The organism is Massilia arenae (assembly GCF_008014745.1).
GTDB lineage: Bacteria > Pseudomonadota > Gammaproteobacteria > Burkholderiales > Burkholderiaceae_D > Telluria > Telluria arenae.
On the sequence record NZ_VPFD01000007.1, the window covers coordinates 112,186 to 169,642 of the forward strand.

Sequence of the window (57,457 nt, forward strand, 5' to 3'; positions counted from 1 at the left end):
ATTGAAAATATATTGTGATTACACAATAAATTGATGCGTGAGTCAACAAGCCCCAAGCTTGTCGTTCTACTCTCCCTTTTGGGTGGAGCGTGCGTAAAACAAGTGTTTTATCCTTTACAACAAATATCACAATTGACAAGTATTTGACCCGCTTCAACATTGGAGGAAGGGATCGATGCCTCTTGGTCGTGTTCTCGTCTGCCTGTTCGCCTGGACCGGGCTGCCGTTGGCCGCTGCGGCCCAGGAGCGCAGTGCGCCGCCGCCACGCGTGCCCGACACCATGGAAGCGCGCGTCGCCGCCTGCACCGGCTGCCACGGCGTGGCCGGCCGCGGCGTGGAAAACGTCTACTTCCCGCGCCTGGCCGGCAAGCCCGCCGGCTACCTGTACAACCAGCTGGCGGCCTTTCGCGACGACCGGCGCAAGTACGTACCGATGAACTACCTGCTGGCCTACCTGCCGGATGACTACCTGCGCCAGATGGCCGACTGGTTCGCCGCCCAGAATCCGCCGCCGCTGACGATTGCCGCGCCAGCGCCGGCCGCCTCGCTGGTGGTGGAGGGGCACCGCATCGCCAATTCCGGCGTGCCTGCCCGCCGCATTCCCGCCTGTATCGCCTGCCATGGCAATGACCTCGCAGGCCGCGAGCCGGGGATCCCGGGCCTGCTCGGACTGCGCGCCGACTACGTCAGCGCCCAGCTGGGCGCCTGGCGCTACGGCGTGCGTACCGCGCTGGCGCCGGACTGCATGCAGGTGGTCTCGTCGAGCCTGAGCGAGCCAGAGGTAGCGGCCGTTTCCGCCTATCTGGCCTCGCTCCCGGTGAGCCAGGCGCGGCCGGCCAAGGCGGGGCCGGTCAAGCTGCCGCTGGCCTGCGGGAGCCAGGTGCATTCCACGGGAGGTCGCCAATGAATGCATGGGTTGCGTGGCTGCGTGGGCACGCTTGGGTCCCCGCCTTCGCGGGGACGACGTGGTGGTTCGCTGGGCGGACGTGGTCTTTCGCGCGCATTGCCACGGTTCTTGCGCTGCTGGCGGGCGTGGCGGCGCCAGGCGCCGCACAGAAACCGCAGACCAAACCTGCCCAGCCCTCGCAGGTCGAACGGGGCAAATACCTGGCCCAGGCCGGCGACTGCATCGCCTGCCACACGGTCCCGGGCGGGAAGATCTTTGCCGGCAACCGCGCCATGCCGACCCCGTTCGGCACCCTGTACGCGCCGAACATCACGCCCGACGCGCACACCGGCATCGGCAGCTGGAGCGCCGACGACTTCTTCAAGATGATGCGTACCGGCCGCTCGAAGAACGGCGACCTGCTGTATCCGGCGATGCCCTTCGCCAGCTATACCAAGGTCACGCGCGCCGACTCCGACGCCATCTACGCCTACCTGCGCTCGGTGCCGGCGGTGCGCCAGGCCTCGCGCAAGCACGAGCTGCGCTTCCCCTACAACAACCGCTCGCTGCTGATCGGCTGGCGTACGCTGTATTTCAAGGAAGGCGAGTACGTGGCCGACAAGAGCAAATCGAGCGAGTGGAACCGCGGCGCCTACCTGGTCCAGGGCCTGGGTCACTGCGCGATGTGCCATACGCCGATCAATGCGCTGGGCGGTTCCTCGCAAGAGCGCGAATTCCAGGGCGGCCTGATCCCGATGCAGAACTGGTATGCGCCGTCGCTCACCTCGAACAAGGAGGCGGGCCTGGGCACCTGGGAGATCCAGGACATCGTCGACCTGCTGCAGAAGGGCGTGTCGCAGCGCGGCACCGTGTATGGCCCGATGGCTGAGGTGACCTACAACAGCCTGCAGCACATGACGGACGCCGACGTGAAGGCCATGGCGGTCTACCTCAAAAGCCTGCCCGCCGACAAACCGGTCAACGCCGACCCGGCCAGCGCCCCGGCGCGCGCCAATATCGGCCAGATGCACGCCCAGGGCAAGCGCGTCTACGACGCCCAGTGCGCCAGCTGCCATGGCGGCGACGGGCGCGGCATGCCGCCGCATTACCCGCCGCTCAAGGACAACCAGTCGATCACGATGACCTCGAGCGTCAATCCGATCCGCATGGTGCTCAACGGCGGCTACCCGCCGGGCACGAAGCGCAATCCGATGCCGTACGGGATGCCGCCGTTCGCGCATGCGATGTCGGACGGCGACGTGGCGGCGGTGGTGACCTATATCCGCACCGCCTGGGGCAACCGCGGCGCCCCGGTCACGGCGGGCGAGGTGAGCGCGCTGCGCGCGGCGACGGTCGAATAACGGATTCAGATAACAACAGGGGGAAACCATGATCCAGGAAGCGCCGGAACACGATCTCAGCGCCGACCAGGGGCGGGTGGAGGCGATCGTCGCCAGGGGGCCGGGCGGCGCCTTCGCCGTGGCCGGCCTGGCGGTGGCGATCGTGCTGGCCATGTGGCTGGCCTTCTATCTGCTGGTCTACGTGGCGCGGGGAGGGCGGTAGATGGCGCATCCACCGCATTCCGTCGATACCGACGCCGTCGCCCACGCCGCCGAGGCACGCTGGGCCTGGCTGGTCGGCGCCATCATCGTGTTCCTGCTCGGGATGCTGGTCTGGATGAGCGTGCATTGGGCGGCGATGCCGCCGGTGCGTACCGAGACCATCGACCCCGGCACGCTGCACCTGTCGGGCGAGTTCGTCGAGGCCAACCTGGGTTCGACGCTGGAAGCCGACGGCAGCGTCACCCTGCGCCTGCTGGCCAACCAGTATTCCTTCACCCCGACCTGCCTGCTGGTCCCAAGCGACACGCCGGTCAACATCCGCGGCACGGCCGCCGACGTGGTGCACGGCTTCTCGATCGCCGCCGGCAACGTCAACGTGATGCTGGTGCCCGGCTATATCTCGAACTTCCGCGCGCGCTTCGAGGAAACGGGCGAGCACGTGATGCCCTGCCACGAGTACTGCGGCGTCGGCCACGCCGCCATGTGGGCCAAGGTGAAGATCATCGACAAGGACGAATTCGCGCGCCAGGCCGCCGGCGGCAGGAGGGTCAGCTGTGCATAGCGTCGATGCGAAACGCCTGGTGCTGGCGCATTTCTGGGTCGCCTTCGCCGCCTTCTTCCTGGCCCTGCTGCTGGGCGAATGGCAGATGTATATCCGCAGCCCGCTGCGCGACTGGATCGGCAATCCTGAGCTGTACTACCGCGCCGTCACCGCCCACGGCACCGCCATGGGCTATGTGTTCCCGACCCTGGTCGCGATGGGCTTCGGCTATGCCATCGTCGAACTCTCGCTCAAGCAGGCAATCGTTGGACGGCGCTGGGCCTGGCTCGGCTTCTGGCTGGTGGTACTGGGCACCATCACGGCCATGATCCCGGTGTCGATGGGCCTGGCCACGGTGCTGTACACCTTTTATCCGCCGCTGATCGGTAACCCTTTCTATTACATCGGCGTGGTGCTGGTGGTGGTGGGCTCATGGATCTGGGTGGGGTCGATGTCGGTCAACCTGTATGTGTGGCGCAAGGCCAACCCCGGCGCCACGGTGCCGCTGCCGATGTTCGCCAACCTGGCCGGCGCCTACCTGTGGGCCTGGACCTCGCTCGGCGCCGCCATCGAGATCCTGTTCCAGATCCTGCCGGTGGCGCTGGGCTTCAAGTCCACCATCGATGCGGGCCTGGCGCGCGTGTTCTTTTCCTGGACCCTGCACGCGATCGTCTATTTCTGGCTGATGCCGGCCTACATCGCCTTCTATACGCTGGTGCCGCGCGCCATCGGCGGCCGCCTGTACAGCGACAAGATGGCGCGCATCTCCTTCGTGCTGTTCCTGGTGTTCTCGATGCCGATCGGGATCCACCACCTGTTCCAGGATCCGCAGGTAGGCTCGGGCGTCAAGTTCATGCACGCCGTGTTCACGGCCATGGTCTCGGTGCCGACCCTGCTTACGATCTTCACCATCACCGCCTCGGTCGAGATCGCGGGCCGCCTGCGCGGCGGCACGGGGCCGTTCGGCTGGTTGAACAAACTGCCGTGGCAGAATCCGATGATGCTGGCGGTGGCGTTTTCCTTCATCCTGCTCGGCTTCGGTGGCGCCGGGGGCTTGATCAATATGAGCTACCAGCTCGACTTCGCCGTCCACAACACGCAGTGGATCACCGGCCACTTCCACCTGATCTTCGGCGGCGCCATCGTGATCATGTACTTCGCGCTGGCCTATGACCTGTGGCCGCACCTGACCGGCCGCGCCCTGGTGGCGGGGCGCCTGATGCGCACGCAGTTGTGGACCTGGTTCGTCGGCATGATCGTGCTGACCTTTCCCTGGCACGTGGTCGGCATCCTCGGCATGCCGCGCCGCATGGCCTATTTCGACTATAGCCACCCGGAGCTCGCGGCGCAGGCGGTCACGGTGATCATCACTTTCTTCGGCGGCCTGATGCTGGTGTTCTCGGGCTTGCTGTTCATTCTGGTCCTGCTGCGCGGCCACCGCAGCGCGCCGATCACGCTGCCCGCATTCACCTTCAGCCGCGCGGTGCACGAGGGCGGCCGCATGCCGGCCGCGCTGAACGGCTACGCGCTGTGGCTGGCGCTGATGGTCGGGCTGTCGGTGGTGAACTACGGCTATCCGATCACCCAGCTCATATTCCTGGAACAGACGTCGGTGCCGGCGGTGCCGGTGGGAGAGCAGCCATGAGCGACGAGAAAATCTTCTCGCTCGGTAATCGCTGGTTCACCTGGAGCGTGGGCGCGGTGGTGGGCGTGGCGCTGCTGGGGGCGATGGTGGCCTTCGTGTGGCTGCCGCGCGCGCATGCGCAGGCGACCCTGGAAAGCCTGTGGGATGCGATCTGCAGCGCGGCCGGCGCGCCGGCCCCGTTCCAGGGCGCGGCGCTGCCGGGCCCGGGCCAGCGCAATCCCAGCGGCGTGATCGTCAGCGCATACATGATGGGCGCCGCGGGATCGAATTCGGTCGGCAACGGCGCCACGCTGGCGATGGCCTGCACCATGTGCCATGGCGCGCGCGGCACCAGCCCCGCCGGCACGCCGCACCTGGCCGGCCAGCCGGCGTCGGGCACCTACAAGCAGCTGCGCGACTTCGCTTCCGGCCACCGTCCGAGCGCGATCATGCAGCCGCTGGTGGCGAACCTGAGCGACCAGGACATGCGCGACCTGGCCGTCTATTACGCCTCGCTCGAACGCGAACGCATCGCCGCCGTCGAACCGTCGGACACCGATACGCCGCGCCTCGTGCGCAACGGCGACCCGATGCGCGCCATCGGCGCCTGCTCGTCCTGCCACAGTCCACACGCCGAGCGTCCGGCCACGCCGGTACTGGAAGGCTTGTCCGAGGTCTACCTGCCCGAGCAGTTGACGGCGTTTCGCGACGGCCGGCGCAGCAACGACATCAACCGGCAAATGCGTAATGCGGTGCGGAGCCTGACTGACCAGGAGATCGCGCAACTAAGCCGGTACTACGCGGGCCGCTAGGCTGGTCCGCGCCGACCTTGAACACGCTCACGAGGCGCGCCAGCGTGGCCGCCTGGTCCTCGAGCGAGGAGGCGGCGGCGGCCGCTTCTTCCACCAGCGCGGCGTTCTGCTGGGTGACGCTATCCATCTGGGTGATGGCTTCATTGACCTGCTCGATGCCGACCGTCTGCTCGGCGCTGGCCGAGGCGATCTCGGACATGATGTCGGTGACGCGCGTGATGCCTTCGACGATTTCCTGCATCGTCGTGCCGGCCTGGTCGACCAGGCGACCGCCGGCGTCGACCTTGGCTACCGAATCGGTGATCAGGCCACGGATCTCCTTGGCCGCGCCGGCCGAGCGCTGCGCCAGGTTGCGCACTTCGCTTGCCACCACCGCGAAACCGCGCCCCTGCTCGCCGGCGCGCGCCGCTTCCACTGCGGCGTTGAGCGCCAGGATATTGGTCTGGAAGGCGATGCCGTCGATGACGGCGATGATGTCGCCGATCTTCTTCGACGACTCATTGATCGAGGCCATGGTCGACACCACCTGCGACACCACTTCGCCGCCATGCGCGGCGATCTGGGAGGCGTTTTTGGCCAGCACATTGGCCTGGCGCGCATTGTCCGCGTTCTGGCGCACGGTGCTGGTCAGTTCTTCCATCGACGAAGCCGTTTCTTCCAGCGAACTGGCCTGCTCCTCGGTGCGCGACGACAGGTCCAGGTTGCCGGTGGCGATCTGCTGCGAGGCCGTGACGATGGTCTCGGTGCCGGCGCGCACCGCGCTGACGGTCTTGAGCAGGCTGTCGTTCATGGTCTTGAGGGCAGCGAGAAGCTGGCCGACTTCATCGCGCGAGGCCACGTCGATGCGGGCGGTCAGGTCACCCGCCGCGACCTGGCGCGCCAGCCCCACGGCGTGACCCAGCGGCACCGTAATGCTGCGGGTGAGCAGCCAGCCAAACAGGGCTCCGATCGCGAGCGCGCTCACGCCGAGCGCCGTCAGGACCTGCCTGGCCGAGACATTGAGTGCGTCGATATTGGCTTGCGCCTCGGCCGACAGCGACTCTTCATAGGCGACCACTGCCTGCACCGACGCGACGTATTTGTCGACTTCGGGCATCACCTTGTCGCGGAAGAAGGCGTGGACCTCGGGATCGCCGGCGCCCAGCGCCGCCTTGCGCTTGAAACCCTGGTCGCGCAAGCCGGTGTAGCGGCTGCGCTGGCTGGCGACGGCGTCCATCAGCGCCTTGCCCTGGGCGGTGTCGATCATCGCCTCGAGCCGCTTCTGCGTGGCGCTGACACCGGCGCTGGTCTTCTTCATTTCGGCGTCGTAGTGCGCGTCCTCGGCGGGATCGGCGCTGGTGGCCTTGGCGCGGGTGCGCACGGCGTTGCCCTCGATGCCGCGCAACCACTGCTGGGCAAGGTTGACGCTGAGCGCGGCATCCGCCATCACGGTCTTGGCCTCGGCGATGCGGTTGAGTTGCCATAGCGCGCTGACGAGCATGACGGCCACGAGGGCGAGGACGGCGGCGAATGCGCCGCCGAGCCGGATTCCAATCTTGAGGTCGCTGATTTTCATTGTGTCTCCTGTTCGAATGACGAGGTGGCCGGTCATCCCACGCGACGTCACGGGTGTGACAATGTGTGAGATTTCATTGCTCTATATCAAGGATAAGCATGGATGGCGGGGTGTGGACTACCGGGAGTACACAAATATCCATGCTTGTTGCTGACAGGGAACAGAAAAATAGCGGAACGATATGAGGTGGTAGGCGATTGATATCGTTTGTTTGCGCGGCGACCACACAGCTGGTGGGCCGCCGCGACAGGTGTGACAGGCCGGGATCAGGCGATCGCGTCTTCTTCCACTTCCACCTGCGAGGTGCGCTCGACGCGGCGAGAGGCAGGCGTGCGCACGACCAGTGCGCCGCCAGTTGGCGTGCGCCGCGCGCTGCGGACCGCATTCTCATCGCCGACCTTGAACACGCTCACGATCTGCGCCAGCGCGGCTGCCTGCTCCTGCAGCGAGCCGGCTGCCGCCGCCGCTTCTTCGACCAGCGCGGCATTCTGTTGGGTCACGCTGTCCATCTGGGTGATGGCTTCGTTGACCTGCTCGATGCCGACGGTCTGCTCGGCGCTGGCCGAGGCGATCTCGGACATGATGTCGGTCACGCGCGTGATGCCATCCACGATTTCCTGCATGGTCGTACCGGCTTCGTCGACCAGGCGGCCGCCCGCGTCGACCTTGGCCACCGAGTCGGTGATCAGGCCGCGGATTTCCTTGGCCGCGCTGGCCGAGCGCTGCGCCAGGTTGCGCACTTCGCTCGCCACCACCGCAAAGCCGCGGCCTTGCTCGCCGGCGCGCGCCGCCTCGACGGCGGCGTTGAGCGCCAGGATATTGGTCTGGAACGCGATGCCGTCGATGACGGCGATGATGTCGCCGATCTTCTTCGACGACTCGTTGATCGAGGCCATGGTCGACACGACCTGCGACACCACTTCGCCGCCATGCGAGGCGATCTGGGAAGCGTTCTTGGCCAGCACATTGGCCTGGCGCGCGTTGTCCGCGTTCTGGCGCACGGTCCCGGTCAGTTCTTCCATCGACGAGGCGGTTTCTTCTAGCGAGCTGGCCTGCTGCTCGGTACGCGACGACAGGTCCAGGTTACCCGAGGCGATTTCCTGCGATGCGGTGACGATGGTCTCGGTGCCGGCGCGCACCGCGGTGACAGTCTTGAGCAGGTTGTCGTTCATGGTCTTGAGCGCGGCGGTCAAGGTGCCGAGTTCGTCGCGCGAGTCGACGTGGATGTCGGCGGTCAGGTCGCCTGCCGCCACTTGCTGGGCCAGGCCGACGGCGCGCGCCAGCGGATGGGTGATGCTGCGGGTGAGCAGCCAGCCGAACAGGGCGCCGATGGCGATCGCGGCGATGCCGATCAGGGTCAGGGTGCGCTGCACCGAGGTGCTGATGGCGTCGATGCTGGCATTGGCGTCGTCGGCCAGATTTTCCTGGAAGTCGGCCAGCTTGCCGGCGGCCTCGGTATAGGTGCGCATCTCGGGCATGACCTTGCTGTCGAGGAAGGCCACCAGTTCCGGATTGCCGGCGCCGAGTTCGGTCTTCATCTTGTAGGCCTGGTTGCGCACCGAGCTGTACTTGGCGCGCTGTTCGACCAGCGCCGCCAGCAGCACCTTGCCTTCGGCGCTGACGATCACTTCTTCGAAGATTTTCTGCAGCTCACCGGCGCGTTTGCTGATCGGCTTCATGCCCTCTTCGTAGTACTGCTCGTCGGCCGGGTCGGTAGCCCGGATTTTCGCCACCGTGCTGACGGCATTGGTGATGATGCCGGCACGCATCTCCTGGGCCAGCTTGGCTTTCTCGGTAGCCGACGCCATCTGTTCCTTGGCGGTGGTGATATGGTTCAGCTGCCAGAGGGCGGTGCCCAGCATGACGACCATCATGGCGAGGATGACGGCAAAGGCGCCGCCGAGGCGAATGCCGATATTGAGATCTTTGATTTTCATGGTTTCCAGTTCCGAGGACGAGAGAGCCTTGTGACTTGTCAAATCGCAGGATTTAACGTTGGGAGGGCGTTATCTAATCCGGTCAAAAGTACACGTTGTAGCTAAGCAGGGGAAACCCAAAAGTGTGGTTTATGCTCTCGATGTTGCGAACGGGAAACGAAATAATGTATGGATGTTACTGGTCAATAACACTTACATATTAGAGTTATTTTATATTCAATATAATTTCGGTATAGATTTATATCGCCATCATATATATGGCTACAATCGATTTTTAACAAATTTTCGACATTTGATTACAGCGAGGCGCCTTTTTCAGCGGTCTCCAGCACCCGCAACAGATTGCCGCTCCACAGCTTCGCCAGATCGGCATCCGACATGCCATCGGCTTTCAGGCGCTCGGTAATGCGCGGCAGGTGCGCCACATTGTCCAGTCCCGCAAGGCCTCCGCCGCCGTCGAAGTCGGCGCCCATGCACACGTGATCGATGCCGGCCACCGCGATCAGGTGCTTGAGCGAGGCGATGTATTGTTCGAAGCTGGTCTGCCACAACGGTTCGACCGCATCGAGCGCCAGCCACTCGCGGCTCAACGCGGCTTGTTCGGCCGGCGCCAGGGTGCCGATGTGTTCGAGCCGGTCGAACAGCGCCGCGCGCTGGGGCCCCATTTTCAGTTCGCTGAGATAAATCGTGGAGGCGCAGATCGCGCCGCCGCCTGCCGCGATTTTGCGAATGCGCGCGTCGTCGATATTACGCGGGTGATCGTAGCTGGTGCGCGAGTTCGAGTGCGACAGCAGCAGCGGCGAGGCGGACAAGGCCAGCATCTGGTCGACCGTGGCGTCCGAGGCATGGCTGGCGTCGATCACCATGCCCAGCCGGTTCATCTCGCGCACCCAGTCACGCCCCAGCGGCGACAGGCCGTTCCACGTGGGCTTGTCGGTCGACGAATCGGCGAACTGGTTGTTCTTGCTGTGGACGATGCCGACCAGGCGCACGCCCTGGCGCTGGAAGTCCGCCAGCGCCGCCATCGCCGCGGCGCCGTCGCCCAGTGGATAGCTGTTCTCGATGCTCTTGAACGCCACCAGCTTGCCGACGGCGTCGAGGCGACGCGCCTCGGCAGCCGTGGTGACGACGCCGATGCGGTCGGCATGGCGCGCCAGCGTCGTGTCGATCAGCTGCGAGCGCGCCAGCGCGTGGGCGCGCGCCGCCGCATAGCCCTCGGACGTCAACGGCCCCTGGTCGGTGAAGATGGCGAAGAAGCCGCCATCGAGGCTGCCCTCGCGCATGCGTCCCAGGTCGACCTGGGCCACTTCCACGGCGGGATCGTGGCGCTCGCCAAAGTCCCAGCCCGCGCGGCCGAAGTGCACCGGGGTGTCGAGGTGTGCGTCGAGCGTGAGCAGGCGGCGATGGGTGTCGTCGACCTGCGGCGCGCCGCCGGATGCGGCGCAGCCGGCGAGCGCGAACAGGGAGGTGAGGGCGAGGCTGGCAGTCGTGGTCTTTTTCATTCGGTCGTCTTGATCGGGGTGAAGTTCAGGTCCGCATAATCCCAGCTGAAATCGGCGATCGGCGACACCGGCGCCAGCTTGATGCCGCCCACCTTGCCGTCCTTGTCGAAAGCGAAGCTGAGGTAGGCCGGTTCCAGCGCCTGATCGTCGAAGCGGGTGATCCAGGTATCGTACTGCCAGTGCTCGAGCCGGCCCGCCATGCGCTGGGTCGAGGTGAAGTCGACCCGCAAGCCCTTCTTGTCCTGGGTGATGGCGAGCTTGCCGTACCAGGGATCGGCATAGGTGCCCACCAGGCTCGCCGGTGGCAGCGACGGCGTCGATTTCACCGGCTTGGCCTGCTTGGCTTTCACGAGCTCGAGCCCCTGCTTGACCTTCTTCGCCTTGTAGGCCTGGAAGGTCGCCGGCCAGTCGGCCTGTGGCTTACCCAGGTAGTGGTCGGCCAGCTCGTACATCAGGCCGCGCACCAGTTCTCCATCCTCGCTGTTGATGGCGATGGCGAAGCCCACGTTCTGCTCGGGCAGCAGTACCACGGCGGTGCCGAAGCCGAACACCGCGCCGCCGTGCCAGATCATGCGCGCGCCGCGATAGTCCATCAGGTCCCAGCCCAGGCCATAACTCGACAGCTTCGATTCGATCAACTTGAGCTCGGGCGGCATGGGCCCGGTGGGCATCGGCATCGATGGCGTCCACATCTGCTCGTGGGTCGCGGCGCTGAACACGCGCTTGCCTTCGGGCGTGGCGCCGGCGCCGAGCAGCGTGTGCAGCCAGCGCGCCAGGTCGTTGGCGCTGCTGGCGATGCCGCCGGCCGGGGCCGCGTTGCGTCCCAGGTCGTCGCGCTCGTCGAGCCGCACCTGGTCGCCGGCGCCGCGCAGGCCGCCATTCATCCTGGCGTGTGGATAGGCGCGGTTCGCGGTCGCGAAATTGTCTTCGTTGTGGGTGGTCGACACCGTCATGCCGGCCGGACGCAGCACGTGCTCGCGGGTGTACTCTTCCCAGGTCTTGCCGCTGACCTGCTCGATCAGCTGGCCGGCCACCACATACATCAGGTTCGAATAGGCATAGGTGCTGCGAAAGCTCGTCGCCGGTTCCAGGAACCGCACGCGGTGCACGGTCTCGGCGCGCGAGAGCTTGCTGCGCGGGACGAACAGCAGGTCGCCGGCCCCGTAGCCAAGGCCGCTGCGGTGGGTCAGCAGGTCGCGGATCGTGATCTCGCGCGTCACCCACGGGTCGTACATCTGGAAGCCCGGCAGGTGCTCGGTCACCTTGTCGTCCCACTTGATTTTTCCATCGTCGACCAGCGTAGCCAGCGCCGCCACCGTGATCGCCTTGCCGGTGGACCCGGTCGGGAACAGGGTATCGCCATCGACCGCCGCCGGCGCGCCCAGCTGGCGCACGCCGAAGCCGCGCGCCAAGGTGGTCTTGCCGTCTTCGACGATGGCGATCGCCAGGCCCGGTACGCCGATGCGCTGGCGCAGCGTCTCGGCGCGGGCTTCGAAGTCAAGCGGCGGCGCCGCCAGCGCGGGTGCGCAGGCGAGGGCAAGCAGCAGGGAAAGCGTGGACTTCATGGTGTCTCCTGGCAGGCGTCGAGCAGGCGTTCGAAGGCGGGGCCGCCGCGCATCGGATCGGCAACAGGATACGGCAAGCGCGCGGCATAGGCGGCAATTTCGGCCTCGGCCGCCTGTGCATCCATGCCGCCGGTGTTCAGGGCCACGCCGACGCAACGGATCGCAGTATTGGTCACCCGGCCCAGCGCGATGGTCTGCTCGATCACGGTCTCGATCGACGGCAGCGGCGATGCGGGATAGCCGAGCAGGTGGTCGCGCCGCGGATCGTGGCAGACCACGAACATATCGGGCTGGCTGCCGTGCAAGAGGCCCAGCGAGACGCCGGCGAAGGCAGGATGGAACAGCGAGCCCTGGCCCTCGATCACGTCGACGTGGCCGGGCGCCGCGGCGGGGCTGAGAATCTCGGCGGCGCCGGCCACGAAGTCCGAAACGACGGCGTCGATCGGCATGCCGCTGCCGGCGATCATGATGCCGGTCTGGCCGGTGGCGCGGAAACTCACGTCGGCGCCGCGCGCGGCCAGGCCGCGGCTGAGCGCCAGCGCCGTGTACTTCTTGCCCAGCGCGCAGTCGGTGCCGACCGTCAGGATGCGGCGCCCGCTGCGCGGCAGGCCGGTGGCGATCGGGATGTCGGCCGGTGGCGTGCGCACGTCGACCAGGCGCCGGCCGCTGCGCGCGGCGGCTTCACGCAGGGCGGGCAGGGCGTCGAGGCGCACATGCATGCCGGAGACGACGTCCAGGCCGGCGTCGAGCGCGGAGGCGAGGGCCGGTACCCAGGCGTCAGGGATGCCGCCGCCGGGCGCCGCCACGCCGATCACCAGCGCGCTCGCCCCTTGCGCCGCCGCCTGTTCGCAAGTGAGCTGCGGCAGGCCGGCCGAGACGGTGGCTTGCGGCAGGCGCAGCTCGCCGACGCAGCGCTCGCCGGCCCAGTCGCGCAGGCCGAAGGCGGTCTTGGCGAAGCCCGGTTCGGTGACGTCGCCGAGGAACAGCAGGCAGCGGCCGACGGCGCGGTTTTCCAGTGCTGAAGGCATCAATACTCCCGGGTCAGGGTGAAGCCGACGGTGCGCGGCGCGATCACGCCGGTGCCGAGGGCGCCGTTTGGATAGGCGAACATCCCGTTCGGCATGAGCTCGGCCGTCGAGAGCTTGCCATCGCTATTGCCCAGGTTCTTGCCGAATACCTCGACGGTCCAGTTGCCCAGTTCAAGTCCGGCGTAGGCGTCGACCACGTTGTACGATGGGATCTCGCGCTGGCGGCCGTTGGCCGCGCGGTAGGCGGGGTCGAAGCTGGCGTGTTGTCCGGCCATGCGGCGTACCGAGGCGCCGGCGAAGGCCGGGGTGGTGTCGCCGATGGTCCAGCGGTAGTCGGCCAGCAGCGACGCCGTGTACTTTGGCGAGAACGGCAGACGGTCGCCCTTGTAGCCGCCGACCAGTTCCAGGTCGGTGTCGTCGTCCAGGCGCGCCTTGTTCCAGGCGCCGTTGGCCGACAGGCGCAGGCCCTGCAGCGGACGCCAGCCGGCGCTGATCTCGACCCCGTCGGCGGTCGCGCCGGCGCCATTGGCGTTGATGCCGAAGCCGTTCACGTTCGCCAGCAGCTGGATGTCCTTCCACTTGATGTGGAAGGCCGACAGGTCGAGCGACCAGCGGCCGTCGTCGCTCTGGGTCTTGAGGCCGGCCTCGTAGCTCATCACGCTGTCCGACTCGTAGCTGGTCGGCGTGCCGGGTGGGGCGTTCGGGGGCAGCACGTTCGGCCCGCCGGGACGGAATCCCTTGGCGGCGCGCGCGTACACGGCGGTGCGTTCGCTGAACTTGCGCTTGAGCGAGACGGCATAGGTGAAGACGTCTTCCGACGATTCCGCGCGGTTGTCGGCCGGGGTGGTCAGCACGCCATCGCCTAGCTGGTGCGCGTCCTGCTTGTTATGGCTGTAGCGGCCGCCGATATCGAGGTCGTACACCGGATTCAGGTGGATGGTGGTGTTGGCGAAGGCGGCGACCTCGCGGTAGTTCGAGCCCAGGCCCACGTCGGCCAGCAGCGGCAGGCCGGTAGCCGGCGTCATCGTGCCCGGCACCAGGGCGTGGTAGCGCTGGGCCAGGTCGGCTTCCTCGTCGGTGTAGTAGAGACCCGCCAGCCAGTCGACCCGGCTGCCGCCGTTGGAACTCAGGCGCAACTCTTGCGTGAACTTCTTGACCTCCAGTTCCATGCCCAGGTACATCTCGTTAGGCACGCCCAGGTTGTCCTCGACGAACTGGCTCAGATTGGTCGTGGCGTCTTCGCGCGCGTATTGCTTCTGGGTGCTGTAGCTGGTCGAGGAGGTGAGGCTGGCGCTGCCCAGGTTCCAGTTGGCGGTGCCGTTGAAGACGCGGTAGTGGATGTCGCGCATCTGCGGCACATATTGCGACTGGGTCGGACGGCCATACAAGGTCTCGAGCGACTCCGGATCGCTTTCGACGATGCTGGGCGCGTCGGTGGCGATGTTCTGCGCGACCGCCGTCAGGCGCAGGTCGAAGTCCTTGTGCGGCTTGTACAGCAGCGAGGCGCGGCCGCCATAGTTCTCGGCCTTATTGATGTCCTTGGCGACGTCCGAGCCGGCGGTGCCGATCGAGTCGATGAAGCCGGGCTCCTTCTGGTACGAGACCGAGGCGCGCGCGGCGAGCGTCTCGCTGATCGGCGTATTTACCACCAGGTTTGTCCGGTACGACACGCCGCCGCCGTCGACCGAGGCGGCGCCGATGCGGGCGCGCATGGCGAAGCCGTCGAAGTCCGGCGCATTGGTCACGAACTTCACCAGGCCGCCCAGCGAGCTGGCACCATACAGCGCGCCCTGCGGGCCGCGCAAGACCTCGACCCGTGCCAGGTCGAAGGTGTCGAAGTCGCCGGCCAGGATCGCGCCGTTGGCCAGGCCGCTGCTCGAGCCGAACGGCGTCTCGTCGAGGTACACGGCAACGGTGGAAGCCACGCCGCCGGTGTCGAGGCCGCGCAGCACCAGGCGGCCTTCGCCGGGCGTGCTCTGCACCAGCTGCAGGCTCGGCACCAGTTTCAGGTAGTCGGCGAAGCCGGTGGCCTGGTGTTTTTCCAGCGCGTCGCCGCCGACCACCGACATCGACTGCGGCACGTCGACCATCGTCTGCGCGCGCTTCTGGGCGGTCACCACCACCTGCTGGACGTCATCACGCTGGCGCTGTTGTTCCTGTCCAGCCGCCCAGGCGCCCGATACCGCGAGCGCCATGGATGTCAGGACGATGCTGCCTGCTACTTTTCTTGGCGTGGGAAATGCCATGTGGTTCTCTCCTGTCTCTCGTTATCGTTTCAGGGACATCAAGCGTTGGCGCCGGCGGTGACCCCGCCGGCATGCAGCCGGTCCGCGTGCTGCATCGGACCGTTGAGACGCCACAGCAGGCCGGCGGAGAGCGCCGCCAATGCCGCCAGCAGGGCGAAGAAGGCGCCGGGTTCGAAGCGGCTCCACAAGCTTCCCACCAGGCCGGCCGACAGGCTGCCGGCGAAGGTGACCAGGAACCAGGCCGCCACCGTGGTGCTGCCCAGGTGGCGCGGCGCCAGCCGGGCGAACAGCCCCAGGCCCGTGGGCAGGATGAACAGCTCGCCGATCGTCAGCACCAGGAAGAACAGCACCAGCCAGATCCAGCCGGTGGCGGCGCCGTCCGCGCGCCAGCCGGCCGTCGCCAGCAGCAGGTAGGCGCCGGCCACGATCAGCGCGCCGCAGGCCATGCGCCGCAGCGGCGCCTGGTCGACGCCGGCCGCCGTGCGGCGGTGCCAGTAGGCCAGCAGGGGTGGCGTGAGCAGCATCACGAACAGCGGGTTCAGGGACTGGAACCAGGTCATTGGGATGCTCCAGTCGCCCAGGGTGCGATCGACACCGCTGTCGGCCCACAGCGCGACCGTGTTGCCGACCTGCTCGTAGGCGGCGCGGAACACCGTCACCGCCAGGCCGATGCCGACCAGGACCAGCACGGTCTCGCGGCCCAGTGCGCGCGTCGCGTCGTCGTGCAAGGGCGCCGGCGTGCGCATGGTTTCCGGCGGCAGGTAGCGTTGTCCGGCGACGTAGATCACGAGGCCCAGCACCATGCCGATGCCGGCCAGGCCGAAGCCGTAGTGCCAGCCATACAGCTCGCCGACCGTGCCGCAGATCAGCGGCGCCAGGAAGCCGCCGATATTGATGCCGACGTAATAGACGTTGAAGGCCCAGCCCCGCCGCGCATCGGTGCGCGCATACAGGTCGCCGACCTGGCTTGGCAGCGACGGCAGGAACAGGCCGTTGCCGAGGGCGATGGTGGCCAATGCCAGATAGAAGAAGGCGTCGAAGGCCATCATGAAGTGCCCGGCCGCCATGATCGAAGCGCCGATGATGATGGCGCGCCGCTTGCCGAGCCAGCGGTCGGCCAGCACCCCGCCCAGGATCGGCGTGAAGTAGGCGGCCGCCGTATAGGCGCCGTAGATGAACGAGGCCTGGGTCTGCGTCAGCAGCAGTTCCTTGGTCATGAAGTAGACCAGCAGCGCGCGCATGCCGTAGTACGAGAACTGTTCCCACATATTCGTGAGGAACAGGACCGTCAGCCCGCGCGGATGGCCGAACCAGGTGGCCTCGCCATGCATGCCGGTGTTCATCGGGAGGTGAATCCGGCAATTGGGACTTGCCCGCCCCAGACTTCGGGACCCGACCAGACATCGCCATCGACGTACTCGACGCCGGGCCGGCGATCGTTGGCCAGGAAGATCGGGCCGTCCAGGTCGACGATGTCGCATTCCTGGCCCAGCACGAAGCTCGGCCCCATGGACAGGCTCGAGCCGCCCATATTGCCGACCATGACACCGAGGCCCAGGCGCCGCGCTTCCTGCGCCATCAGCAGGCCTTCGGTCAGCCCGCCGCACTTGTCGAGCTTGATGTTGACCACGTCGTAGCGGCCGACGGCGGAGGCGACGTCGCGCAGCGACAGGATGCTCTCGTCGCCCGCCAGCGGGATCGGCGAGCGCAAGCCTTCCAGCTCGGCCTCGTGCCCGCGCGCCAGCGGCTGTTCGAGCAGGCGCACATCCTGGGCCTGCAGGCCGGCGATCAGGGCGTCGAGCTGGCCGGCGACGAAGCCCTGGTTGCCATCGACCCCGAGCCAGGCGTCGGGCCGCGCGGCGCGCACCGCCGCCACGCGTTCGAGGTCCAGATCGAGTTCGCCGGTCAGCTTGATCTTGATGGCGTGGGCCTGGGCGTAATCGAGGGCCGTCGTCGCCATCGCTTTCGGCGTATCGGCGCCGAGCGTGAAGGTGGTGCGCAAGGGCCTGGGCGCCGCCTTGCCGGCCAGCTGCCACACCGGCACGCCGGCGCGCGCCGCTTCCAGTTCCCACAGCGCGCAGTCGACCGCGTTGCGCGCGCCGCCCGGCGGCAGGATGGCGCGCAGTTCCTCGCGCGTGGGGCCGGCGGCGATGGCGGCGCTGGCGCCATCGAGCACGGCCAGCATATGGGCCGCATTGTCGCCAAGGTAGTAGACGCCGCAGGCTTCGCCGCGGCCCTGGTGGCGGCCGTCGCCCAGGGTGACGACCACCACCCCGAAGGCCTCGAACACATGACCCGAGATGCGGAAGGGTTTGAGGAGCTGCAGCTTTTCGGTCGCGACCGAGATCGTCAGGCGGGCCATCAGTAGTTCACCGTCATGGAAAGAAGGCCGCCGCGCAGGGCCACGTAGGCCAGCAGCAGCGCGGACAGGAGGTACAGCACGCTCCAGAACTTGCGCAGGCGTCCCGGTTCTTTAAAGGCCAGTTGCAGGTTGCGCACGCCGGAGACCAGCGCCGCCACGAAGGCGAGCAGGCCGCCGATCTGCAGGAGCCACAGCCACGGGTCGAGCGGGGAGGTCGCGTTTTCCAGGGTCGACTCGAAGGCCGTCACGACGCCGCCCCAGCCGGCCAGCACCGCCAGGATGGCCAGCGCCGAAAGACGCGTTGCCAGCGCCGCCTGGCGCGCCGGCTTGGCCAGCGTGTGCTGCAGCTTGTAGCGGCGGCGCACGATCCAGCCGCCCGGCATGGCCAGCACGGCGAACAGCAGCACCGCGGCGGCGACGCAGGCGGCCGGGATCAGCCAGGCACCGTCCTTGCCGGCCGGGACGCGGTCGAACACCATGAAGGGCGACATGAAATCCATGCTCCAGCGCACCACCTGGCCGTTTTCGAGTTGGGCCGCGAGGCGGTCTTCACCGTTCTTGTCGCGCCATACGAAGGGCGCGATCTCGACCCATTCGCGCGGGCGGCCATTCGGTCCGAGCAGGGCCGGCACCACCAGGTTACCTTTGTCGTCGAGCGTGACCTTCACCTGGCCGAGCAGATTGAACACGGCGAAGAAGTTCGATTCGGAGCGGCGCGTGCTTTCCCAGGAACCGGTCATCATCTCGGCATGGCGCTTGGCCTCGGCCTCGGGCACGCGGCCGTCGGCAGGGAGGGTTGTGGGGAAGTAGCGGTCCGAGAAATCCTGGAACACGGCGCTGCGCAGCGTGTTGGACGCACCGGCGCGGCCGCCGCTGTTGACCGACAGGTACAGGCCCACGCCGTCGTCCATGTACAGGTGCAGCGAGCTGTGGAATCCCTCGGTGTCGCCCAGGTGGGCGATCACGTCGCGGCCGTTGACGTTGGTCTCGAAGAAGCCCAGTTCCATGCGATTGAGCGGCGGCAGCAGCGTCGACTTGCCGATCCTGTCGAGCGGGCTGTCGTGCATGGTCTTCGCGGTGGCGGCGGACAGGATGCGCTGGCCGTTGAATTCGCCGCCGGCCAGGTGCGCGATCATGAAGTTGGCCATGTCCTGGCCGCTGGCCGAGAGCGACCCGGCCGGCGCCGAGTTGACGATCTCGAAGCCGAGCGATGGCTTGCCGGGCTTGCTGTAGCCCTTGGCCATCAGCGGTTCCAATGCGGCCGGCAGGGGCTGGCGGAAGGTGGCGGTGCGCATGTTCAGCGGCGCGAAGATCTGCTTCTCGACGTAGTCGTTGAACGGCATGCCGGACACGCGCTCGACGATGTAGCCGGCCAGCGAGGTGGCGTAGTTCGAGTAGGCCGGCGTGGTGCCGGCGTCGAAGATGCGCTCGGGGATGCGCGACTTGAGCAGCTCGCCCAGCGGCCTGGCATTGTTCTTGTCGTAGACGATCAGGTATTTCACCGACTCTTCGAAACCGGCCGTATGGGTCATGATCTCGCGCATCGTCACCGGCTTGCCGGCGCGCTCGGGGATCTTGAAGTCGAGGTAGGTGTTGACGTCGGCGTCGAGGTCGATCTTGCCCTGCTCGACCATCTGCATGACGGCGGTCCAGGTCACCAGCTTCGAGACCGAGCCGGGACGGAACAGGGTACGTTCGCCATCGACCGGCGTGCGCTTGTCGACGTCGGCATAGCCGAAGCCACGCGCGCTCAGGACCTGGCCGTCCTTGACGACGACGATCACCGCGCCCGGGATGTCGCTGGTGTTGAGGGCGAACGGCATATAGCCGTCGAGCCAGGCATCGAGGTCGGTCTTGTCGAGGGTGCGTCCGCTGGCGGCAGCGGGGGCTTGGACGGCCGTCTGCGGTGTGGCGGAAGGAGTCTTGGCGACCGGACCCGGCGTAATCGGCGGCGGCGGCAAGGTGGGTATTTGCGTGGCCTGCTGGGCAAGTGCGCCCGCGTTCCAGCACAGCATGCCAAGCAGCAGAATCTTCAGAAATCTCATCGAGTCTCCCTTCTCCCTGTTCGTTCGGTTGATTTGCGATCCACCGGGCCAGCCTATAAAATAAAGCTTGATCCGAGTTATTTTTCTCTGATTGGAGAAATATCTTCCTAATCAGAGACTGTGTCAACATATAAAAAAATTGGTTTATGACATCTGAATCCCCAACACTCGGTGCATTGATTCGCAGCCTGCGCAGCCACCAGGGCTGGACGCTGAAGGAAATGAGCGTGAAAAGCGGCATCCCGGTGTCCACCTTGTCGAAGGTGGAACACGGCCAGCTGACGCTGACTTATGACAAGCTGTATCAGCTCAGCCAGAAGCTCGGCATGCGCATGTCGGAACTGTTCGCGGAGGAACCCGAGGCCGAGCCGCCCGTCACCGCGCGCCGCAGCCTGGGCGACCTGCAATCGGCGGTGCGGGTCGAGACGCCGAACTACGACTACAACTACCTGTGCGCGGAGCTAAGGCGCAAGCTGATGATCCCGGTGATCACGCGCCTGCGCGCGAAGACACTCGATGAATTCGGCAGCCTGGTGCATCACTCGGGCGAGGAGTTCTCGTATGTGATGAAGGGAACGGTGGTGCTGCACACCGAGTTCTACGACCCGGTGGTGCTCAAGGAGGGGCAATCGATCTATTTCGATTCGAGCATGGGGCATGCCTATCTGGTGGCGGAAGGCTGCGATGAGGTGGAGATGCTGACGGTGATGACCAACTCAGAGGAGGGGGCGGATCAGGCGATGATTCATGCAGGGCATACGCATACACTGCCTGCACCGAAGGAGTCGAAGGCCGGCGGCACCTGAACCGCGCCGGAATCGACCGTAGCCTGGGCGGCGTTGCCGCCCAGGCGGTCAGTTCACGCCGGGGGTGTGTGACGGGTCTCCAGGCCGGTTACCAGCTTTAACCGTTCCTGCTGCTCGGCGCTTACGCAGGCGACCAGGCAGTCCTGTCCCTGCAGGTCGAACCAGATGTAGCGGCGCTGCGACCCGGTTTGCGCAAGCAGCAGCTCAAAGCGTGAAAACACGTTGGGATCGACCCAGTCATCCTCGACTGCGAGGTCCCACCGGACCTCCTTGCCGTCGATCCGGAACGAGAGCCATGCGACACCCTCCTCGATGTCTACATGGTCGCGCACGTCGGTGAGCACCAGGGCGCCCTTCGACAAGGCTGTGAATCGCCTGGCGATGTCGATATAGTCGCCATGGCTGACGATGCATTCGGTGTCGAAGTGCCAGACATCGTGACTGAGGGGGATGTCTGGCCCATCGGCGTCCTCGGACAAACTGCCGCCTCCCAGTTCAAGCAGCAAGGCCATGTAGGGTTCATGGCGCAGGTGGTTGCCGGCGCAGCGTCGCAAGACCAGTTCTTCGCACGCAGCATCCAGCGGTGCGATGCCGCTGTCGGCCAGGGAGGCAAGTTGCTGCGCCAGCGGTGGCCGCGGCCGGCCGAACAGGGACTTCTTCAGGAACTTCAGCATTGCTTGTTCTCCTCGAGAGCTTGGTTCGTAGCGGCCTATTTATTCATAACGCAGGCAATCCACCGGCAGCAGCCTTGACGCCCGCCGCGCCGGATAAAAGCCGAAGAATACCCCCACCGCCGTCGAGAACCCGCACGCCACCAGGATGCCCGACATGGTGAGATACACCTCGAAGTCGCCGCCGCCGAACTTCGTGATCAGCGCCGCGCCGCCCGCCGCGATCGCGATCCCGACCAGTCCACCGGCCAGGCAGATCACCACCGCCTCGGCCAGGAACTGCAGCAGCACGGCATTCGGCCGGGCCCCGATCGCCATGCGGATGCCGATCTCGCGCGTGCGCTCGGTCACCGACACCAGCATGATGTTCATGATCCCGATCCCGCCCACCAGCAGGGAGATCGCGCCGATCAGGCCGAGCAGCAGCGCGAGACCCGTGGTGATCTTGTTGGCCGTCTCGGCGATCGTGTTCAGGTTCTGCACCCTGAAGTCGTCCGGATCGTCGACCCGGATCCGGTGGCGGTCGCGCATCACTTCCTTGATGTCCTCGATGGCGTCGACCATCGAGCCGTCAGGCCGGCCCTGGGCATTGATGTAGTGGACGTTCTGCGGGAACGGCGACTTGACCAGGTGGGCGCTGGCCGCCGTGATCGGCACCACGATCTGTTCCGCCAGGTCGGTGCCGTCGGGCTGCCGGCCTTCGCCGGCCAGCACGCCGATCACCTGGAACGACACGTTCTCGATGCGCAGGTAGCGCCCGAGCGGGTCGGCGCGGTAGAAGAACTGGTCGGCCACCTTCTGGCCGATCACCGCCAGCCGCGCGCTGGCCCGCACGTCGGCCTCGCCGAACAGCGTGCCCTGGTCGACCCGCCAGTTGCGGATCGTGAACATGTCCGGGGTCACGCCGAGCACGGTGCTGCTCAGGTTCTCGTTGCCGGCGCTGACCTTGAAGTTGCCCTGCAGCGCGGGTGCGGCCCCGGTCAGGCTGGGCAGGGCGTTCAGCGCCTCGGCATCGCCCTGGGTCAGCACCGCCACCTTGCCTTCTCGCGCGCGTTGCGCCGCCGTGCGGTCGCCGCCCGGCATGATGTAGACCATATTCGTGCCCAGCATCTGCAGCTGCTTGCCGATGAAGCGCTGCATGCTGTCGCCCAGCGCCAGCAGCAGCACCACCGAGGCGATGCCGATCACGATGCCGAGCATGGTCAGCGCCGTGCGCAGGCGGTTGGCGGCCATCGAGCGGAACGACTCGATCAGGATCTGGATCGGATTCATGACGCGACTCCCGCCCCCATGGGCGCGAACTGGCGCAGGCCCTCGGCGGCGGGGCCGTCGTACAGCACCCGCCCATCCTTCAGGCGCACCAGGCGGCGGCTGCAGGCAGCGATGTCGGGCTCGTGGGTTACCAGCACGATGGTGATGCCGCGCTCGCGGTTCAGTTGGGCGAAGCTGTTCATGATGTCGTCGCTGGTCTGCGTGTCGAGGTTGCCGGTGGGCTCGTCGGCCAGCAGCAGCGGCGGATCGGTCGCCAGCGCGCGGGCGATGGCGACGCGCTGCTGCTGGCCGCCCGACAGCTGGTTGGGCGTGCGGCCTGCAAGATTGCCCAGGCCGACCCGCTCCAGTTCCGCCAGCGCGCGCGCATGCGCCTTGCCGCGCGAGACGCCGCCGTAGATCAGGGGCAGGGCGACGTTCTCGGCCAGGTTCATGCGCTTGATAAGGTTAAAGCTCTGGAACACGAAGCCGATCTTGCGGTTGCGGATGTCGGCCAGGGCGGGGCGGTCGAGCGTGCGGGTGTCGACGCCGTCGAGCAGGTAAGTCCCGCCGGTGGCCTGGTCCAGGCAGCCGAGGATGTTCATCAGGGTCGACTTGCCGGAGCCGGAGGCGCCCATGATGGACACGAAGTCGCCACGCGCGACCGTCATGTCGACGCCGTGCAGCACCGGCGTCTCGACGCTGCCGCTGACGTAGGTCTTGGTGACGCCGTGGATGTCGATCAGCGGCCCGCTCATTGATTCTCCGGCTGGGCCAGCGCACGCGTCACCACGCGGTCGCCCGGCTTCAGGTCGCCCGACAGTACCTCTGTGTAGCGGAAGTTGGACAGGCCGGCGCGGATATCCACTGGCTGCGGCTGGTTCATCGCGTCAAGTTTATAAATCTTGAACATGCGCGCGGTCTCGCTTTCGCTGCGGAAGGCGACGTCGTCGATGGCCGCGGCCGGAGCTGGCGCCGGCCTGGCGGCGACCTGCTTGATTTCCTTGCCCGCACCCTTGTTCTTTTCTTCTTCGCGCTTCTTCTCGGCCGCCTGCTCTTCTTCGGACAGACGGAAGCGCAGCGCCGTGGTCGGGATGCGCAGCACGTCGGGGCGGTTCGCCACCACCAGGCGCACCTGGGCCGTCATGCCGGGCTTGAGCAGCTCGTCGGTGTTGTCGACGTCGAGCACGACGTTATAGGTGACGACGTTCTGCACCACGTTCGGCGCCAGGCGGAACTGGCGCATGGTGGCGTTGAATTCGCGGTCGGGATAGGCGTCGACCACGAAGCGCGCCGGCAAGCCATCCTTGAGCAGGCCGACGTCGGCTTCCGACACGCTGGTATCGATCTGCATCTTGGTCAGGTCGTTCGCGATCTGGAACAGGTTCGGCGTGTTGAACGACGCCGCCACGGTCTGGCCCAGGTCGATGGTGCGCTTGATCACCACGCCGTCGATCGGCGAGCGGATCACGCTGTTGTTGAGGTCTGCCCGCGCGCGCTCGAACTGGGCTTGTGCCAGCTTGAGGTTGGCGGCGGCGACGTCCATCTCGCGCCGCGACTGGTCGAGCGCCAGGCTGGAGACGAAGTTCTGCGCCACCAGCTGCTCGTTACGCTTGTAGGTGGCCTGGGCCAGCTGCAGGTTGGCGCGCGCCGAGGCGATGCTGGCGTCGGCCTGCGCCACCTGGGCATTGAAGATGGTCGGCTCGAGCTTGAGCAGCACCTGGCCCTTTTTCACGCGGTCGTTGAAGTCGGCGTGCAGCTCGGCCACGGTGCCCGAGACCTGCGAACCGACGTTGATCAGGGCTACCGGATTGATGGTGCCGGTGGCGGTCACGGTCTGGTTGATGGCGCCGCGGTCGACCGCCGTGCTGCGGTACTTCGACGGCGGAACGACGTTGTCCTTGGGCTTGAGCAGCACCGCGGCCGTCGCGACGGCGACGAGGATGGCGGTGGCGATGACGATGCGTTTCTTGGTAAAGATTTTCATTGGTTCCAGGCAAACGAACGGCAAATAAAGCATCGAGTGTGATGCCTTGGTAAAAGATTAGCAAATGCAGATTGCATGATCGTGGCATGAGGTAAAAAACTTAGGTCCCCGCCTTCGCGGGGATGACGTGTTGTGTAATCCGCTAAAATGGCGTATTCCCTTTCCTCTATCAACCGCATCATGACTCAAGACGAACTGAAACAAGCAGTGGCGCGCGCCGCCATCGATTACGTTGTCGACGGTGAAATCATCGGCGTCGGCACCGGCTCGACCGCCAACTTCTTCATCGACGAACTGGCCAAGATCAAGGACCGCATCAAGGGCACCGTGGCCTCGTCCGAAGCCACCGCCGCCCGCCTGCGCGGCCACGGCATCCCGGTGTTCGACCTGAACGAAGTCGAGTCGATGGCCGTCTACATCGACGGCGCCGACGAGATCGACGCGCAGGGCGCGATGATCAAGGGCGGCGGCGCGGCGCTCACGCGCGAGAAGATCGTGGCCTCGGTGTCGAAGAAGTTCGTCTGCATCGCCGACGGCTCGAAGCTTGTCGACACGCTGGGTAAATTCCCGCTGCCGGTCGAAGTGATCCCGATGGCGCGCGCCGTCGTGATGCGCAAGCTGGCGGCGCTCGGCGGCCAGCCGAAGCTGCGCCTCAAGGCCGGCACCGACCAGCCTTTCATCACCGACAACGGCGGTGAGCTGATCGACGTGGCAGGCCTGTCGATCACCGATCCGGTAGCGCTGGAAGAACAGATCAACCAGATCACCGGCGTGATCGCCGTGGGCCTGTTCGCCAAGGCCGGCGCCAACGTCTGCCTGCTCGGCACGGCCGAAGGCGTCAAGACCCTGTCGCTCTGATCGGGAGGCCGGCCATGAAATACGCGCTGGTACCGCTGCTTGCGGCCGTCCTGCTGGGCGGGTGTTCGGTGGTTGGCAGTGGGGTGGATTTGTCGGAGTCGACGGTGGTCGCATCGCCCGACGTGGTCGAGATCCAGCGCGTGCCGTTCAAGGTTGGCGTGTCGTCGACCACGGTCGAGCAGCTGGCCAAGGCGCAGGCCTGCGCCAGCGAGCAGGGCGCCAGCCTGATCACGGAGCCGGGGCCGATCGAGGTCTACCGAATGCAGTGCCAGGATGGCAAGGTATTCATGGCGCGCTGCGAATTGCGGCAGTGTCGCAAGATGTAAATCCGCGGCCCAAAAACGTCAACCCGCGGCCCAAAAGCGTCATTCCCGCGAAGGCGGGAATCCAAGTGTGCCAGCGTGCCACTACGATTGAATCAAGTGGTCTGCGGATGACTTGGATTCCCGCCTTCGCGGGAATGACGTTTATAGGCTGCGGGAATGACGTGTTTGCTGCAGTGGTGCTGGACTGATTACGCCGGTGGCGGCACGTAACCCATCGCCTGATCGGCGCCTTCACCGAAGAAATGCTTCTCCATCTGCGTCGCCAGGTATTTGCGCGCGCGGTCGTCGGCCAGGTTCAGGCGGTTTTCGTTGATCAGCATCGTTTGATGCTTGAGCCATCCCTGCCATGCCTCTTTCGAGACCGACATGTACAGCTTCTTGCCCATCTCGCCTGGGACCGGCGGGAAGTCCAGGCCTTCGGCTTCCTTGTTCAGTTTGATGCAGTGGATGGTGCGGGCCATTGTGTACTCCTGTTGTGCGTTTTGTCGGGTAAGACCGCTATTATAAGGTCTTGATCAGTACCTGTGACCGGCGCTGCCAGTTGTACATGTGCTGCCGGTCTTTTGGCAGATCGTCCACGGTGGCCGGCACGAAGCCGCGCTTCTTGAACCAGTGCGAAGTGCGCGTGGTCAGCACGAACAGTTTCGTGAGGCCGGCCGCGCGGGCGCGGTTTTCCATGTGCTTGAGGATGCGCTCGCCGTCGCCCTGGGTCTGGGCGTCCTGGCTCACCGTCAGGCAGGCCATCTCGCCCATCTTCGATTCGGGGAAGGGATACAGCGCCGCGCAGCCGAAGATCACGCCATCGTGGTCGATCACCGAGAACTGGTCGATCTCGCGCTCGATCAGCTCGCGGCCGCGGTAGACCAGGGTGCCATCGGCCTCGAGTGGCTCAATGAGCTTGATAATTCCGCCGACGTCCTCAATTGTGGCCTGGCGCAGGCTTTCCAGGTTCTCGTGGCTGATCATGGTGCCCACGCCGTCGTGGGTGAACACCTCGAGCAGGGCCGAGCCATCCATCTCGTAAGGGATGATGTGGGCGCGGTCGACGCCGGCATTGCAGGCCTTGATCGCGTGCTGCATGTAGAAGGCGGCGGAATCGGACAGGAAGCCCGCCTGCAGCACCGCTTCGGCCATGTGCGACGACAATTCGCGCAGCTCGGCGCCGCCGGCGTCCTGCAGCATCGGCGATTCGGTGATGAAGATCAGCTTGTCGGCGTGCAGGGCGATCGCGGCCGACGCGGCCACGTCTTCCATCGTCAGGTTGAAGATCTCGCCGGTCGGCGAGAAGCCCAGCGGCGACAGCAGCACCAGGTTGTCTTCGGTCTGCAGGATTGGGTGGATCTTCTCGGCGGCGATCTTGCGGGTCACGCCGGTGAGCTCGAAGTCGACGCCGTCGATCACGCCCAGCGGGCGGGCGACCACGAAGTTGCCCGAGACGATGCTGATCTGGGCGTTCGACATCGGCGTGTTGGGCAGGCCCTGGCTGAAGGCGGCCTCGATGTCGAGGCGCAGCTCGCCGGCGGCTTCCTTGGCGCATTCCAGCGCGGCGGTGTCGGTGACGCGCACGCCGTTGTGGAAGCGCCCCTCGACGTTACGCAACGCCAGCTGCTCGGCCACCTGCGGCCGCGAACCGTGCACCAGCACGATGCGGATGCCGAGGCCGACCAGCAGGGACAGATCTTGCGCCAGCACCGGCAGGGCGCCGGCGGCCACCAGTTCGCCCGGGAAGGCGACCACGAAGGTCTTGCCACCGAAGGCGTGAATATACGGCGCGACCGAGCGCAGCCACTGGACGAATTGGGTAGGAGTTTCCATTTGCCGCATTATAATTCGCTGCGCGTTGTGCGCACCAAATCCTTGTAAAAATCAATGTCTGAACAGAGTAACAAGCCTTCGCAACAGCCGGCGCGCGAAGCAAGCGCCACCGCCACCAACGCCACCGCACCCTCGGCCGACCGCCGCCAGCGCCGGCCGCAGGGCGAGCCACGCCCGCGCCAGGAGCGCGCGCCGCGCGAAGAAACGCCGGTCGTGCGCAATCCCCTGCCGCCGATTACGTTCCCTGAAGACCTGCCGGTCTCCGGCCGCCGCGCCGAGATCGCGAAGGCCATCGCAGAAAACCAGGTGGTCATCGTGTCGGGCGAGACCGGTTCGGGCAAGACCACCCAGCTGCCGAAGATCTGCCTGGAACTGGGCCGCGGCAGCAAGGGCCTGATCGGCCACACCCAGCCGCGCCGGATCGCGGCGTCGTCGACCGCCAAGCGCATCGCGCAAGAGATTGGCTCTCCGCTGGGCGAACACGTCGGCTTCAAGGTGCGTTTCAACGACACCTTGCAGAAGGGCGCCTCGGTCAAGCTGATGACCGACGGTATCCTGCTGGCAGAGACGCAGACCGATCCGCTGCTGCGCAACTACGACACGATCATCATCGACGAGGCGCACGAACGCAGCCTGAACATCGACTTCCTGCTCGGCTACCTCAAGCAGCTGCTGCCGCGCCGTCCGGACCTGAAAGTGATCATCACTTCGGCGACCATCGACGCCGAGCGCTTCGCGCGCCACTTCGCCGCGAACGACAAGCCGGCGCCGGTGATCGAGGTCTCGGGCCGCCTGTACAAGGTCGAGGTGCGCTATCGTCCGATCGACCGCGACCCGGTAGCCCCGGGCGTGCCGAGCGACGCTAGCAAGCCCTTGCCGAAAGCCCAGGCCGCGCGTGAAAAGCGCGACCTGATGGATGGCGTGGTCGATGCCGTCGATGAGCTGTGCCGCATCGGCTCGGGCGACGTGCTGGTGTTCCTGCCGGGCGAGCGCGAAATCCGCGACTGCGCCGAGGCGCTGCGCAAGCACCACCCGCCGCACGTCGACATCCTGCCGCTGTTCGCCCGCCTGTCGGTGGAGGAGCAGGACCGCGTGTTCCGCCCGAGCGGCAACGCGCGCCGCATCGTCCTGGCCACCAACGTGGCCGAGACCTCGCTGACCGTGCCGGGTATCCGCTATGTGGTCGATACCGGCCTGGCGCGCGTAAAACGTTACAGCTTCAGGAACAAGGTCGAGCAGCTGCAGGTCGAACCGGTCGCGCAATCGGCGGCCAACCAGCGCGCTGGCCGTTGCGGCCGCGTGGCCGACGGCGTCTGCATCCGCCTGTTCGAAGAAGACGATTTTCAGAAGCGCCCCAAGTTCACCGAACCGGAGATCCTGCGTTCGTCGCTGGCGGCCGTCATCCTGCGTATGAAGTCCCTGCGCCTGGCCGATGTCGAGACCTTCCCCTTCATCGAGGCGCCGCAGGGCCGCGCGATCGCCGACGGCTACCAGCTGCTGCAGGAAGTCGGCGCGGTCGACGATAACAATGACCTGACGCCGCTGGGCCGCAAGCTGGCCAAGCTGCCACTCGACCCGCGCGTGGGCCGCATGATGCTGGCCGCGCTCGACAATCAGTGCCTGACCGAGATGCTGATCGTGGCCTCGGCCCTGTCGACGCAAGACCCGCGCGACCGCCAGATCGAATACCAGCAGCAGGCCGACGAGAAGCACAAGAAGTTTGCGGACGAGAAGTCCGAATTCCTGAGCTACCTGAAGATCTGGGCCTGGTTCGAGGACGCGATCGCGCACAAGAAGACCAACCGCCAGTTGCAGGACAACTGCCGCGCCAACTTCCTGTCGCAGCTGCGCCTGCGCGAGTGGCGCGACGTGCACTCGCAGCTGTTGACCATCGTGCGCGAGCAGGGCTGGCGCCTGAACGAGTCGCCCGCCACCTATGAACAGCTGCACCTGGCGCTGCTCACCGGTTTGCTCGGCAATATCGGTTTCAAGTCCGAGGACGAGCAGGGCGGCGTCTACCTTGGCGCGCGCGGCATCAAGTTCCATATCTGGCCCGGCTCGACGCTTGGCAAGAAGGCGGGACGCTGGGTGATGGCGGCCGAGCTGGTCGAGACCACGCGCCTGTATGCGCGCACCATCGCCCAGATCCAGCCCGAGTGGGTGGAGAAGATCGGCGGCCACCTGCTGAAGAAGTCCTGGGGCGAGCCGCGCTGGGAAAAGAAGCAGGCGCAAGTCACGGCGCTCGAACGCGCGACCTTGTACGGCATCGTCATCTATGGCGGCCGGCGCATCAACTACGGCCAGCGCAATCCGCGCGAAGCGCGCGAGATCTTCATCCGCGACGCGCTGGTGGCGGGCGACTACGAGACCCGGCTGCCGTTCTATATCCACAACCACAAGCTGGTGAAGGACATCGAGAACCTCGAGCACAAGTCGCGCCGCCAGGACGTGCTGGTCGACGACCAGCTGATCGCGGCCTTCTACGATAACGAGATCCCGCACGACGTCGTCAATGGCGCCGGCTTCGAGAAGTGGTACAAGGACCTGGCGCGCGACAATCCGAAGCTGCTGTACCTGAACCGCGAAGAACTGATGCGGCACGAGGCGGCTGGCGTCACCACCGAGCTGTTCCCGAAGACGATGGTCGTCACCGGCATCGAGATGGGCCTGACGTATCACTTTGAGCCGGGCAGCGTGCGCGATGGCGTCACGCTCGCCGTGCCGCTGTTCGCGCTGAACCAGATTCCCTCGGCGCGGCCGGCCTGGCTGGTGCCGGGGATGATCAAGGAAAAGGTGCACCTGCTGCTCAAATCGCTGCCGCAGAAGCTGCGCCGCCACTGCGTGCCGCTGCCGGACTATGCGGCCAAGTTCGTCGAGCGCATCCATGCGGCAAACGCGTTTGGACGCGGCGACCTGGTCGACGTGCTGATCATGGACGTGCGCGCGCAGACCGGCGTGGGGGTGAAGACCGCCGACTTCAAGATCGAGACCCTGCCGGCGCATATGTTCATGAACTTCAAGGTCATCGACGAGCATGGCCGCCAGCTGGACATGGGGCGCAATCTGTCGACGCTCCAGGCCGAGCTGGGCGGACAGGCGCGCCAGAGCTTCCAGAAGATGGCGGAAGCGACGCCGGCCGCGGCCAATGCGCGTGCGCAGGCGGCGCGGCCGGTGGCGGCTGCACCGAGCGCGCCCGCGGCACCTGCCGCCAAAGGCAAAGGCAGCGCGCCGCAGACCGCGCCGGCTACCGCGCCTGTGCAGGAATCGGCATCGGGCCGCCAGCACACGGGCCTCACCAGCTGGACCTTCGGCGAGCTGCCGGAGCTGCTGGAGATCAACCAGGGCAAGCTGACCCTGATCGGCTTCCCGGCGCTGGTCGACAAGGGCACGCATTGCGACCTGGAGGTGTTCGACGATCCGAACGTGGCGACGCGCACCCACCGCGTGGGCCTGCGCCGCCTGTTCGCGCTGCAGTTCAAGGAACAGCTCAAGTTCGCCGAGAAGAATATCCCCGGTCTGCAGGGCATGGGGATGCAGTTCATGAACATCGGCTCGCAGGAAGACTTGCGCGACCAGATCGTGGCCAAGGCGATCGACATCGCCTGCCTGCAGGATCCGCTGCCGGTCGACGCGGCTTCGTTCAACCAACGCCGTGACCAAGGCAAGGGCCGCATTGGCCTGCTCATCAACGAGGTGGCGCGCCTGGCGGGGCAGATCCTGGGCGAGTACCACGGCCTGCCCAAGCGCGTGCAAAGCCTGCCGTCGGCAGTGTCGTCGGACATCATGGCGCAGCTGCAGGCGCTGGTGCACAAGCGTTTTATCGCCGACAACGAATACAGCCAGCTGGCGCACTTCCCGCGCTACCTGAAGGCGATCAACGTCCGCCTAGAGAAGTTGCGCGGCAATCCGTCGCGCGATGCGCAGCTGATGGCCGAATGGCAGACGGCGGCGGCCCAGTTCCAGCGCACGCTCAAGAATATGGCGGGCAAGAACAACGATCCGCGCATGGTCGAGTTCCGGTGGATGCTGGAAGAGCTGCGGGTGTCGCTGTTTGCGCAGGAGTTGAGGACGCCGATGCCGGTGTCGGCCAAGCGGCTGCAGAAGGTGTGGGAGTCGATGTTGCGCTAAGCGGGATCGCCTCGCTACTTTCCACTTCGCCCCGCACCCCGTAAACGTCATTCCCGCGGAGGCGGGAATCCAAGTCCTATGCGCCGCTACCAAGTTCAGAACTTGTGGCGTCGCATGCATACTTGGATTCCCGCCTGCGCGGGAATGACGTTTTTGGGGTGCGGGCTGAAGTGACCGTCGTCGGCCAGCCCCGTTGCATCACCCCCGGCCAGCACAAATTCCTTGCGCTTTCGCACACATGTGCTAAATTACTTGCATGAATACCACGGCCAAAAGCGAAGCCACCTACGCCACCATCCTCGATGCGGCGGTCGGGATGGCATCGACCGAGGGCATCGGCCAGCTGTCGCTGGGCGAGCTGTCCAAGCGTACCGGCATCAGCAAGAGCGGCGTGTTCTCGCGCGTCGGCTCGCTCGAGGCCCTGCAGTCGGCAGTGCTGGACGAGTACGATCGCCGCTTTTCCGAAGAGATCTTCTTGCCTGCGCTGGCCGCGTCGCGCGGCTTGCCGCGCCTGTCCACGATGGTCAATCTGTGGCTCAGGAAGATTGCCGGCGAAACCGCGCGCGGCTCTTGCCTCTATACCGCGGGCGCCTTCGAGTTCGACGACATTCCCATGCCGCATCCGCTGCGCGAACGCATCGAGGCGGGCGTGCTGCGCTGGCGCGCGACCTTGCGCAAGACGGTGCTGCAGGCGATGGAAGCAGGGCATCTGCGGCCCGACACCGAACCCGAACAGCTGGTGTTCGAGATCTACAGCCTCGTGATCGGCGTGATGCACGACGCCCGCTTCCTGCACGACGCAGACGCGCCAAAGCGGGCACAGCGGGCGTTCAACCGCCTCATTTCCACCTACAGGAGTTTCAGCGACCTGGAATAAGGTCGGGCCGGGGAGGGCGTCGTCCTCCCTTTTTTTAATGTGATTTCGCACACCTGTGCGAAAGCGGGCTGTGCACAAGGAGTCGATCATGTCTGGATTGTGGTTACTGGTGGTGTCCCTGGCCGGACTGGCAGGGTATGTGGTGCGCGACGTAGTGCGCCGGGTTCCCCGGTCGAACGAAGATTTCGTGTTCTGCTGAGGGGGCAGGGTGATGACACGAAGGACAGCGGTCGCGCCGCCGCCCTTCATGCGGCCCTAGCCGATATTGCTGCCGCGGATGCGGCTCAGATCCTTGTCGTCGCCCAGGTTGCCGGAGCGTGGGTCGGTGCTGTGGCCGGGACCCTGGTTGGCCCGCGAATCGCCCATGCCGGCGCCCGCGCCGCCCAGGCTGCTGGAACCGGCGTGTCCGACGCCCACGCTGGAGCCCATCGCGCCGCCCGCATAGGTGGCGCTACCGGTGCCGGCGCCGCCGACCATGCCGCCCGTCGGTACGCCCGGCCCCATGGTCGGCGCGCCCGAACGGTTCGGGTCGGTGCCATAGAAGCTGTGGATGCCGCTGGCCCAGCTCAGGTCGCTCATATCCGGCCAGGCGTCCTTGTCGAAGCCCGGTGCGGTCTTGAGGCGGTCTTTCTCGACGTTGAGCACGAAACGCTTGTTGACCGTGTCCAGGTGCAGCGCCTGCCAGGGGACGGCGAACAGTTTTTCTCCCATGCCCAGGAAACCGCCGAAGGCCAGCACGGCGTAGGCCACCTGACCAGTCTGCATGTCGAGCATGATTTCCTTGATGTCGCCCAGGTCTTCCTCGGCGGCATTGACGACGCTGTCGCCGATCAAGGTGTCGGCGCCCATCAGGGACGGTCCCGGACCTATATTGTTGCTGTCCTTGTAGATACCGTATTTATCGCGATCTGCGTAGCCCATATGTTCCTCCTTGTCTATTGACGTTGCGAACAATGCGACGGTCACCCCGATTGGAGCAGACCCTCGCACTACGAAGAGTTCATGATAGGACGCTGGCGGATCGGGGCGCGCGCGCTAGCGCCGAGCAGGCTGAAGCCTTATGCGAGGCAGCGCACAGATGAGTACGTTTGGCATGGCTAATCTGCCAAGCTATGTCTAGGAGGAATTAGAGATGACTGTCATTTCGCGTTGCACCAACGCCGGCCCGCTGGGCCAACTGATCCGCACCCGTTCCTTCGCCTCGCTGCTGGCGCGCCTGCTGCGCCGCGGCTGAAGATAATCGCCATCCGCCCGGCAGCGCCGGACGGAACAGAGTGAACGCTTACGGCTGCCCGCCGCCGCCCGCCACGCCATACACGTGGCCGGTGGTATAGCTCGATTCGTCCGACGCCAGCGTGACGAACACTGCCGCCAGCTCGGCCGGCTGGCCGGGACGCTTCATCGGCGTATCTTCCCCGAACTTCTCGCGCCCCTCGGGCGAATTGCCGCCCGCCAGCTGCAGCGGCGTCCACACCGGCCCCGGCGCCACCGCATTTACGCGTATGCCCTTCGATGCCATCTGCTTGGCCAGCGACTTCGTGAACGCCACCTCGAAGGCCTTGGTGGCCGCATAGTCGAGCAGTTTTTCCGGCGGATCGTAAGCCGTCTGCGACGAGGTATTGATGATGACGCTGCCGGCCGACATGTGCGGAATCGCCGCCTTGCTGATCCAGAACACCGCATAGACATTGGTCTTGATGGTCCAGTCGAACTGCTCGCTGGTGATGTCGAGGATCGAATTATTGTTCTGCTGGCGCGCGGCATTGTTGACCAGGATGTCCAGGCCTCCCAGTTCGCGCACCGCCGTTTCCACCAGCTTCTTGCAGAAGGCCTCGTCGCGGATGTCGCCGGGAATGGCGACCGCCTTGCGGCCCGCGTCGCGGATCAGTTGCATGACCTCGCGCGCGTCCGGTTCCTCGGCCGGCAGGTAGCCGATGGCGACGTCGGCGCCTTCGCGCGCATAGGCGATCGCGGCGGCGCGGCCGATGCCCGAGTCGCCGCCGGTGATCAGGGCCTTGCGTCCCGCCAGGCGGCCGCTGCCGCGATACGTGGTTTCACCGTGGTCGGGACGCGGCGTCATCTTGCTGGCCAGGGCCGGCCACGGCTGGTCCTGCTTGGGGAAGGGCGGACGCGGATAGCGCTTGGCCGCTTCGCGCGCGGCGCCCGGCGCCGGCTGGTTGCCGCCGGCCGCTTGCTGGGCCAGGGCCGGGACGGCGGCGGCCGAGGCGGCTACGCCCGCGGCAACGGTGCTGAGGGTGTTGACGAAGCGACGACGCGACGGCGTCACGCCTTCTGGCTTCTGGTCTTCCGAACTCATGCTTGCTCCTCGATGGGGTGGGGCTGCCAACGCAGCCAGGTAGTAACGAAGATGTTAGTCGTTATCGAAAAGACACGGAACACGGTAGCTTGTCGGCAAGATCTTGGTGCCGGTCTGTTGTAAGCAGGTGGTTTGCCTGCTGAGCGGAAGTGTTCTGGGGTAACATTTCGTTTTTACCGATTTTGTTTTTCCCATGGCGATCATCCGCGCACTCCTTGTTTTTGCCTTGCTGGGGCTGAATTCCTTTGTCTGGGCCGCCCAGGTCGAGACCGCGCCGGCCACGGCTGCGGCCGCGCCGGCCCAGCCAACAGGGCGCGCCGACTTCAGTGTCGCCACCCGCAAGGTCTTCGTGTTCCGCGCCACGCTGGCCGGCCACTCGCCGCAAGACCGCCTCGAAGCGGCCCAGCGGCGCCTCGACAAAGCCCTGTCGGCCAAGGGGCCGCAACGCGCCACGGTCAATGGATTGGCCGAGGGCAGCCAGGTGCTGCTCGACGGCGCGCCGCTATTCCTGGTGACGCCGGCCGACATCAACGCGCTGGCCGGTGACACGCCGCAGGACGTTGCGCACGACAGCGCGCGCAAGCTGGAGCGCGCGCTGGCGGCGCGGCGCGAGGCGAGCGACCCGCGCGTGCTGGTCGAAGCGGCCGCGCTGTGCGTGGCCGCCACCCTGGCCTACGTCTTCGTGCTGCGCGCGCTGGTGCTGCTGCGCAGCGCGGTCAAGAGCCGCTTCGAGCGCCTGCTCGGCGTGCGCCTGGCGCGGGTGAGCTTCCGCAATGTTCGCCTGCTCGACGCCCACCTGTATGTGAGCTTCCTGCGCCAGGTGACGATGGCGGTGGTGTGGGGCCTGCGCCTGCTGGCCACCTATATCTGGATCAGCTTCCTGCTCGGCGAATTCGCCTACACCCGCAGCTGGGGCGAGTGGCTCAAGGGCTACCTGATCGAGATGGCGGTGGGGATCGGCCAGTCGATGGCGGCCGCGATTCCCGGCCTGCTGGTGGTGCTGGTCATCGCCGCGCTGGCGCGCCTGGTGATGCTGACCGCGGCCTCGGTGTTCAAGCGGGTCGAGAGCGGCGAACTGCAGGTGGGCTGGCTGGACCAGGACACGGCGGCGCCGACCCGGCGCCTGGTCAATATCGTGATCGCCCTGTTCGCGCTGGCGATGTCCTATCCCTACCTGCCCGGCTCGCACACGGCGGCCTTCCAGGGCGTGACGGTGCTGGCCGGCCTGATGGTGTCGATCGGCGCCTCGAGCATCGTGGCGCAAGGCGCCGCGGGCCTGATCCTGATGTACACCCGCTCGCTGAGAAAAGGGGAATACGTGCGCGTGGGCGACAAGGAGGGCACGGTGGTCGACATGGGCATGTTCGAGACGCGCCTGCGCACCGGCAGCGGCGAAGAAGTCCTGATGCCCAACGCCTGGGTGCTGTCCAACACCACCAGTAACTTCTCGCGCGACGGCGTGATCGAGGACGGTTTCGTCACCGAGGTCAAGGTCACGGTCGGCTACGACACGCCATGGCGCACGGTGCACGCGCTGCTCGAACAGGCGGCCGGCGCGACGCAAGGCATCGCCGCCGAACCGAAGCCCTTCATCGTGCAGGCGGCGCTATCGGATTTCTATATCGAATACCGGCTGTGCGCGCACGCGGCGGCCGACAGCCCGCGCGCCCGGGCCGAGGTGCGCAATCACCTGCACCAGAACGTGCTGGACGGGTTCGACGCCGCCGGCGTCAGGCTGACGTCGCCGCATTTCCACCACGTCGCGATGAAGCAGGCTTGAAATGCAAAAACGGGCGACCCGGCCATGCCGCGTCACCCGTTTTACTGGGTACTACAGGAGCGTGTGGATCAGTCGACGGTCGCGCCGCTGTCCTTCACGATCTTCGACCATTTCGCGCTCTCAGCCTGCACGAACTTGGCGAAGTTTTCCGGCGTATCGCCAACGTACTCGGTGCCGGTGTCGGCCAGCACGCGCTGGAAGTCAGGCTGCTTCATGACTTTCTGCGATTCGGCGTTGATCTTGTCGACGATGGCTTTCGGGGTCTTGGCCGGCACGAACAGGCCGTACCAGGCGTAGGACTCGATGTTCAGGCCCGCTTCGGCGAAGGTCGGCACGTCCGGCAGCAGCGGCGAGCGCTTGTTGCCCGAGATGGCGATCGGCTTCACCTTGCCGCTCTTGATGTGCGGCATGATCGCGATGGTCGAGTCGAACATGATCGGGATGTGGCCGCCCAGCAGGTCGGAAATGGCCGGCGCCGAGCCTTTGTACGGCACGTGCACCATGTCGAGCTTGGTCACGCCGCGGAACAGTTCACCGGTCAGGTGCTGCGGGGTGCCGTTGCCGGCCGACGCGTACGAGAACTGGCCTTTCTTCGACTGGATGTGGGCCAGCAGTTCCTTGACGTTCTTGGCCGGCACCGATGGGTGGGCGACCAGCACCAGCGGCGCGCGCAGCAGGTTGGTGACCGGGATCAGGTCCTTGGCCGGGTCGAAGGCCATCTTCTTGTACAGGCTCGGGTTGATCACGATCGGTGCGCTGGAGGTGATCAGGAGGGTCTGGCCGTCCGGCTTGGCGCGGGTCACGGCCGCGCTGCCGATATTGCCGCCGCCACCGCCGCGGTTGTCGATCACGAACGACTGTTTCAGGTCGGTGGTCAGGCCTTTCGCCAGCGGGCGCGCCGCGATGTCGGACGGGCCGCCGGCCGGCCATGGCACGACCACGGTCACGGTGCCGGTTGGCCAGTTCTGGGCGAAGGCGCTGGTGGAGAGGACGGTTGCTGCCAGGGCGAAGACGAGGGATTTTCCTTTGGACGGGAAGACTCGCATGGTTTTGTCACCTATATAGTTGAATTATTACGCGATTATTCGATAACCTGCTGAAACGATTTTACACGAATGCCTATGCCGATTGCGTACGTAGTAGTACGTGCGCTTTTCGTTGTCCTGTAAAGTGTTGCGTGTACTTACGATTCAAGGCTGGAAATGAAATATACAGGCTTTTTCCTGGCCGGCGCCATCCTTGCCGGCGCAGCCATTGCCGCAACGCCGGCCTCGCCGGCAGTGCAGTCGATGGAGCGTATTGCTGGCGTGTACAAGCACCGCTTCATGAGCGCATTCATCGTGCCGGGCAAGGACGAAACGGAGTCCTATCAGGCGGAGGACATCGTCGAGATCGTCCCGTACGACCGCGATCATGTTTACGTGCGCGTGCACCTCGATTTCTTCAATGGCCACACCTGCGGCATTTATGGCATGGCGCGCTTCGAGGATGGCATGTTCGTGTATCGCGATCCAGAGCCGCCGATCGCGGGTGATGCGCCGTGCGTGCTCAAGATTGGAGAGAAGAACGGCAAGCTGACACTGACCGATCGGGTCCCTTCCGATGCCGGGCGTACTTGCGCGGCCTATTGCGGTGCGCGCGGCAGCCTTGATTACGAGATCGGCATGGACAAGCGGCGGCCAATCCGCTACCTGGAGCGCCTGAAGGGATCGCGGCAGTACAAGGACGCGCGTGACGCGTTGCTTCAGTCGACGCCCGCGTCCTGACGATCGACCGGCGCGTCCGGCTGGCGCAGGCAGGCCGACTTCAAGGCGCCACGTCGCCCGCCTTCTCGGCGATCGGCCGCACATGGCGCAGCAGCGAATCGAGCATCTTGCCCGGCTCTTCATTGAACATCTCGTGGCCCGAGTGCTCGAACCACACCAGTTTCTTGTGCGGCGCCTTCACGGTCTCGAACCACTCGGCGGTCACGGTCGATGAAACGTTGTAGTCGTAGCGGCCATTGAAGATGATGATCGGGCAGTCGAAGCGTTTATGAACGCTGAAGTCGGTCGAGATGACTTCGGCCAGCAGGTGGTCTTGCGAGAATTCGTTGCCTTCCCACATGGTGCGCAGGTCGGCGTCGGTGTATTCGGGCGCCAGGCGCGCCGCCGCGCCTTCGTGGGAGAAGTCCTTGCGGCCGTGCACCGCGCCGCCGTAGTAGCCCAGCCACTTGCGCTGCAGGTACAGGTCCTTGAGCACGATCGGACGGCCCGGCGTTGCGTAGGGGCCGAGCGATTCGAGCTCCTGCACTGCCTTGGCGTTGTTGTCGCGCCGCGCGGCGTCGAGCGCGAAGCGCAGGCCGCGGCGTTCGCCTTCAGGCCCGTTGGTGGCCTGGCCCATGCCGATGTAGGCGTGCAGCCACTCCGGGTGCTTGCTGGCCAGCTCGATGCCGAGCGAGCTGCCCCACGAGTGGCCGAGCACGAAGATGCGCTCTTTGCCGAACTCGCGCCGCAGCCATTGCACCATTTCCTCAGTGTCGGCGACCATGCGCGCGCGCTTCATGGTTGGCGCGATGACGGCCGGATCGTTGGCGGCATAGGTCTTGCCGGCGCCGCGCTGGTCCCACTGCACTACGGTGAAGAAATCTTCCCAGCCGCGCTGGAAATACCAGCTGGTGGGCATCGACACATAGCCCGGGCCGCCATGGATCATCAGCAGCACCGGATTACGCCTGTCCACGCCGCGCACCGAGATCCACTGGTCGATGCCGCCGATGCGCACCGCCTCGGTACGCTCGATGGCGCCCGGCATGACCAGGCGCCGCATGTCGGCGACGATCTTGACCGCTTCGGCGCGGCTGTCGGGTTTCTGTGCCGCTGCCGGGGACAGCACGGCAGCGTTCAGGATGAGGGTGAGCAAGGTGATGGCAAGCGTGAGATTCTTTGGCATTCGGAATCCTTGATAGAAGGTTATCCGACATTATCCAACAACTCACCGGGGTCTCTCCTGCTCAGGGCTTGGCAGCAGACAGCGGTTCCCATATGACGGTCGGCATCCAGCCGGTGGCGGCCAGGGTGGCCTGCATGACTGTGGCTGCGTTTTCCTTGGCCGTGTTCAGCACGGCGGGCTGGCTGCAGGCGGCCTGTACCGCCTTTTGCGCCGTCTCCAGCGCATTGTTCATCGCCGTGGTGCGGGTCTGGGCGGAAGGGATAAATGCTTGTAAGCCCTGCTCGGTGACCGCATAGAAATAGGAACCGCCCCGGTTGCGCGCCTCGTGGCTGATGCGTGCCTGCAGCGGCGTCGGCGGCGGCAGAACAATGGTGAGCGTGCGCGTACGCTCGTCGATGTCTTCGTAGCGCGCCTGGCGCAGGTCGGTCGCCACTGTGCAGTCGCCGCGCGCGACCAGCAGCACGCGGGTGCTGCCCAGCCGTACTTCCCATTGCGACCAGGGAATGTCGACCGCTTTCGGCTGCGTGAATTCGATGACGTCCGCGTAGTTCATCTTGAGCGAGACCAGGTGGCCCATCTTTTCCAGGGAAACCAGCGGCGGCGGTAGCGTGTCCTGCTCGGGCGGCTTCTTGATGAAGGCGAAGATGATGGCGGCGGCCGTGATGGCGACGAGCAGGATCGGCAGGCGTTGCGGAGATGTCATGGGACGGCGATGGCGGGTACGTGGAATCGACGGCGGCCAGTCTACCCGATCCAGCCGTCGGCCGACGCCGCCCAGCGCCTAGTCGACCTCGATCGTGGTGATCCTGATGGCCTTGCCGGGCATCGCCGGTCGCCATGGGCCGTCGATCACCTCGATGCGATCGACGCCGAAGCGGGCGAAATCGTCCCTGGTGAAGGTCCATCCGTCCATGTCGGGCAGGTCGAAGCGGCTCGCCTGTCCATACGTCGTGATGTCTTGCCTGACGCCGATCTTCTTGAAGAAGTCGGTCTCGCGCTGGAGCAGCGGCTGGGTTTCCTTCCGGTGGTCGGCCCAGAATGCATCCTGCTGTTCCTTCGTCATGACATCGTAGGCGGCTTTCCGCTCACCGCCAAGCTTGAACGTCGCGCTGCTGATGCCTCCGTGGAAGCCGATGACGGCCACGTTGCTGACGGTCCTGCGCGGCGCGGCGGTGAACACGTAGTTGGCGCAGGAAGACAGGCAGTACGCGCTTACCTTGACGTCCAGGCCCTTCCGGTACACCCAGTCACCGAGGTCGAGGCCGAAGTCGACGATGCCGCCCTTGCTCTCGATGGCGAGCACCGTCGGCTTGATGGCCAGGCTGTCGTACAGGGCGAACAGGCGCCCGTTGGCGTCGTCGTCCAGGTAGCCGGAATAATGCAGCTCGCCGTTCTCGACGAACACCCGGGTGGTGTCGGTGGCGCTGGCCGCGGTGGCGAGGAAGGTGACGGCAATCAGGCAAGCGTATCTTGATCGGGGCATGGGCAGGCATCATCCGGAATCGACCCTGCATTATGTCGCGCCGGTCACGAAAAAGGCTCACCGAAAATCACGACCGGCCATTCCGGGGAGCTGCGTCCGGTTGGTGCATAATCGGCGTCAAGGAGGGAATATGGCCAGTCATACCGATGCAGCAATCCTCGAATCCTGGTCGCGCAACGCGACTCCCTGGACCAGCGCAGTGCGTAGCGGAGAGATCGAGAGCCGCACCCTGGTGACCAACGCCGCCATCGTCGAAGCGGTGCGCGCGCGTGCGCCGCGCAGCGGCGTCGATCTCGGCTGCGGCGAAGGCTGGCTGGTGCGCGCGCTGCCGGAGGTCGAGATGGTCGGCGTGGATGCGATCGACGGACTTGTCCAGCAGGCGCGGGCGGCCGGCGGCGGCGACTTCCGCGTGCTGTCGTATGAACAGATCGCGGCCGGCGAGCTGGCCTTGTCGGTCGACGTCGCCATCGCCAACTTCTCGCTGATCGGACATGAAGCGGTCGACGGCCTGTTCGCCGCCGCGGCGACGTATCTGCGGGCCGGTGGAACGCTGATCGTGCAGACCGTCCATCCCTTGATGGCCTGCGGCGACGCTCCCTATGTCGACGGCTGGCGCGCGGGCAGTTGGGCCGGCTTCAGCATTGAATTCCAGGACGCGCCGCCCTGGTACTTCCGCACTATCTCGAGTTGGATCGCGCTGTTCGAGCGGCACGGGCTGCGCGTGGTCGAGATGCGCGAGCCGCTGCATCCGCGCACCGGCAAGCCGGTGTCGCTGATCCTGGCAGGCGTCAGCTGATTTCCGCGAACACGCCCCAGCGCCGCAGCAGCAGCTTTTCGACTTCGAGCACCACCATGAACGTCAGCCCGATGCCGAGGATCGCCACGCCATCGACCAGCGCCACGGCGCGGGTATCGAACAGCGCCTGCATCCACGGCAGGTAGGTGAACGCGAGTTGCGCCACCACCACGACCACGATTGCCCATAGCACCGCCGGCGTGCCGCGCGCGCCGCGCCAGGTGAACGAGCGCATGTGCAGGTAGCGCACATTGAACAGATAAAAAATCTCGAGCACGCACAGCATATTGACGACCATCGTGCGCGCCGCCTCTGTGCCCAGCCCGCGGCGTTCGGCCCAGGCCATCACGGCGAACACGCCGGCGGTGAACATCACCGACACGGCCGCCACCCGCCACAGCATGAAGGGCGACAGCAGCGGCGCTTGCGGGTCGCGCGGCCGGCGCCCCATCACGCCCGGTTCGGCCGGCTCAAAGGCCAGCACCAGGCCGAGCGTGATGGTCAGGATCATGTTGATCCAGAGGATCTGCGGGGGCGTCATCGGCAAGGTCAGTCCCAGCACCATTGCCGCGACGATGGCCAGCACCTCGCCGCCGTTGGTGGGCAGGGTCCAGGCGATGACCTTGCGGATGTTGTCGTAGACAGTGCGTCCTTCGCTCACGGCGGCCACGATGGAGGCGAAGTTGTCGTCGGCCAGCACGATCTGCGCCGCTTCCTTGGCCGCCTCGGTGCCCTTGTTGCCCATGGCGATGCCGACGTTGGCCTGCTTGAGCGACGGGGCGTCGTTGACGCCGTCGCCCGTCATCGCCACCACTTCGCCCTCGGCCTGCAGCGCGCGCACCACGCGCAGCTTGTGGGCGGGATTGGTGCGGGCGAAGACGTGGGTGCGGCGCGCCAGGGTCCGCAGTTCGGCGTCTGAGACGGCATCGACGTCCTGGCCGGTCGCCACCACCGGCTGTTCGGCGAGGCCAAGTTGCGCGGCGATGGCGGCGGCAGTTGCGCCATGGTCGCCGGTGATCATCTTGACCGCGATGCCGGCGCTGCGGCAATCGGCGATCGCGGCCAGCGCCTCGGGACGCGGCGGGTCGATGAAGCCGACCAGGCCCAGGAACACCAGCTCGTCCACGGCGTCGAAGTCCAGCTGCTGCGGCGCGTACTGAAAGCGGCGCAGGGCGAAGCCCAGCACGCGCTCGCCGCTGGAGGCAGCGGCGGCGATCTGGCCTTCCCACCAGGCGGCGTCCAGCGGCAGCCGTGCGCCGGCCGCATCGAGCTGGCTGCCGCTCATGGCCAGCACGCGCTCCGGCGCGCCCTTGACGAACAGCTCGGCGCCGCCGTCGGCCAGGCCGTGCAGGGTGGCCATGAAGCGGTGCTGGGCGTCGAACGGGATCTCGTCGGCGCGCGGATGGCCGGCGCGCAAGGCGTCCGGCTCGAGCCCGGCCTTCATCGCCAGCGCCACCAGCGCGCCTTCCATCGGATCGCCGTCGACCCGCCAGCCGCCCGCATGCTGGTGCAGGTGGGCGTCGTTGCACAGCAGGCCGGCTTCGACCAGGCGGCGCGCATTGGCCGGCAGGCCGGCGCCGCCCTCGGGCAGATCGAACGCGCCCAGCGGCGCATAGCCGGCGCCGCTCACGCCGATGCTACCCGCCTCGGTCACCACGCGGCAGGCCGTCATCTCGTTGCGGGTCAGAGTGCCGGTCTTGTCGGAGCAGATCACGGTGGTCGCGCCGAGCGTTTCCACCGCCGGCAGGCGGCGCACGATGGCGTGGCGTGCGGCCATGCGCTGCACGCCGATGGCGAGGGTGATGGTGATCACCGCCGGCAGGCCTTCGGGCACCAGCGCCACCGCGATCGCCACCACCACCATCAGCGCCTCGACCCAGTCCATTCCTTTCAGGCCGACCGCATAGGCGAACAGCAGGGCGGCCACGGCGATCGACAGCACCGTGAAGCGCCGCCCGAAGCCGTTGATCTGGCGTAGCAGGGGCGTGGTGAGCGGCTCGACCTTGCCGAGCATGGTGCTGATGTGGCCGATCTCGGTGTGGCTGCCGGTGGCGACCACTAGGCCGAGGCCCTGGCCGGCGGCGACCAGCGTGCCTGAATACGCCATGCCTTCGCGGTCGCCCAGCGCCGCATTGGCATCGACGGCGTGGCCGGTCTTGACGCTGGGCACCGATTCGCCGGTGAGGATCGCTTCGTCGATCAATAGTGCGCGGGCGCGCAGCAGCCGCAGGTCGGCCGGGACGCGGTCGCCCGCTTCGAGCAGCACCACGTCGCCTGGCGCCAGCGTGGCCACTGGGACGGTCGCGTGCTGGCCTGCGCGCACCACGCGCGCATTGGGCGCCAGCATGGCCTGCAGGGCGCCGAGGGCTTGCTCCGCCTTGCCTTCCTGGACGAAGCCGACGATGGCGTTCACGGTGACCACGCCGACGATCACGGCCGCATCGACCCAGTGCCCGAGCACGGCGGCCAGCGCCGCGGCGAAGAGCAGGAACAGGATCAGCGCGTTATTGAATTGCAGCAGAAAGCGCAGGATGGCGGGTGTGCGCGGCGGAGTAGGCAGGGTGTTGGGACCGTGCAGCGCCACGCGGCGCGCCGCTTCTTCTGGTGCGAGTCCTTCGGGCGAGGAGGAGAGCCTGGAGAGTGCGTCTTCGGCCGGCAGGGCGTGCCAGTGGTGGGCTGGCGCCGCCAGTCGGTCGGGGGAGATTGGTTGGTTCATGGACGATGCTGGAATCGCTTCCCGGTACATGATGACAAAAATTTACCACAGTAAACCTTTGTCATCAAGCGATGCCGACCGTCCTTCAGCGCAGTAGTTTCAATCCCGGCGGCAGGGCGTCGCCCAACAGGCGCGTCTCGACGGCCTGGTCCAGCTCCACCACTTCGCGCACCATCGCGGTCCACATCGGCGGTGCGCCGCTGGACGCCAGGCGGCGCAGCACATCCGCACGTACTTCCTCGTTGATGTCGCGCGAGCGGTCGCCCGTCATGCGCGCGATGTGGGCGGCGGCAAAGCCGGCCGGCTCCACCTTGCGCCAGTCGAGCTGCAGCAGTTTTACCAGCCAGCTTTCGGCCACCTCGGGCGGCGCCACTTCGTGGGCGCTCGACTGGAACGACTGGCGCGCGCCGACCCGGCCCAGGGCCCACAGGTAACGGCCATAGCGCGCGCTGGCGCGCGCATCGAGCTTGCCGGCGGACGGGATGTCATCGATCTGCCCCAGCAGCCATTCACCGATCTCCGCCTTGTAGGCTGACGGAATGCGTTCGAGCGAGGCGCCGACGCGCAGCATGTCTTCCTCGCTGCCGTCGACCAGGGTGACCGGCCGGCGTCCGCGTTCGGATTCGTCGGCCTGCAGGTTGAAGGCGAAATCGTCCAGTACACGCAGCTGCGATTCGGTCGACAGGCCGCCCGCCACCCGGCGCCACAAGGTCCACCATTCGGCGCGCACCTGGCTGTCCTTGTGGTGCTGGACGCCGCCGTCGAACATCGCCCACAGCTGCTCCATGCGCCATTCGTCGAGCGGGTGGCCGAAGCCGGGACGCAGGCAGTAGCCGGCGAGATTCAGCCAGGCGCGCTCGTGCTCGACAGACCTCCGCCGACCCTTGGCGCGCGCCAGCAGGGCGTCGAACAGGCGCCGCAGCAGGGGCGTGGGCCAGCGTTCGCGCGATCCGAGCAGGTGTTCCAGGCCGGCGCGCAGCTGTTTCACTTCCTTAGGGTCGACCTGTTTCGAACGGGTGCCGAACACGCGCTCGATCTTCTCGACGGCGGCATCCAGCTCCAGAGGCAGTACCTCTTCCTGCGTATCGCCGTCTTCTTCGCCGCGCAGCTGGAAGGCGAGCTGCCAGCGCTGACCGCCATCCTCGGCCACGCAATGCACGTCGAGCGTGCCGACTTCGCTCAGTGTCGTCACCAGCCGCACCGGGATCTCGGTCGGTGCGCCGCGCGCGGCGCGCAGCACGGTGGCGATCGCCGGCAGGCGCACCACGGCCGATGGATCCAGGTCGATGAGGTCGCCCGGCTGCGGCGGCGCGCCGCTGTCGGCGATGGTCGACACCAGGTGAAAGCGCACCGGACGGCCCACGCGCAGCGCGAAGCTGCGGTCCGCCAGCGCCACCTCGAGCGCGGCTGGCGTGCCGCGCGGGAGCAGGCAGACGGTGCGCAGCCTGTCTCCTTGCGCCTCGCCATCGAGCAGCAGGTAGTAGCTGCGCGCGGCGCCGCTTTCGATGGCCGGGGCCAGGCCCTGGCGTGCCAGCGTATAGGCCACGGCGCCGCGGGCGACGGCGATGTCGGGATTCTCGTTGTGCAGCACGCGCACGGGAGCACCTCGCCATGCCGTCAGTGTATCGACCAGCCGCTGCGCGAGCGCCGCGCCCCTGAACACGCCGCCGTTGAGCAGCACCGTGTCGGGCACCGGTAAGCTGCCATCGTCGGGCAGGCCAAGCGCCTCGCGCGCGGCGGCCGCGTGCTGGCGCAGGAAGCCCGCCAGGTGGCGCGTGATGGCCGGGTCGCTCGCATACGGCAGGCCGAATTCGACGATGCCGGCGCGTGCGCGTTTCGCGTCCTCCTGCGCCGCATTGAGCGGCAAGAAGCCATCGAGCACGATGCGCTCGATGTCTTCGCGCCGCAAGTCGGCTTTGCGGCTGGCGCCGATCAGGCGGCTGCCGGCGCCGAGCAGGGTGACGGTGACGTGGTCCGGCGCATCCTCGGCCAGCAACTGCTCTTTCGCGGCGCGGCAGCGTTCGGTGAGTTGGGCCAGGCGCGCACTCGACAGGCGGCTGCGGGTGGCGTCTTCGCCGGCCTGTTCGGCCATGCGCGTCTCGACCAGGTGGGCCAGCGCCAGGTCCATATTGTCGCCGCCCAGGATCAGGTGGTTGCCCACGCCGATGCGGGTGAGCGATGGTTCGCCATCCGTGGCTTCGACCTTGACCAGGCTGAAGTCGGTGGTGCCGCCGCCGACGTCGGCCACCAGCACCAGGCGAGTATCGGAAAGCTGCGCAGCCAGGTTTGTGCGATGCCGGTACAGCCAGTCGTACAGGGCGGCCTGCGGTTCTTCCAGCAGACGCACGTCCGGCAGGCCGGCCTGTTTCGCCGCCTCCAGCGTCAGCGCACGCGCGCCTTCGTCGAACGAAGCCGGCACCGTGAGCACGATCTGCTGGCGTTCAAGCGGCTGTTTGGGAAAGCGCGTATTCCACGCGGCGCGCAGGTGGGCCAGGTAGCTGGCGCTGGCCGCCACCGGCGACACCTTGGCCACGTCACCGTCGGCACCCCAGGGCAGGATGGGCGCCATGCGGTCGACGCCGGGATGCGACAGCCAGCTCTTGGCGCTGGCCACCAGGCGCCCCGGCGTGGCCGCGCCGAGCGCACGCGCCAGGCGTCCGAGCGCGACGCGTTCGACGCCGGCGACATCGAGTGTGTTCCAGGGGAGTTGCAGTTCACCGGGCGCGAGTTCATCCGCGCCCGGGTGGTAGCGCATCGACGGCAGCAGCGGCGCGCCGGCGACTTCGCCGGGCGCCACCAGCTGGTCGATCGAAAACAGCTCGATCGCACCTTTGCCGTCGTGGGCAAAGGCCAGCACCGTATTCGTGGTGCCGAGGTCGATGCCTACCAGGTACGTCACTGTGCGTCGGAGGCAGTACGAACGTCGAACTCGACCTTCCAGCGCTGGCCGTCACGGGCGACAGCCGCCAGTTCCAGCGTGCCGGCGTCAGTGGCCAGCGCATGCAGTTTCACCTGCACGACTTCGCCGGCGACACGGCCTTCGGCCGGCAGCGTGGCCTGGATCTCGTTCAGTTCCTGTAGTTCTTCCGGACCCCAGAACTCGAGCACGTCGCCGATGCGGTCCTGGCGGCGGGTGGTCGAACCGAAGAAGCGGAAGGTCACCGGCTCGCCGATCACCAGGCCGAATTCCTGGCCCGGCAGTTCGAGCTCGCTGCCTTCTTCCATGCCGAACGGCGCGACGCACAAGGCTTCCAGCGGCGGCTCCATGCCGGGGATGGCCGGCATCGACGATTCGACGCCGACATAGTAGGAACGCGCCGTGCCGCCGCGGATGCGCACGCCGCCGCCACGCCGCGCGTAGCTGAAATAGGCCGCGCCGCGTGCCACTGCCAGATCAAGGTCGGCACCTTCGAGCATGCGCGCCGGTTCCGCGCCTTCCATGTACAGCCAGTCGTTGATGGTGTCCATCACGCGCTGGGCGAGAATGCCTGACTTGAACACGCCGCCGTTGAACAGCACCGCGCTCGGATGCAGGAAGCTGTGCTCCGCGGTCACGCGGCCCTGGAAACCTTCGAGTTCGGCGGTGGCGCCTTCCTGGCGCGCCAGGAAGGCGGCCAGGTGGCGCGTGATCGCGGCGTCCTGCGCATACGGCAGGCCGAGCTGGGTCAGGCCGGCGCGGGCGCGCACGGCCGGACGTGCCGACGCTTCCACGCGCGGGAAGAAACCATCAGTGATGAAGGAGGTGACTTCTTCGCGCGTGAGTTCGGTGCGGATCGAGCCGCCGATCAGCTTCGAGCCACGGCTCGGCACCACGATCGGGTGGGTGGTGGCGTTCGGATTGGCCAGCAGTTCTTCCTTGGCGCTGCGGCAGCCATAGGTGAGGGCGCGCATCTGCCAGGCGTCGAGCTGGGTGCCATTAGTGGCGAGCTTGCGCGCCACGAAGTGGGCCAGCGCGAGATCCATATTGTCGCCGCCCAGCAGGATGTGGTCGCCCACGGCCACGCGGTGCGGTTCGAGCTTGCCGTCGCGTTCGAGGATGGCGATCAGCGAGAAGTCGCTGGTGCCGCCGCCGACGTCGACCACCAGGATGATGTCGCCCGGTTGGACTTGCTTGCGCCAGCGGCCGCCGCTGCCCTGGATCCAGCTGTACAGGGCCGCTTGCGGCTCTTCCAGCAGGGTGGGTGCGAAGCCGGCCTGGCGCGCCGCTTCCGCGGTCAGTTCGCGCGCGGCCGGGTCGAACGAGGCGGGGATGGTGACCGTGACCGATTGCTGGTCGAACGGCGCCTCCGGGTGCGCCGCGTTCCAGGCCTGGCGCAGGTGTTCGAGGTAGCGGGTCGACGCCGCCAGCGGCGACACCTTGGTGACTTCTTCAGGCGCATCCTGCGGCAGGATCGCGGCGCGGCGGTCCACGCCGGGATGGCACAGCCAGCTCTTGGCCGACGACACCAGGCGGATCGGCGTGGTGGCGCCACGGCTGCGCGCCATCTCACCGGCCACCGCGGTTTCTTCGCCCTGGCTCCAGGGCAGGGCGCGTTCGCCGGCCGGCATCTCGTCCGGGTGCGGCAGGTAGAGGAAGGACGGCAGCAGCGGCAGCGCCTCGATCGTGCCGGGGGCGGTCAGCTGCGGGATCGGCAGCACGGCGTCGACGGCCTTCTCGCCGTCGCTGGCCTGCAGGTCGACATACGAGAGGGCGCTGTGTGTGGTGCCCAGGTCGATGCCGATGGCATAGCGTGCGTTTTCCGGTTGGCTCACAGTTCCACCTCCGCCGGGGCCAGCACGCGCGCGTCATGGCTCTCGGCCAGTTGCGGCAGCGTGACTTTCGATGCGCGCCAGCCGCGATGGCTCAGGGTGCCGTTGAACGGCGCCTTGCCGACCACATTGCCGGTCAGGCGCACGCTGGCGGCGTCGAAGCCTTCGTTCAGGGTGATGCGGCTGCCTTCGGATTCGGTACGCACCGGTTCGATGGCGAAGTGCTCGCGCAGCACGCGCGCGCAGCCTTCGTGCACGACGCGGGCGGCTGCGCCGATGTCGGCGTCCGAATAGGAAGAGAGGTTTTCGTGGGCGAAGTCGATCAGGCGGGCTTCGCGCTGGAATAGGCTCAGCAGTTGCAGGGCCGAATCCGGGCTTGGGGCGCGCAGCGGCGTCGGGGCCGGCGTTGGCGCTGGAGTCGGGGCTGGAGTCGGGACGGGGGCAGATGCGGGGACAGGAGCGGGTGCAGCGGTCGGGCCGACGCCGTCATCGCGCACGCGCGCGGCGAACTCGGCGTCGCCGAGCGATTTGAACAGGGCGCCGAAGGCGATCGACAGGCGGCTGAAGAAGCCAGGCAGATTGGAAGGTGTGCTCATTTTTTTCTTGGTAATCAGGTGCGGGATGGCTGGTTGTCATGTCAGACAATGGGAGAGCCACCCCCGGAAAAAGGCGAATCATACCAGTTGGCGCCTATTTTTCGCGCCGACAACTGGCTGGAAAGTTTATTCGACGAGTCGTGCGCCGCCCAGCAAGGCAGCCGAATAATCGGTGAAATCGTCGAGGCCGCGTTTGACGATGGTCACCAGGGCCGGCAGCGGCGCCGCCTGATAATCCCATTCGGCGCGGCAAAACTCGCCGGTGCGCTTGAGATCCTCGGCCAAGGTGGGTGCGATCCAGCCATGCTCGGCCAACAAGGTGATGACCTCGCGCTCGTCCTGCGGCAGGCCGAGGCGGGCATTGCCGATTACATAATCGCCCATCTCGATCGCCGCTTCCCAGGCGCGGAGCACGTTCAGGGTGGCGGCATCCTGGCGCGTGATGTCGTCAGGGAAAGTATTCGGATCTTTTTCGAACTCGTCGCGGGCACGCTGGCAGCAGCGTTCGATGATGCCGGCCTTGCTGACCAGAATGTCGTCATCCATGGTGCCTCCGTGTTGGGTGGTCTGTGTGCCCATAAGGGCGAAACCACTCAGATGGTGCCAGTACGTCAAGAAACAAGATGCGGCGCCGGTCTTGCCGGGATCATGCGACCAAGGTCCAATTGTCTGAATTGTGCGAGCGGTCGAGCATCTGACAGGTATTCCAGGGAGGTGTCATGAAGCTCGAAGGAAAGGTTGCCGTCATCACCGGCGCCGCCAGCGGCATCGGCAAGGAAATCGCGCTCACCTATGCGCGCGAAGGCGCGCGCATCGCCATCGCCGACCTCAACCTGGAGGCGGCCGAGCTTGCCGCCGCCGGGATGCGCGACGCAGGTCACCAGGCGCTGGGCGTGGGCATGGATGTCGCCAATGAAGCGCACGTCGAGGCCGGCATCGAAGCGGTCGCCGCGCAATGGGGCGGCATCGATATCCTGGTGAGCAATGCGGGCATCCAGATCGTGCATCCGATCGAGGTGTTTCCGTTTGCCGACTGGCGCAAGATGCTGGCGATTCACCTCGACGGCGCCTTTCTCACCACGCGCGCCTGCGTGCGGCATATGTACGCGGGCGGGCGTGGCGGCAGCATCATCTATATCGGTTCCGTGCACTCCAAGGAAGCGTCGGTGCTCAAGTCGGCCTATGTCACGGCCAAGCATGGACTCGAAAGCCTGACCAAAGTCATGGCCAAGGAAGGCGCGAAGCATGGCGTGCGCGCCAACCTGATCGCGCCGGGTTTCGTGCGCACGCCCCTGGTCGACAAGCAGATTCCCGAGCAGGCGCGGGAGTTGGGCATCTCCGAGGACGAGGTCATCAAGAACGTGATGCTCAAGGAGACCGTCGACGGCGAGTTCACGACGGTCCAGGACGTTGCCAGGGTCGCGCTGTTCTTCGCCGCTTTCCCCTCGAATGCGCTCACCGGCCAGTCGCTGATCGTGAGCCATGGCTGGTTCATGGAGTAGGCCAGCAAAGAAAGGGACCGCCCCGTGAACGCCCCCGACAAGCTCGACACCAATCTCGAAGAACGCCTGTCGAGAAAGCTGCTGGATGTGTTCATCCGGGCCGGCATCGTGTTCGGGCTGGCGCTGCTGAGCTACCGCATCTTCGCTCCCTTCCTGTCGCTCATCGTCTGGTCGGTGGTCCTGGCGGTGACCTTGTATCCGGCGCACCAGAAGCTGGCGCAGCGTATGGCGGGCAAGCAGGGGCTGGCGGCCACCCTGCTGGTGATCGCCGGCATCGTGCTGATCGGGGTGCCGACGGCAATCCTGATGACCTCGCTCGGCGAATCGCTGCAGGACGCCGTCGCCAGCATCCGCTCCGGTACCCTGAAGGTTCCCGCGCCGTCGCCCGATGTGGCCGAATGGCCGCTGGTCGGCAAGCGCATCCACGAAGTGTGGCTGGAAGCCTATACGGATTTGCCGGCGCTGCTGCGCAGCAGGCATGCGCAAGTGACTGACCTGACCAGGAGGGCGCTGCAGGTGGTGGCCAGTATCGCCGGGGCGATGCTGGTGTTCCTGTTCTCGTTCATCATCGCCGGCATCGTCATGGCCTGGGGCCGGGCGGGCGCCAACGCCATCAGGTCCATCTTCGTGCGCATGGTGGGCATCGAGCGCGGCGAGGAGTTCGCCCTGCTGTGCACGTCGACCATCCGGGCGGTGGCCCTGGGCGTGCTGGGCGTGGCCTTCATCCAGGCGATCGTGATCGGCCTGGTGTTCATTCTTGCCGGTGTGCCGTTTGCGGGCCTGCTGTCCCTGCTTATCCTGGTGCTGGGCATCGTGCAGGTGCCGGCCATCCTGGCGACCCTGCCGGTGATTATCTATATCTGGACCAGCGGGGGCTATAGCAGCACGCAGGCGATCACGTATTCCGTGCTGCTCCTGCTCGCCGGCTCGCTCGACAATGTGCTCAAGCCGCTCTTGCTGGGGCGCGGGGTGGATGCACCGATGCCCGTGATCCTGCTCGGCGCCCTGGGTGGATTGGCCAGCGCCGGCCTGCTGGGCATGTTCGTCGGCGCGGTGTTCCTGGCACTGAGCTACCAGGCCTTCATGTGGTGGGTGGCGAACAGCCCCGATGCCGTGGCGCCGCCTGCGCCTGTGCCAGGGCCTGTGACGGCGGCGCCGGAGTAACCGTGTGCGCCGCGCTCGGGAGGCGGTCGGGCAGGGGCGCGCTGGCGCTGGCAGGCGCGGCGCTGCTGGGCGCTTGCGGGACGGTCGGGCCCGACTTCGAACGTCCTGATATGCCGGCCGCGCTGGCTGGCTGGGACGGCGGTTCGCTGGCTTCGCTGAAATCCGGCGCCGGCGCGCCGGGACGCGGATCGATCCAGCAATGGTGGCGCGGCTTCGACGATGCCGTGCTCGACGCGCTGATCGCCGAGGCGCAGCGCGTGAACCCCACGGTGCGCGCCGCCGGCCTGCGCATCATGGAAGCACGCGCCGAGCTCGGGATCGCCGGCAGCACGCTCTATCCGCAGGGGCAACAGCTCAGCGGCGAGTTGCTGCGCGTGGGCCAGCGGCGGGCAGGCGGGCCGGACAGCAGCCTGAGCAACTTCGACACCCATCTCGACATCAGCTGGGAACTCGACTTCTGGGGCAAGTTCAAACGCGGCATCGAGGCGGCCGACGCCGGCTACCTGGCCAGCATCGCCCGCTACGACGATGTGCAGGTCTTGATGGCGGCCCAGGTGGCCAGCCTGTATTGCACGATCCGCACCACCGAGGCACGGTTGACGATCGCGCGCGACAATGCGGCCTTGCAATTGCGCAGCCTGGAGATCACCGAGCTGCTGTTCCGTGGCGGCAACGAGGCCGAGCTGGACGTGCAGCAGGCCCGGACCTTGTACCTGGGCACCCTCGCCACCATCCCTCCGCTCGAGATCGGCCTGCGCCAGGCCCAGAACGCCTTGAGTATCCTGCTGGCGCGCGCGCCCGGCCCGCTGCCCGAGATGAACGCGAGGGAGGCGGGCCTGCACACGATGACCAGGCTGCCTGCCGACCTGATTACCGAACTGCCCGCCGATCTGCTGCGGCGCCGGCCCGATGTGCGGGCGGTCGAGATGCAGCTTGCCGCCCAATCCGCCCTGATCGGCGTGAGCGCGGCCGAGCTCTATCCCTCGATCTCGCTACTGGGATCGGTGGGCCTGTCGGCCACCTCGCTGGATGGGGCGCCGCGGGTGCTGAACTGGGCGCTTGGCTCGGGCCTGCTGTGGAATGTGTTCGACCATGGACGGCTGAGCAATGGCGTGCTGGTGCAGGATGCCCGCTTCCAGCAGCTTTATGAGCAGTACCAGGGGGCGGTGCTGAATGCGGCGCGCGAGGTCGACGATGCGGCCGCCGGCTTTGCCCGGACGGGGGCGCAGATCGTGCTGCTGGCCGATGGCGTCAAGGCCGCCCGGCGTTCGCTGGATATCGCCAGCTTTCAGTATCGCGAGGGCTTGACCGATTTCCAGCGCGTGCTCGATTCCCAGCGCTCCCTGTTTAGCCAACAAGAGCTCCTGGCCACGTGCCAGGGCAGCCTGGCGCAGAACCTGATCGCCCTCTATAAGGCCATGGGCGGCGGCTGGGAGCAGGGCAGGAGCCGCCCACCCGTGGATGAGGCGACCCGCGCCGTCATGGAGCGGCGCAGCGACTGGAAGGACGTCCTGCGCGCGCCCTTGCGGGCGCCCGGCGCCGAGGGCCTGCCAGAACCTGGCGGGGAGCGCAGGCCATGAGCCCGGAACCGGTCAAGCTCGAACAGTCGGCGCCACCCGGCGAGGGGGCGCCGACGCCCGTCCCGACGTCGTCGCCGACGCCGGCGCCAGCGCGGCCGGGCAAGAAAAGCCGGCTGGGCTTGATCGTCGTGCTGGCGCTGATCGTGGCCAGCCTGGGCTGGTATCTGGTGGCGGATCGCCTGACGCCATACACCTCGCAGGCCCGGGTGCAGGCCTTCGTGGTGCCGGTGGCATCCGAGGTGACGGGCATGGTGCACGAGGTCTACGTCAAGAACAACGACGAGGTGGAGGAAGGACAGCTCCTGTTCCATATCGACCCCAGCACCTACCGCATCGCCCTGCGGCGCAGCCTGGCGGACTATGAATCGGTGCGGCGCTCGGTCAATGCCTCGGCGCTGGCGGTGGAGGCGGCCGAGGCGGCGCTGCAGGCCGCCAAGGCCATGCATGTGTTCGCCAAGCAGGACGCGGGCCGGATGGAGCAGATCTTCGCCAAGGACCCCGGCGCGTTGTCGATCCGCCGGGTGCAGAATGCGCGCGCTTCGCTGGCAACGGCGCGCAGCCAGGAAATCGCCGCCCAGGCGGAGCTGCGCCGCGCCGAGGAGGCGGCCGGCGAGCAGGGAGAGCGCAATGCGCAGCTGCTCAGCGCCCGCGCGGCGGTCGAGAAGGCCGAGCTCGATCTGGAACGTACCGCCGTGACCGCGCCCGCACGCGGCCTGGTGACCGACTTGCGCACCGATGTCGGCCAGGTCGTGCAGGCCGGCTCGGCGGCGATGACCCTGATCGCCGTCCACGACCTCTGGATCAGCGCCGACATGACCGAGAATAACCTCGGCAATATCACGCCGGGCGACGAGGTCGCCATCGTGCTCGATGTGGTGCCGGGCAAGGTCTTGAAAGGACGGGTGCGCAGCGTGGGCAGCGGGGTCAATTCGGGCCGGCAGACCCAGGCCGGCACCTTGCCCGAGATCGACAACAGCCGCGATTGGCTGCGCCAGGCGCAACGCTTCCCGGTCGCCGTGGAATTCGACCCGTCCGAGCGCGCCCAACTGCGCGCGGCCAGGATCGGCGGGCAGGCCGACGTGCTGGTGTACACGGACGACTACGGCCTGATGAACTGGCTGGGCGCCGTCTTCATCCGCCTGATGAGCTACCTTTCTTATCTTTATTGACAATGGAGCGCGCTGACAAGGCGGTGTTGCGGCTGGCGATTGGCCTGGCGCTGGCCGTGCTGCTCGCCTATGGCCTGGCGCTGCCGTCGCCGTTCGTGCTGTGTGTCATGACCGTGCTGTTGCTGAGCAAGCCGGGGCCGCCGATGCCCTTGCTGAAGGGGATGGTGGTGGCCGTGCTGGTCGCCGTGGTGCTGGCGGCCGGCGTGCTGATGGTGCCGCTGCTGGAGCATTACGCCAGCGTCGCGCTGGTGCTGACGGCGCTGCTGCTGTACGCGGTGTTCTTCGTCGGCCTGCAAAGCGGCAGCCCGCTGGCGAATATCGTGGCGATTGCCTTCACCCTGGTTCCGGTGGCCGGCGTGGTCGACCAGGCCCTGGTGCCGGCGATCAGCACCGCCATCGCGCTGGGGCTTTTTGTCGGCGTGCTGGTCGGCAGCCTGTCGCATGCCTTGTTCCCGGATGACCCGGACGCCGGCGCCAGGCCGGCGCTCCCCGCCGTTGCCGCGCACGCGGTCAGATGGCGCGCCGCGCAGGCCACGCTGGTGGTCATGCCGGTGCTGGTGATGGCCCTGATCCACCCGGCTTTCTATCTGTCCGCCATCATCAAGTCGGTGCTGCTGGGCCAGCAGGCCGGCTCCACCGGCGCCCGCTCGGCGGGGCGGGTCCTGGTCGGGTCGACCCTGGCGGGTGCGGGCATGGCGACCCTGGCCTGGTTCGGCCTGGCCTTGTTGCCTACCTTGTGGATGCTGGTGCTGTGGATGGCCGCCGCCGCGCTCTGGAGCGGAGCCAGGCTGTTCGGCCTCAAGGCCTCGGCGCTGCCACCCTCGTTCTGGAGCAATGCCCTGGTGACCATGCTGATCCTGCTGGGGCCGGCCATCGAGGATAGCGTGGTGGGGAAGGACGTCGGCCACGCCTCGCTCGTGCGGGTGAGCTTGTTCATCGTGCTGGCGCTGTATGCCTGGGCCGTTGTGTGGGTGCTGGAAGGGTGGCGCGCGTCGAGGTCGTCGCGAGTTGGTCAGTTTGAGTAGAGAGACGTTTAATTTTAGTCAATACCAGTGACCCAATTGGTATAGCCAAAATGAATAGGTCTTGCAAAACGCGACTTCAGCGAGTACTGTACGTTTATACAGTATTTGTTCGATAAGCCTGAACTATGAACCATTCAGCCATCCTTGCCGCACCAGAGGCAGTGCACCCATCGCTGTGGCGCGCGTCGCAGCTGGCGCATGCCGACACGCGCTGCATCGACACCGGCCACCCAACGCTCTCGGGCCAGCTTCCCGGCGGCGGCTGGCCCGGCGGCACCCTGGTCGACCTGCACTTGCAACAGCCCGGCATCGGCGAGCTGCGCCTGCTGCGGCCGGCCCTGGCCGCCTGCGCCGAACGCCGCATCGTGCTGCTGCAGCCGCCCCATCCACCCCAGGCCCTGGCGCTTGCCGCGCTCGGCCTGGAGCCATCGCAGTTGCTGTGGCTGCGCACGACGCGCACCGCGGACGCACTGTGGGCGGCCGAGCAGGTGTTACGTAGCGGTAGTTGCGGTGCCTTGTTGTTCTGGGCCAACCATATGCGTAACGACAATCTGCGCCGCCTGCATCTGGCGGCGCAAGGCGGCGAAACGCTGTTTTTCATGCTCCGCCCGCTGGCGGCGGCGCAGGATGCATCTCCCGCGCCTTTGCGTCTTGCGCTGCGGCCAGCGGCCGGCGGCATGAATATCGACTTCGTCAAACGTCGGGGACCGCAGCGCGAGGCGCCGCTGTTCCTTCCTCTTGGATCTTCACTACTGCAACGCCATGCGCCTCTGGATCGGCCTGTATTTGCCCCAGCTACCGCTCGAGGTCTTCAGCCCACGCTGGTTCAGTGAATCGGCGGGTGAGGCGGCGGGCGAGGCCGGCGGTGTTGCTGGCGGCTCGGACCCTGGCAGCGTCATCCTTGAGCAGGAGCGGGTAATGGCGCTGTCGCCGGCGGCGCGCGCTGCCGGCGTGCAGATCGGCATGCGCCGCGGTGGCGTGCTGATGCTGATGCCCGAAGCGCGCATCGAACTGCGCAGCCATGAGCGCGAAGCCGAGGCCATGGATGCGGTGGCCATGACCATGCTGCACTACACGCCGCAGGTGGCGCTGGCCGAAGAAGCGACGCTGCTGCTCGATATCGGCGCCAGCCTGCGCCTGTTCGGCGGCATCCGGCGCCTGTGTGAGCGCATTCGCGCCAATATGGCGGCGCTCGGCTTCACGGCCTGCATCGCCTGCGCGCCCACCGCGCGCGGGGCCTGGCTGCTGGCGCGCCGTAATGCCGGTCG

At 66.6% G+C, this 57,457-nt stretch carries 47 protein-coding genes (1 of these 47 cut by a window edge); 21 read left to right on the top strand and 26 right to left on the bottom strand.

Features of this window, described 5'->3' with window-relative positions; genetic code table 11:
* Positions 1-175: 175 nt before the first annotated feature.
* The 6 genes from FVD38_RS08725 (at position 176) to FVD38_RS08745 (ending at position 5,425) form a co-directional block, all read left to right on the top strand.
* A complete protein-coding gene (locus FVD38_RS08725; RefSeq protein WP_187271521.1) occupies positions 176-907 on the top strand; it encodes a c-type cytochrome in 732 nt (243 codons plus the stop codon).
* Between the two features lie 125 nt (positions 908-1,032).
* Positions 1,033-2,247, top strand: coding sequence for a c-type cytochrome (locus tag FVD38_RS08730; protein WP_229493531.1), 1,215 nt, complete (start codon positions 1,033-1,035; stop codon positions 2,245-2,247).
* 28 nt (positions 2,248-2,275) lie between these two features.
* Positions 2,276-2,449, top strand: a complete 174-nt coding sequence (locus FVD38_RS26435) for a hypothetical protein (protein WP_187271522.1) — start codon at positions 2,276-2,278, stop codon at positions 2,447-2,449.
* Positions 2,450-3,010, top strand: coding sequence for a cupredoxin domain-containing protein (locus tag FVD38_RS08735; RefSeq protein WP_147934451.1), 561 nt, complete (start codon positions 2,450-2,452; stop codon positions 3,008-3,010).
* A gap of 19 nt (positions 3,011-3,029) precedes the next feature.
* On the top strand, positions 3,030-4,634 hold the full coding sequence (locus FVD38_RS08740) for a cbb3-type cytochrome c oxidase subunit I (RefSeq protein WP_187271524.1): 1,605 nt from the start codon (positions 3,030-3,032) through the stop codon (positions 4,632-4,634).
* Positions 4,631-5,425 (top strand): c-type cytochrome, encoded by a 795-nt coding sequence (locus FVD38_RS08745; RefSeq protein WP_147934453.1) that lies wholly within the window; start codon positions 4,631-4,633, stop codon positions 5,423-5,425. Before FVD38_RS08740 ends, FVD38_RS08745 begins: the two co-directional genes overlap by 4 nt.
* Here FVD38_RS08745 and FVD38_RS08750 read toward each other — a convergent pair.
* The 9 genes from FVD38_RS08750 to FVD38_RS08790 form a co-directional block, all read right to left on the bottom strand.
* A complete protein-coding gene (locus FVD38_RS08750) occupies positions 5,343-6,980 on the bottom strand; it encodes a methyl-accepting chemotaxis protein (RefSeq protein WP_147934454.1) in 1,638 nt (545 codons plus the stop codon). The two genes, FVD38_RS08745 and FVD38_RS08750, sit on opposite strands and share 83 nt — an antisense overlap.
* A 266-nt stretch (positions 6,981-7,246) precedes the next feature.
* Positions 7,247-8,917: a methyl-accepting chemotaxis protein gene (locus FVD38_RS08755; protein WP_147934455.1), complete on the bottom strand. Its 1,671-nt coding sequence runs from the start codon at positions 8,915-8,917 to the stop codon at positions 7,247-7,249.
* A 296-nt stretch (positions 8,918-9,213) separates the two neighbouring features.
* The gene (locus FVD38_RS08760; RefSeq protein WP_147934456.1) at positions 9,214-10,419 is read right to left on the bottom strand and encodes a dipeptidase; all 1,206 of its coding nucleotides are present in this window, start codon (positions 10,417-10,419) and stop codon (positions 9,214-9,216) included.
* On the bottom strand, positions 10,416-11,984 hold the full coding sequence (locus FVD38_RS08765; RefSeq protein WP_147934457.1) for a serine hydrolase: 1,569 nt from the start codon (positions 11,982-11,984) through the stop codon (positions 10,416-10,418). The genes FVD38_RS08760 and FVD38_RS08765 overlap by 4 nt, the downstream gene beginning before the upstream one ends.
* Complete coding sequence (locus FVD38_RS08770) at positions 11,981-13,012, bottom strand: N-acetyltransferase DgcN family protein (protein WP_147934458.1); 1,032 nt, start codon at positions 13,010-13,012, stop codon at positions 11,981-11,983. The genes FVD38_RS08765 and FVD38_RS08770 overlap by 4 nt, the downstream gene beginning before the upstream one ends.
* On the bottom strand, positions 13,012-15,258 hold the full coding sequence (locus FVD38_RS08775; protein WP_147934459.1) for a TonB-dependent receptor: 2,247 nt from the start codon (positions 15,256-15,258) through the stop codon (positions 13,012-13,014). Before FVD38_RS08775 ends, FVD38_RS08770 begins: the two co-directional genes overlap by 1 nt.
* A gap of 38 nt (positions 15,259-15,296) precedes the next feature.
* A complete protein-coding gene (locus FVD38_RS08780) occupies positions 15,297-16,601 on the bottom strand; it encodes a peptide MFS transporter (protein ID WP_222706906.1) in 1,305 nt (434 codons plus the stop codon).
* Complete coding sequence (locus tag FVD38_RS08785; RefSeq protein ID WP_147934460.1) at positions 16,598-17,620, bottom strand: dipeptide epimerase; 1,023 nt, start codon at positions 17,618-17,620, stop codon at positions 16,598-16,600. The genes FVD38_RS08780 and FVD38_RS08785 overlap by 4 nt, the downstream gene beginning before the upstream one ends.
* Entirely contained in the window at positions 17,620-19,665 is a 2,046-nt protein-coding gene (locus FVD38_RS08790) for a serine hydrolase domain-containing protein (protein ID WP_147934461.1), read from the bottom strand. Before FVD38_RS08790 ends, FVD38_RS08785 begins: the two co-directional genes overlap by 1 nt.
* A gap of 146 nt (positions 19,666-19,811) precedes the next feature.
* Between FVD38_RS08790 and FVD38_RS08795 the strand changes: the two genes are divergently transcribed.
* Positions 19,812-20,471, top strand: coding sequence for a helix-turn-helix domain-containing protein (locus FVD38_RS08795; RefSeq protein WP_147934462.1), 660 nt, complete (start codon positions 19,812-19,814; stop codon positions 20,469-20,471).
* A gap of 53 nt (positions 20,472-20,524) precedes the next feature.
* Here FVD38_RS08795 and FVD38_RS08800 read toward each other — a convergent pair whose 3' ends face one another.
* The 4 genes from FVD38_RS08800 to FVD38_RS08815 are packed head-to-tail and all read right to left on the bottom strand — an operon-like array spanning position 20,525 to position 24,377.
* On the bottom strand, positions 20,525-21,145 hold the full coding sequence (locus FVD38_RS08800; protein ID WP_147934463.1) for a hypothetical protein: 621 nt from the start codon (positions 21,143-21,145) through the stop codon (positions 20,525-20,527).
* A 39-nt stretch (positions 21,146-21,184) separates the two neighbouring features.
* Complete coding sequence (locus tag FVD38_RS08805; protein ID WP_229493532.1) at positions 21,185-22,414, bottom strand: ABC transporter permease; 1,230 nt, start codon at positions 22,412-22,414, stop codon at positions 21,185-21,187.
* A complete protein-coding gene (locus tag FVD38_RS08810; protein WP_147934464.1) occupies positions 22,411-23,148 on the bottom strand; it encodes an ABC transporter ATP-binding protein in 738 nt (245 codons plus the stop codon). Before FVD38_RS08810 ends, FVD38_RS08805 begins: the two co-directional genes overlap by 4 nt.
* Entirely contained in the window at positions 23,145-24,377 is a 1,233-nt protein-coding gene (locus FVD38_RS08815; protein ID WP_147934465.1) for an efflux RND transporter periplasmic adaptor subunit, read from the bottom strand. The genes FVD38_RS08810 and FVD38_RS08815 overlap by 4 nt, the downstream gene beginning before the upstream one ends.
* 180 nt (positions 24,378-24,557) lie before the next feature.
* Between FVD38_RS08815 and rpiA the strand changes: the two genes are divergently transcribed.
* Entirely contained in the window at positions 24,558-25,235 is a 678-nt protein-coding gene (gene rpiA, locus FVD38_RS08820) for a ribose-5-phosphate isomerase RpiA (protein WP_147934466.1), read from the top strand.
* 14 nt (positions 25,236-25,249) lie between these two features.
* Complete coding sequence (locus tag FVD38_RS08825) at positions 25,250-25,561, top strand: hypothetical protein (RefSeq protein WP_147934467.1); 312 nt, start codon at positions 25,250-25,252, stop codon at positions 25,559-25,561.
* 188 nt (positions 25,562-25,749) lie between these two features.
* On the opposite strand, the gene FVD38_RS08830 is transcribed toward FVD38_RS08825, so the two are convergent.
* A complete protein-coding gene (locus tag FVD38_RS08830) occupies positions 25,750-26,022 on the bottom strand; it encodes an oxidative damage protection protein (protein ID WP_123071474.1) in 273 nt (90 codons plus the stop codon).
* Positions 26,023-26,062: 40 nt separating this feature from the next.
* Positions 26,063-27,376, bottom strand: a complete 1,314-nt coding sequence (gene argA / locus FVD38_RS08835; RefSeq protein ID WP_147934468.1) for an amino-acid N-acetyltransferase — start codon at positions 27,374-27,376, stop codon at positions 26,063-26,065.
* Positions 27,377-27,430: 54 nt separating this feature from the next.
* Between argA and hrpA the strand changes: the two genes are divergently transcribed.
* Both hrpA and FVD38_RS08845 read left to right on the top strand, forming a co-directional pair.
* Positions 27,431-31,504 carry an ATP-dependent RNA helicase HrpA gene (hrpA, locus tag FVD38_RS08840; RefSeq protein WP_147934469.1) on the top strand — a complete coding sequence of 1,358 codons (4,074 nt, stop codon included), beginning with the start codon at positions 27,431-27,433 and terminating at the stop codon, positions 31,502-31,504.
* Positions 31,505-31,760: 256 nt separating this feature from the next.
* Positions 31,761-32,381 carry a TetR/AcrR family transcriptional regulator gene (locus tag FVD38_RS08845; RefSeq protein WP_147934470.1) on the top strand — a complete coding sequence of 207 codons (621 nt, stop codon included), beginning with the start codon at positions 31,761-31,763 and terminating at the stop codon, positions 32,379-32,381.
* A gap of 255 nt (positions 32,382-32,636) precedes the next feature.
* Here FVD38_RS08845 and FVD38_RS08850 read toward each other — a convergent pair whose 3' ends face one another.
* Both FVD38_RS08850 and FVD38_RS08855 read right to left on the bottom strand, forming a co-directional pair.
* Positions 32,637-33,302 (bottom strand): PRC-barrel domain-containing protein, encoded by a 666-nt coding sequence (locus FVD38_RS08850; protein WP_147934471.1) that lies wholly within the window; start codon positions 33,300-33,302, stop codon positions 32,637-32,639.
* 361 nt (positions 33,303-33,663) lie between these two features.
* Positions 33,664-34,698, bottom strand: coding sequence for an SDR family oxidoreductase (locus tag FVD38_RS08855; protein ID WP_147934472.1), 1,035 nt, complete (start codon positions 34,696-34,698; stop codon positions 33,664-33,666).
* A 193-nt stretch (positions 34,699-34,891) separates the two neighbouring features.
* Between FVD38_RS08855 and FVD38_RS08860 the strand changes: the two genes are divergently transcribed.
* Positions 34,892-36,478: a mechanosensitive ion channel family protein gene (locus FVD38_RS08860; protein ID WP_147934473.1), complete on the top strand. Its 1,587-nt coding sequence runs from the start codon at positions 34,892-34,894 to the stop codon at positions 36,476-36,478.
* Positions 36,479-36,546: 68 nt separating this feature from the next.
* Here FVD38_RS08860 and FVD38_RS08865 read toward each other — a convergent pair whose 3' ends face one another.
* Positions 36,547-37,524: a Bug family tripartite tricarboxylate transporter substrate binding protein gene (locus FVD38_RS08865; RefSeq protein ID WP_123070935.1), complete on the bottom strand. Its 978-nt coding sequence runs from the start codon at positions 37,522-37,524 to the stop codon at positions 36,547-36,549.
* 156 nt (positions 37,525-37,680) lie between these two features.
* Between FVD38_RS08865 and FVD38_RS08870 the strand changes: the two genes are divergently transcribed.
* Entirely contained in the window at positions 37,681-38,244 is a 564-nt protein-coding gene (locus FVD38_RS08870) for a hypothetical protein (protein WP_147934474.1), read from the top strand.
* A gap of 40 nt (positions 38,245-38,284) precedes the next feature.
* Here the strand turns inward: FVD38_RS08870 and FVD38_RS08875 are convergent, their stop codons facing one another.
* From FVD38_RS08875 to FVD38_RS08885, 3 genes are all read right to left on the bottom strand, one after another.
* The gene (locus FVD38_RS08875; protein WP_147934475.1) at positions 38,285-39,409 is read right to left on the bottom strand and encodes an alpha/beta fold hydrolase; all 1,125 of its coding nucleotides are present in this window, start codon (positions 39,407-39,409) and stop codon (positions 38,285-38,287) included.
* Between the two features lie 61 nt (positions 39,410-39,470).
* The gene (locus tag FVD38_RS08880) at positions 39,471-40,112 is read right to left on the bottom strand and encodes a DUF4230 domain-containing protein (protein WP_147934476.1); all 642 of its coding nucleotides are present in this window, start codon (positions 40,110-40,112) and stop codon (positions 39,471-39,473) included.
* Positions 40,113-40,190: 78 nt separating this feature from the next.
* Positions 40,191-40,892 (bottom strand): hypothetical protein, encoded by a 702-nt coding sequence (locus FVD38_RS08885; protein WP_147934477.1) that lies wholly within the window; start codon positions 40,890-40,892, stop codon positions 40,191-40,193.
* Positions 40,893-41,022: 130 nt separating this feature from the next.
* Between FVD38_RS08885 and FVD38_RS08890 the strand changes: the two genes are divergently transcribed.
* Positions 41,023-41,688 (top strand): class I SAM-dependent methyltransferase, encoded by a 666-nt coding sequence (locus tag FVD38_RS08890; protein ID WP_147934478.1) that lies wholly within the window; start codon positions 41,023-41,025, stop codon positions 41,686-41,688.
* Here FVD38_RS08890 and FVD38_RS08895 read toward each other — a convergent pair.
* From FVD38_RS08895 to hepT, 5 genes are all read right to left on the bottom strand, one after another.
* Positions 41,681-44,404, bottom strand: a complete 2,724-nt coding sequence (locus tag FVD38_RS08895) for an HAD-IC family P-type ATPase (protein ID WP_147934479.1) — start codon at positions 44,402-44,404, stop codon at positions 41,681-41,683. The genes FVD38_RS08890 and FVD38_RS08895 overlap by 8 nt on opposite strands.
* A gap of 85 nt (positions 44,405-44,489) precedes the next feature.
* A complete protein-coding gene (locus tag FVD38_RS08900; protein ID WP_147934480.1) occupies positions 44,490-47,303 on the bottom strand; it encodes an Hsp70 family protein in 2,814 nt (937 codons plus the stop codon).
* Positions 47,300-49,156 (bottom strand): Hsp70 family protein, encoded by a 1,857-nt coding sequence (locus tag FVD38_RS08905; RefSeq protein WP_147934481.1) that lies wholly within the window; start codon positions 49,154-49,156, stop codon positions 47,300-47,302. Before FVD38_RS08905 ends, FVD38_RS08900 begins: the two co-directional genes overlap by 4 nt.
* On the bottom strand, positions 49,153-49,749 hold the full coding sequence (locus FVD38_RS08910) for a DUF2760 domain-containing protein (RefSeq protein WP_147934482.1): 597 nt from the start codon (positions 49,747-49,749) through the stop codon (positions 49,153-49,155). The genes FVD38_RS08905 and FVD38_RS08910 overlap by 4 nt, the downstream gene beginning before the upstream one ends.
* 126 nt (positions 49,750-49,875) lie before the next feature.
* The gene (gene hepT, locus FVD38_RS08915) at positions 49,876-50,295 is read right to left on the bottom strand and encodes a type VII toxin-antitoxin system HepT family RNase toxin (RefSeq protein WP_147934483.1); all 420 of its coding nucleotides are present in this window, start codon (positions 50,293-50,295) and stop codon (positions 49,876-49,878) included.
* Between the two features lie 173 nt (positions 50,296-50,468).
* On the opposite strand from hepT, the gene FVD38_RS08920 reads away from it, so the two are divergent.
* The 7 genes from FVD38_RS08920 to FVD38_RS08950 form a co-directional block, all read left to right on the top strand.
* On the top strand, positions 50,469-51,251 hold the full coding sequence (locus FVD38_RS08920) for a 3-hydroxybutyrate dehydrogenase (protein ID WP_147934484.1): 783 nt from the start codon (positions 50,469-50,471) through the stop codon (positions 51,249-51,251).
* Between the two features lie 24 nt (positions 51,252-51,275).
* On the top strand, positions 51,276-52,415 hold the full coding sequence (locus FVD38_RS08925) for an AI-2E family transporter (RefSeq protein WP_147934485.1): 1,140 nt from the start codon (positions 51,276-51,278) through the stop codon (positions 52,413-52,415).
* Positions 52,416-52,417: 2 nt separating this feature from the next.
* Positions 52,418-53,995: an efflux transporter outer membrane subunit gene (locus FVD38_RS08930; protein WP_147934486.1), complete on the top strand. Its 1,578-nt coding sequence runs from the start codon at positions 52,418-52,420 to the stop codon at positions 53,993-53,995.
* A complete protein-coding gene (locus FVD38_RS08935) occupies positions 53,992-55,164 on the top strand; it encodes an HlyD family secretion protein (RefSeq protein ID WP_147934487.1) in 1,173 nt (390 codons plus the stop codon). The genes FVD38_RS08930 and FVD38_RS08935 overlap by 4 nt, the downstream gene beginning before the upstream one ends.
* 2 nt (positions 55,165-55,166) lie before the next feature.
* Positions 55,167-56,189, top strand: a complete 1,023-nt coding sequence (locus tag FVD38_RS08940) for a DUF2955 domain-containing protein (RefSeq protein ID WP_147934488.1) — start codon at positions 55,167-55,169, stop codon at positions 56,187-56,189.
* A 125-nt stretch (positions 56,190-56,314) separates the two neighbouring features.
* Positions 56,315-57,022: a translesion DNA synthesis-associated protein ImuA gene (gene imuA, locus FVD38_RS08945; RefSeq protein ID WP_147934489.1), complete on the top strand. Its 708-nt coding sequence runs from the start codon at positions 56,315-56,317 to the stop codon at positions 57,020-57,022.
* On the top strand, positions 56,952-57,457 hold the 5' end (the start) of the coding sequence (locus FVD38_RS08950) for a Y-family DNA polymerase (protein ID WP_222706907.1). 1,027 nt of this gene lie beyond the right edge of the window; only the first 506 of its 1,533 coding nucleotides appear in the window; the start codon lies at positions 56,952-56,954; its stop codon lies beyond the right edge, outside the window. Before imuA ends, FVD38_RS08950 begins: the two co-directional genes overlap by 71 nt.

Coding starts and splice junctions, on each gene's coding strand:
- FVD38_RS08725 (WP_187271521.1), top strand. CDS start 176: ATGCCTCTTGGTCGTGTTCTCGTCTGCCTGTTCGCCTGGACCGGGCTG.
- FVD38_RS26435 (WP_187271522.1), top strand. CDS start 2,276: ATGATCCAGGAAGCGCCGGAACACGATCTCAGCGCCGACCAGGGGCGG.
- FVD38_RS08735 (WP_147934451.1), top strand. CDS start 2,450: ATGGCGCATCCACCGCATTCCGTCGATACCGACGCCGTCGCCCACGCC.
- FVD38_RS08745 (WP_147934453.1), top strand. CDS start 4,631: ATGAGCGACGAGAAAATCTTCTCGCTCGGTAATCGCTGGTTCACCTGG.
- FVD38_RS08750 (WP_147934454.1), bottom strand. CDS start 6,980: ATGAAAATCAGCGACCTCAAGATTGGAATCCGGCTCGGCGGCGCATTC.
- FVD38_RS08755 (WP_147934455.1), bottom strand. CDS start 8,917: ATGAAAATCAAAGATCTCAATATCGGCATTCGCCTCGGCGGCGCCTTT.
- FVD38_RS08760 (WP_147934456.1), bottom strand. CDS start 10,419: ATGAAAAAGACCACGACTGCCAGCCTCGCCCTCACCTCCCTGTTCGCG.
- FVD38_RS08765 (WP_147934457.1), bottom strand. CDS start 11,984: ATGAAGTCCACGCTTTCCCTGCTGCTTGCCCTCGCCTGCGCACCCGCG.
- FVD38_RS08770 (WP_147934458.1), bottom strand. CDS start 13,012: ATGCCTTCAGCACTGGAAAACCGCGCCGTCGGCCGCTGCCTGCTGTTC.
- FVD38_RS08775 (WP_147934459.1), bottom strand. CDS start 15,258: ATGGCATTTCCCACGCCAAGAAAAGTAGCAGGCAGCATCGTCCTGACA.
- FVD38_RS08780 (WP_222706906.1), bottom strand. CDS start 16,601: ATGAACACCGGCATGCATGGCGAGGCCACCTGGTTCGGCCATCCGCGC.
- FVD38_RS08785 (WP_147934460.1), bottom strand. CDS start 17,620: ATGGCCCGCCTGACGATCTCGGTCGCGACCGAAAAGCTGCAGCTCCTC.
- FVD38_RS08790 (WP_147934461.1), bottom strand. CDS start 19,665: ATGAGATTTCTGAAGATTCTGCTGCTTGGCATGCTGTGCTGGAACGCG.
- FVD38_RS08795 (WP_147934462.1), top strand. CDS start 19,812: ATGACATCTGAATCCCCAACACTCGGTGCATTGATTCGCAGCCTGCGC.
- FVD38_RS08800 (WP_147934463.1), bottom strand. CDS start 21,145: ATGCTGAAGTTCCTGAAGAAGTCCCTGTTCGGCCGGCCGCGGCCACCG.
- FVD38_RS08805 (WP_229493532.1), bottom strand. CDS start 22,414: ATGAATCCGATCCAGATCCTGATCGAGTCGTTCCGCTCGATGGCCGCC.
- FVD38_RS08810 (WP_147934464.1), bottom strand. CDS start 23,148: ATGAGCGGGCCGCTGATCGACATCCACGGCGTCACCAAGACCTACGTC.
- FVD38_RS08815 (WP_147934465.1), bottom strand. CDS start 24,377: ATGAAAATCTTTACCAAGAAACGCATCGTCATCGCCACCGCCATCCTC.
- rpiA (WP_147934466.1), top strand. CDS start 24,558: ATGACTCAAGACGAACTGAAACAAGCAGTGGCGCGCGCCGCCATCGAT.
- FVD38_RS08825 (WP_147934467.1), top strand. CDS start 25,250: ATGAAATACGCGCTGGTACCGCTGCTTGCGGCCGTCCTGCTGGGCGGG.
- FVD38_RS08830 (WP_123071474.1), bottom strand. CDS start 26,022: ATGGCCCGCACCATCCACTGCATCAAACTGAACAAGGAAGCCGAAGGC.
- argA (WP_147934468.1), bottom strand. CDS start 27,376: ATGGAAACTCCTACCCAATTCGTCCAGTGGCTGCGCTCGGTCGCGCCG.
- hrpA (WP_147934469.1), top strand. CDS start 27,431: ATGTCTGAACAGAGTAACAAGCCTTCGCAACAGCCGGCGCGCGAAGCA.
- FVD38_RS08845 (WP_147934470.1), top strand. CDS start 31,761: ATGAATACCACGGCCAAAAGCGAAGCCACCTACGCCACCATCCTCGAT.
- FVD38_RS08850 (WP_147934471.1), bottom strand. CDS start 33,302: ATGGGCTACGCAGATCGCGATAAATACGGTATCTACAAGGACAGCAAC.
- FVD38_RS08855 (WP_147934472.1), bottom strand. CDS start 34,698: ATGAGTTCGGAAGACCAGAAGCCAGAAGGCGTGACGCCGTCGCGTCGT.
- FVD38_RS08860 (WP_147934473.1), top strand. CDS start 34,892: ATGGCGATCATCCGCGCACTCCTTGTTTTTGCCTTGCTGGGGCTGAAT.
- FVD38_RS08865 (WP_123070935.1), bottom strand. CDS start 37,524: ATGCGAGTCTTCCCGTCCAAAGGAAAATCCCTCGTCTTCGCCCTGGCA.
- FVD38_RS08870 (WP_147934474.1), top strand. CDS start 37,681: ATGAAATATACAGGCTTTTTCCTGGCCGGCGCCATCCTTGCCGGCGCA.
- FVD38_RS08875 (WP_147934475.1), bottom strand. CDS start 39,409: ATGCCAAAGAATCTCACGCTTGCCATCACCTTGCTCACCCTCATCCTG.
- FVD38_RS08880 (WP_147934476.1), bottom strand. CDS start 40,112: ATGACATCTCCGCAACGCCTGCCGATCCTGCTCGTCGCCATCACGGCC.
- FVD38_RS08885 (WP_147934477.1), bottom strand. CDS start 40,892: ATGCCCCGATCAAGATACGCTTGCCTGATTGCCGTCACCTTCCTCGCC.
- FVD38_RS08890 (WP_147934478.1), top strand. CDS start 41,023: ATGGCCAGTCATACCGATGCAGCAATCCTCGAATCCTGGTCGCGCAAC.
- FVD38_RS08895 (WP_147934479.1), bottom strand. CDS start 44,404: ATGAACCAACCAATCTCCCCCGACCGACTGGCGGCGCCAGCCCACCAC.
- FVD38_RS08910 (WP_147934482.1), bottom strand. CDS start 49,749: ATGAGCACACCTTCCAATCTGCCTGGCTTCTTCAGCCGCCTGTCGATC.
- hepT (WP_147934483.1), bottom strand. CDS start 50,295: ATGGATGACGACATTCTGGTCAGCAAGGCCGGCATCATCGAACGCTGC.
- FVD38_RS08920 (WP_147934484.1), top strand. CDS start 50,469: ATGAAGCTCGAAGGAAAGGTTGCCGTCATCACCGGCGCCGCCAGCGGC.
- FVD38_RS08935 (WP_147934487.1), top strand. CDS start 53,992: ATGAGCCCGGAACCGGTCAAGCTCGAACAGTCGGCGCCACCCGGCGAG.
- FVD38_RS08940 (WP_147934488.1), top strand. CDS start 55,167: ATGGAGCGCGCTGACAAGGCGGTGTTGCGGCTGGCGATTGGCCTGGCG.
- imuA (WP_147934489.1), top strand. CDS start 56,315: ATGAACCATTCAGCCATCCTTGCCGCACCAGAGGCAGTGCACCCATCG.